General features: G+C 57.0%; 57 protein-coding genes, 1 tRNA gene and 2 pseudogenes (1 of these 60 only partly in view). 35 read left to right on the forward strand and 25 right to left on the reverse strand.

Annotation, left to right across the window (positions count from 1 at the left end; translation table 11 throughout):
- Positions 1–51 precede the first annotated feature (51 nt).
- From B9P63_RS00005 to B9P63_RS00020, 4 genes are all read left to right on the forward strand, one after another.
- Positions 52–128: transfer RNA gene (locus B9P63_RS00005), tRNA-Met, on the forward strand.
- Positions 129–250: 122 nt separating this feature from the next.
- On the forward strand, positions 251–1,306 hold the full coding sequence (locus B9P63_RS00010) for a tetratricopeptide repeat protein (protein WP_176219062.1): 1,056 nt from the start codon (positions 251–253) through the stop codon (positions 1,304–1,306).
- A 132-nt stretch (positions 1,307–1,438) separates the two neighbouring features.
- Positions 1,439–1,891: an ankyrin repeat domain-containing protein gene (locus B9P63_RS00015; RefSeq protein WP_085306508.1), complete on the forward strand. Its 453-nt coding sequence runs from the start codon at positions 1,439–1,441 to the stop codon at positions 1,889–1,891.
- A gap of 137 nt (positions 1,892–2,028) precedes the next feature.
- Positions 2,029–2,661, forward strand: a complete 633-nt coding sequence (locus B9P63_RS00020) for a hypothetical protein (RefSeq protein ID WP_139816171.1) — start codon at positions 2,029–2,031, stop codon at positions 2,659–2,661.
- A 14-nt stretch (positions 2,662–2,675) separates the two neighbouring features.
- Here the strand turns inward: B9P63_RS00020 and B9P63_RS00025 are convergent, their stop codons facing one another.
- On the reverse strand, positions 2,676–3,179 hold the full coding sequence (locus B9P63_RS00025) for a hypothetical protein (RefSeq protein ID WP_085306510.1): 504 nt from the start codon (positions 3,177–3,179) through the stop codon (positions 2,676–2,678).
- Between the two features lie 41 nt (positions 3,180–3,220).
- Complete coding sequence (locus tag B9P63_RS19070) at positions 3,221–3,379, reverse strand: hypothetical protein (RefSeq protein ID WP_176219063.1); 159 nt, start codon at positions 3,377–3,379, stop codon at positions 3,221–3,223.
- 514 nt (positions 3,380–3,893) lie between these two features.
- On the opposite strand from B9P63_RS19070, the gene B9P63_RS00030 reads away from it, so the two are divergent.
- Positions 3,894–4,256 carry a hypothetical protein gene (locus B9P63_RS00030; protein WP_085306511.1) on the forward strand — a complete coding sequence of 121 codons (363 nt, stop codon included), beginning with the start codon at positions 3,894–3,896 and terminating at the stop codon, positions 4,254–4,256.
- Positions 4,189–4,482, forward strand: a pseudogene (locus B9P63_RS19600) (transposase); the annotation flags it as partial. The gene B9P63_RS00030 and the pseudogene B9P63_RS19600, both read left to right, overlap by 68 nt.
- A 25-nt stretch (positions 4,483–4,507) precedes the next feature.
- On the opposite strand, the gene B9P63_RS18945 reads toward B9P63_RS19600, so the two are convergent.
- From B9P63_RS18945 to B9P63_RS19075, 7 genes are all read right to left on the reverse strand, one after another.
- Positions 4,508–5,185 carry a hypothetical protein gene (locus tag B9P63_RS18945; protein WP_139816172.1) on the reverse strand — a complete coding sequence of 226 codons (678 nt, stop codon included), beginning with the start codon at positions 5,183–5,185 and terminating at the stop codon, positions 4,508–4,510.
- A 293-nt stretch (positions 5,186–5,478) separates the two neighbouring features.
- On the reverse strand, positions 5,479–6,006 hold the full coding sequence (locus tag B9P63_RS00045) for a hypothetical protein (RefSeq protein ID WP_085306514.1): 528 nt from the start codon (positions 6,004–6,006) through the stop codon (positions 5,479–5,481).
- Between the two features lie 91 nt (positions 6,007–6,097).
- Positions 6,098–6,565 carry a hypothetical protein gene (locus tag B9P63_RS00050; RefSeq protein ID WP_085306515.1) on the reverse strand — a complete coding sequence of 156 codons (468 nt, stop codon included), beginning with the start codon at positions 6,563–6,565 and terminating at the stop codon, positions 6,098–6,100.
- Complete coding sequence (locus B9P63_RS00055; RefSeq protein WP_085306516.1) at positions 6,565–7,191, reverse strand: hypothetical protein; 627 nt, start codon at positions 7,189–7,191, stop codon at positions 6,565–6,567. The genes B9P63_RS00050 and B9P63_RS00055 overlap by 1 nt, the downstream gene beginning before the upstream one ends.
- Positions 7,192–7,222: 31 nt before the next feature.
- Complete coding sequence (locus B9P63_RS00060; protein WP_085306517.1) at positions 7,223–7,633, reverse strand: hypothetical protein; 411 nt, start codon at positions 7,631–7,633, stop codon at positions 7,223–7,225.
- Between the two features lie 13 nt (positions 7,634–7,646).
- Positions 7,647–8,849, reverse strand: coding sequence for a DUF1963 domain-containing protein (locus tag B9P63_RS00065; RefSeq protein ID WP_176219064.1), 1,203 nt, complete (start codon positions 8,847–8,849; stop codon positions 7,647–7,649).
- Positions 8,850–9,085: 236 nt separating this feature from the next.
- Positions 9,086–9,229 carry a hypothetical protein gene (locus tag B9P63_RS19075; protein WP_176219065.1) on the reverse strand — a complete coding sequence of 48 codons (144 nt, stop codon included), beginning with the start codon at positions 9,227–9,229 and terminating at the stop codon, positions 9,086–9,088.
- Between the two features lie 118 nt (positions 9,230–9,347).
- Between B9P63_RS19075 and B9P63_RS00075 the strand changes: the two genes are divergently transcribed.
- Positions 9,348–11,024, forward strand: a complete 1,677-nt coding sequence (locus B9P63_RS00075; RefSeq protein ID WP_085306520.1) for a tetratricopeptide repeat protein — start codon at positions 9,348–9,350, stop codon at positions 11,022–11,024.
- Positions 11,025–11,439: 415 nt separating this feature from the next.
- A complete protein-coding gene (locus B9P63_RS00080) occupies positions 11,440–11,961 on the forward strand; it encodes a hypothetical protein (RefSeq protein WP_139816174.1) in 522 nt (173 codons plus the stop codon).
- Positions 11,962–12,188: 227 nt separating this feature from the next.
- On the opposite strand, the pseudogene B9P63_RS00085 reads toward B9P63_RS00080, so the two are convergent.
- Positions 12,189–12,485: pseudogene (locus B9P63_RS00085) on the reverse strand (transposase); the annotation flags it as partial.
- Between the two features lie 540 nt (positions 12,486–13,025).
- Between B9P63_RS00085 and B9P63_RS00090 the strand changes: the two are divergent.
- The 10 genes from B9P63_RS00090 (at position 13,026) to B9P63_RS00135 (ending at position 25,717) form a co-directional block, all read left to right on the forward strand.
- On the forward strand, positions 13,026–13,901 hold the full coding sequence (locus B9P63_RS00090; RefSeq protein WP_085306522.1) for a lysophospholipid acyltransferase family protein: 876 nt from the start codon (positions 13,026–13,028) through the stop codon (positions 13,899–13,901).
- Positions 13,902–14,253: 352 nt separating this feature from the next.
- Positions 14,254–15,372, forward strand: a complete 1,119-nt coding sequence (locus B9P63_RS00095) for a metallophosphoesterase family protein (RefSeq protein WP_176219066.1) — start codon at positions 14,254–14,256, stop codon at positions 15,370–15,372.
- Positions 15,369–18,011: an AAA family ATPase gene (locus B9P63_RS00100; RefSeq protein WP_085306524.1), complete on the forward strand. Its 2,643-nt coding sequence runs from the start codon at positions 15,369–15,371 to the stop codon at positions 18,009–18,011. The genes B9P63_RS00095 and B9P63_RS00100 overlap by 4 nt, the downstream gene beginning before the upstream one ends.
- Positions 18,012–18,189: 178 nt before the next feature.
- On the forward strand, positions 18,190–19,215 hold the full coding sequence (locus tag B9P63_RS00105; protein WP_085306525.1) for a LacI family DNA-binding transcriptional regulator: 1,026 nt from the start codon (positions 18,190–18,192) through the stop codon (positions 19,213–19,215).
- 105 nt (positions 19,216–19,320) lie between these two features.
- A complete protein-coding gene (locus B9P63_RS00110) occupies positions 19,321–20,625 on the forward strand; it encodes an ABC transporter substrate-binding protein (RefSeq protein WP_085306526.1) in 1,305 nt (434 codons plus the stop codon).
- Between the two features lie 113 nt (positions 20,626–20,738).
- On the forward strand, positions 20,739–21,605 hold the full coding sequence (locus tag B9P63_RS00115) for a carbohydrate ABC transporter permease (RefSeq protein WP_085306527.1): 867 nt from the start codon (positions 20,739–20,741) through the stop codon (positions 21,603–21,605).
- A 12-nt stretch (positions 21,606–21,617) separates the two neighbouring features.
- Entirely contained in the window at positions 21,618–22,448 is an 831-nt protein-coding gene (locus B9P63_RS00120; RefSeq protein ID WP_085306528.1) for a carbohydrate ABC transporter permease, read from the forward strand.
- Positions 22,449–22,473: 25 nt separating this feature from the next.
- Positions 22,474–23,478 (forward strand): ABC transporter ATP-binding protein, encoded by a 1,005-nt coding sequence (locus B9P63_RS00125; RefSeq protein ID WP_085306529.1) that lies wholly within the window; start codon positions 22,474–22,476, stop codon positions 23,476–23,478.
- A complete protein-coding gene (locus B9P63_RS00130; RefSeq protein WP_085307019.1) occupies positions 23,475–24,242 on the forward strand; it encodes an L-iditol 2-dehydrogenase in 768 nt (255 codons plus the stop codon). Before B9P63_RS00125 ends, B9P63_RS00130 begins: the two co-directional genes overlap by 4 nt.
- A complete protein-coding gene (locus tag B9P63_RS00135; RefSeq protein ID WP_085306530.1) occupies positions 24,230–25,717 on the forward strand; it encodes a mannitol dehydrogenase family protein in 1,488 nt (495 codons plus the stop codon). The genes B9P63_RS00130 and B9P63_RS00135 overlap by 13 nt, the downstream gene beginning before the upstream one ends.
- Here the strand turns inward: B9P63_RS00135 and B9P63_RS00140 are convergent.
- Positions 25,714–26,376 (reverse strand): cupin domain-containing protein, encoded by a 663-nt coding sequence (locus tag B9P63_RS00140; RefSeq protein WP_085306531.1) that lies wholly within the window; start codon positions 26,374–26,376, stop codon positions 25,714–25,716. The two genes, B9P63_RS00135 and B9P63_RS00140, sit on opposite strands and share 4 nt — an antisense overlap.
- A gap of 184 nt (positions 26,377–26,560) precedes the next feature.
- Here B9P63_RS00140 and B9P63_RS00145 point away from each other — a divergent pair, with 184 nt between their 5' ends.
- Together B9P63_RS00145 and B9P63_RS00150 are read left to right on the forward strand one after the other, a co-directional pair.
- Complete coding sequence (locus B9P63_RS00145) at positions 26,561–26,857, forward strand: hypothetical protein (RefSeq protein WP_139816176.1); 297 nt, start codon at positions 26,561–26,563, stop codon at positions 26,855–26,857.
- A 54-nt stretch (positions 26,858–26,911) separates the two neighbouring features.
- Entirely contained in the window at positions 26,912–27,640 is a 729-nt protein-coding gene (locus tag B9P63_RS00150) for a hypothetical protein (RefSeq protein ID WP_085306533.1), read from the forward strand.
- 62 nt (positions 27,641–27,702) lie between these two features.
- On the opposite strand, the gene B9P63_RS00155 is transcribed toward B9P63_RS00150, so the two are convergent.
- Together B9P63_RS00155 and B9P63_RS00160 are read right to left on the reverse strand one after the other, a co-directional pair.
- A complete protein-coding gene (locus tag B9P63_RS00155; RefSeq protein ID WP_085307020.1) occupies positions 27,703–28,818 on the reverse strand; it encodes a site-specific DNA-methyltransferase in 1,116 nt (371 codons plus the stop codon).
- 100 nt (positions 28,819–28,918) lie between these two features.
- Complete coding sequence (locus B9P63_RS00160) at positions 28,919–29,545, reverse strand: ribonuclease HII (RefSeq protein ID WP_085306534.1); 627 nt, start codon at positions 29,543–29,545, stop codon at positions 28,919–28,921.
- 325 nt (positions 29,546–29,870) lie between these two features.
- Between B9P63_RS00160 and B9P63_RS00165 the strand changes: the two genes are divergently transcribed.
- The 3 genes from B9P63_RS00165 (at position 29,871) to B9P63_RS00175 (ending at position 31,456) form a co-directional block, all read left to right on the forward strand.
- Positions 29,871–30,203, forward strand: coding sequence for a hypothetical protein (locus B9P63_RS00165; protein WP_139816177.1), 333 nt, complete (start codon positions 29,871–29,873; stop codon positions 30,201–30,203).
- 258 nt (positions 30,204–30,461) lie between these two features.
- Positions 30,462–30,737, forward strand: a complete 276-nt coding sequence (locus B9P63_RS00170; protein WP_245830508.1) for a hypothetical protein — start codon at positions 30,462–30,464, stop codon at positions 30,735–30,737.
- Positions 30,738–30,745: 8 nt separating this feature from the next.
- A complete protein-coding gene (locus B9P63_RS00175) occupies positions 30,746–31,456 on the forward strand; it encodes a winged helix-turn-helix domain-containing protein (protein ID WP_085306536.1) in 711 nt (236 codons plus the stop codon).
- A 263-nt stretch (positions 31,457–31,719) separates the two neighbouring features.
- Here B9P63_RS00175 and B9P63_RS00180 read toward each other — a convergent pair whose 3' ends face one another.
- Both B9P63_RS00180 and B9P63_RS00185 read right to left on the reverse strand, forming a co-directional pair.
- Positions 31,720–32,859: an acyl-CoA dehydrogenase family protein gene (locus B9P63_RS00180; protein WP_085306537.1), complete on the reverse strand. Its 1,140-nt coding sequence runs from the start codon at positions 32,857–32,859 to the stop codon at positions 31,720–31,722.
- Positions 32,856–34,046: an acetyl-CoA C-acyltransferase gene (locus B9P63_RS00185; protein ID WP_085306538.1), complete on the reverse strand. Its 1,191-nt coding sequence runs from the start codon at positions 34,044–34,046 to the stop codon at positions 32,856–32,858. Before B9P63_RS00185 ends, B9P63_RS00180 begins: the two co-directional genes overlap by 4 nt.
- 98 nt (positions 34,047–34,144) lie before the next feature.
- Here B9P63_RS00185 and B9P63_RS00190 point away from each other — a divergent pair, with 98 nt between their 5' ends.
- Together B9P63_RS00190 and B9P63_RS00195 are read left to right on the forward strand one after the other, a co-directional pair.
- Positions 34,145–35,125: an AraC family transcriptional regulator gene (locus tag B9P63_RS00190; RefSeq protein ID WP_085306539.1), complete on the forward strand. Its 981-nt coding sequence runs from the start codon at positions 34,145–34,147 to the stop codon at positions 35,123–35,125.
- A 93-nt stretch (positions 35,126–35,218) separates the two neighbouring features.
- Positions 35,219–37,624 (forward strand): GcvT family protein, encoded by a 2,406-nt coding sequence (locus tag B9P63_RS00195; protein WP_085306540.1) that lies wholly within the window; start codon positions 35,219–35,221, stop codon positions 37,622–37,624.
- A 14-nt stretch (positions 37,625–37,638) separates the two neighbouring features.
- Here the strand turns inward: B9P63_RS00195 and B9P63_RS00200 are convergent, their stop codons facing one another.
- The 4 genes from B9P63_RS00200 to B9P63_RS00215 all read right to left on the reverse strand — a co-directional run bounded on the left by B9P63_RS00200 (position 37,639) and on the right by B9P63_RS00215 (position 41,805).
- On the reverse strand, positions 37,639–38,418 hold the full coding sequence (locus tag B9P63_RS00200; protein WP_085306541.1) for an IclR family transcriptional regulator: 780 nt from the start codon (positions 38,416–38,418) through the stop codon (positions 37,639–37,641).
- 9 nt (positions 38,419–38,427) lie between these two features.
- Positions 38,428–39,786: a TRAP transporter large permease gene (locus tag B9P63_RS00205; RefSeq protein ID WP_085306542.1), complete on the reverse strand. Its 1,359-nt coding sequence runs from the start codon at positions 39,784–39,786 to the stop codon at positions 38,428–38,430.
- A complete protein-coding gene (locus B9P63_RS00210; RefSeq protein ID WP_085306543.1) occupies positions 39,786–40,457 on the reverse strand; it encodes a TRAP transporter small permease in 672 nt (223 codons plus the stop codon). Before B9P63_RS00210 ends, B9P63_RS00205 begins: the two co-directional genes overlap by 1 nt.
- A gap of 115 nt (positions 40,458–40,572) precedes the next feature.
- On the reverse strand, positions 40,573–41,805 hold the full coding sequence (locus tag B9P63_RS00215; protein ID WP_085306544.1) for a TRAP transporter substrate-binding protein: 1,233 nt from the start codon (positions 41,803–41,805) through the stop codon (positions 40,573–40,575).
- 106 nt (positions 41,806–41,911) lie between these two features.
- Here B9P63_RS00215 and B9P63_RS00220 point away from each other — a divergent pair, with 106 nt between their 5' ends.
- Complete coding sequence (locus tag B9P63_RS00220; protein WP_085306545.1) at positions 41,912–43,507, forward strand: GMC family oxidoreductase; 1,596 nt, start codon at positions 41,912–41,914, stop codon at positions 43,505–43,507.
- A gap of 20 nt (positions 43,508–43,527) precedes the next feature.
- Here the strand turns inward: B9P63_RS00220 and B9P63_RS00225 are convergent, their stop codons facing one another.
- Positions 43,528–44,661: an alkane 1-monooxygenase gene (locus tag B9P63_RS00225; protein ID WP_085306546.1), complete on the reverse strand. Its 1,134-nt coding sequence runs from the start codon at positions 44,659–44,661 to the stop codon at positions 43,528–43,530.
- On the reverse strand, positions 44,658–45,689 hold the full coding sequence (locus B9P63_RS00230; protein WP_425439727.1) for an A/G-specific adenine glycosylase: 1,032 nt from the start codon (positions 45,687–45,689) through the stop codon (positions 44,658–44,660). The genes B9P63_RS00225 and B9P63_RS00230 overlap by 4 nt, the downstream gene beginning before the upstream one ends.
- 154 nt (positions 45,690–45,843) lie before the next feature.
- Between B9P63_RS00230 and B9P63_RS00235 the strand changes: the two genes are divergently transcribed.
- From B9P63_RS00235 to B9P63_RS00260, 6 genes are all read left to right on the forward strand, one after another.
- On the forward strand, positions 45,844–46,350 hold the full coding sequence (locus B9P63_RS00235; protein WP_085306548.1) for a DUF721 domain-containing protein: 507 nt from the start codon (positions 45,844–45,846) through the stop codon (positions 46,348–46,350).
- A gap of 11 nt (positions 46,351–46,361) precedes the next feature.
- Complete coding sequence (locus B9P63_RS00240) at positions 46,362–46,958, forward strand: DsbA family protein (protein WP_085306549.1); 597 nt, start codon at positions 46,362–46,364, stop codon at positions 46,956–46,958.
- Positions 46,955–48,070 (forward strand): CaiB/BaiF CoA transferase family protein, encoded by a 1,116-nt coding sequence (locus B9P63_RS00245; protein ID WP_085306550.1) that lies wholly within the window; start codon positions 46,955–46,957, stop codon positions 48,068–48,070. Before B9P63_RS00240 ends, B9P63_RS00245 begins: the two co-directional genes overlap by 4 nt.
- Positions 48,071–48,275: 205 nt before the next feature.
- Positions 48,276–49,445 carry an MFS transporter gene (locus tag B9P63_RS00250; protein ID WP_085306551.1) on the forward strand — a complete coding sequence of 390 codons (1,170 nt, stop codon included), beginning with the start codon at positions 48,276–48,278 and terminating at the stop codon, positions 49,443–49,445.
- Positions 49,446–49,559: 114 nt separating this feature from the next.
- Positions 49,560–50,582: an aspartate-semialdehyde dehydrogenase gene (locus B9P63_RS00255; protein WP_085306552.1), complete on the forward strand. Its 1,023-nt coding sequence runs from the start codon at positions 49,560–49,562 to the stop codon at positions 50,580–50,582.
- 132 nt (positions 50,583–50,714) lie between these two features.
- Positions 50,715–51,230 (forward strand): DUF2799 domain-containing protein, encoded by a 516-nt coding sequence (locus B9P63_RS00260; protein ID WP_085306553.1) that lies wholly within the window; start codon positions 50,715–50,717, stop codon positions 51,228–51,230.
- Here B9P63_RS00260 and B9P63_RS00265 read toward each other — a convergent pair.
- From B9P63_RS00265 to B9P63_RS00275, 3 genes are all read right to left on the reverse strand, one after another.
- Positions 51,227–51,538: a P-II family nitrogen regulator gene (locus tag B9P63_RS00265; RefSeq protein ID WP_085306554.1), complete on the reverse strand. Its 312-nt coding sequence runs from the start codon at positions 51,536–51,538 to the stop codon at positions 51,227–51,229. The two genes, B9P63_RS00260 and B9P63_RS00265, sit on opposite strands and share 4 nt — an antisense overlap.
- Positions 51,539–51,542: 4 nt before the next feature.
- Positions 51,543–52,517 (reverse strand): sodium-dependent bicarbonate transport family permease, encoded by a 975-nt coding sequence (locus B9P63_RS00270; RefSeq protein WP_085306555.1) that lies wholly within the window; start codon positions 52,515–52,517, stop codon positions 51,543–51,545.
- A gap of 78 nt (positions 52,518–52,595) precedes the next feature.
- Complete coding sequence (locus B9P63_RS00275) at positions 52,596–53,246, reverse strand: carbonic anhydrase (RefSeq protein WP_085307022.1); 651 nt, start codon at positions 53,244–53,246, stop codon at positions 52,596–52,598.
- 154 nt (positions 53,247–53,400) lie between these two features.
- Here B9P63_RS00275 and B9P63_RS00280 point away from each other — a divergent pair, with 154 nt between their 5' ends.
- The 3 genes from B9P63_RS00280 (at position 53,401) to B9P63_RS00290 (ending at position 56,099) form a co-directional block, all read left to right on the forward strand.
- The gene (locus B9P63_RS00280) at positions 53,401–53,772 is read left to right on the forward strand and encodes a hypothetical protein (protein WP_245830533.1); all 372 of its coding nucleotides are present in this window, start codon (positions 53,401–53,403) and stop codon (positions 53,770–53,772) included.
- A 126-nt stretch (positions 53,773–53,898) separates the two neighbouring features.
- Complete coding sequence (locus tag B9P63_RS00285; RefSeq protein WP_085306556.1) at positions 53,899–55,284, forward strand: leucyl aminopeptidase family protein; 1,386 nt, start codon at positions 53,899–53,901, stop codon at positions 55,282–55,284.
- Entirely contained in the window at positions 55,281–56,099 is an 819-nt protein-coding gene (locus B9P63_RS00290) for a C40 family peptidase (RefSeq protein WP_085306557.1), read from the forward strand. The genes B9P63_RS00285 and B9P63_RS00290 overlap by 4 nt, the downstream gene beginning before the upstream one ends.
- Here the strand turns inward: B9P63_RS00290 and B9P63_RS00295 are convergent.
- On the reverse strand, positions 56,096–56,214 hold the end of the coding sequence (locus tag B9P63_RS00295) for a DUF2794 domain-containing protein (RefSeq protein ID WP_085306558.1). 226 nt of this gene lie beyond the right edge of the window; only the last 119 of its 345 coding nucleotides appear in the window; its start codon lies off the right edge, out of view — the gene reads right to left on this strand; it ends in the stop codon at positions 56,096–56,098. The two genes, B9P63_RS00290 and B9P63_RS00295, sit on opposite strands and share 4 nt — an antisense overlap.

Genomic DNA, 56,214 nt, shown 5'->3' on the forward strand with positions numbered 1-56,214 from the left:
TATATATCATGTCGGTGAAAGCGTTTTATGTCTGTTCTAAAAGACAGTTAGCGCGGGATGGAGCAGCCCGGTAGCTCGTCAGGCTCATAACCTGAAGGTCGTAGGTTCAAATCCTACTCCCGCAACCATAAATACTATGATTTGCATAACCTCCTGTTCGCAGGAGGTTTTTTGCTGTTGGGGCATCTCCTTCATGGCGAGGCTCAGGGACAGGGTGCCCGCCAGCGCCTTGCGGGCTCGGGCAAATGCCTTGTCTGACTGGCTGAACGAAGACGCGCGCGCAGAGGCGGATATGCGCAGGTTGGTCGAGATGAACCCCAGCCACGCCAATGATCACCGGACACTCGCGCGGCTGCTGAAGAAACATGATCGTGTCGAAGAGGCGGTCCCGATCCTGCAACATGTGTTGAGCTTTGATGCGTCAACGACCGGCGACTTCCGTGCGCTCGCGAAGGCCTTGCTGACCATGAAACGCGATGCGGAGGCCGAAAGTGTCTGCACCGCTGGTATCGCGGCCTGGCCTGATTACAATTGCCTCTACATGCTGCGGGGCAATGCGCGGTGGCACCAGGACAAGACGGAGGCGGCACGGCAGGATTATGACCGGGCGCTGGAGTTGAATGCACGTTGCGTCTCGGCCCTGCTGAACCGAGGCAACCTGAGCCGGGGGCAAGGCGACACCGATGGCATGCTTGAGGATTGGCTCAAAGTTCTGGACCGGGAGCCGAAGAACACCAAGGCGCACCAACATCTGGCCAACCACTTTTTGGGTCAGCAGATGTGGGACCAGTGCCTGTTCCATGCGGGGGAAGCAATACGCAAAGCTCCCTCAAATGCACGCGCGCGGGCCATGTTCGGCCGTGCGCAGTTTGAGTTGGGCGAAGGTGAAGCCGCGCTGGACGATCTGGACCGCGCAGTCTCTGACGGCCCCGATATCGCCGAGGTCCACAAGCAGCGCGGCATCGTTCTGGTTAAGCTGGGCCATCCGGACCTGCAAATCGAGGATTGCCGCATCGCGCTGCAAAATGCGCCGGGCGATACGGGAATAGCCTTCAATCTTGGCGTGCGCCTTGCCCAAACCGGATCTGTGGCCGAGGCGTTCGACATTTTCGATGATCTGGTCTCCCGGCGCGGTCGCCTGTCCGACCACCGTTGGCGGGGGGAATGTCACCGGCTTCTTGGTCGTCTGCCAAAGGCCATCGCCGATCTGGAACACGCCTTGTCGATGAAGGGGATCAGTGACGAGAACTTCACGTGGATTACCGAGAAAATCGCCGCCGCGCGTAAGGCTATGGCCGAGGAGTGAGGGCGCGTCCGGCATCCTTTTGCAAAGTATTGGAGTTTGGGGGCGGGCGGTGTAATCTTACGTCCATCAGGGGCATGTTGAAATGCCCTCGAACAAGGTTCCGACCGGCTTGGGCAAAAGGTGGATTAACGAATGGCGGCGTTTCAATTCAAGGCAAGCTGGGCCCTTATCTTTGGGGCTGCATTGACTTTGGCCGGCTGCCAAGATGACGGGTCTCCCAACGCGCAAAACAACACGGTCGACATCACCGAGTTGGCCTCGGACGGCAATCACATGATTTTCCGACGGATCGAGGAGGACGACTTCGATGCCGTGCGTGCCTACCTCGATGCGGGTCTTGACCCGAATGTGCGGGGTTTCTTGGACGAGACTGCCGCCATCTGGTCCGCCGGGAGCAATTCGTGGCGTATGGTGGAGATATTGATCTCATACGGGGCGGATCTGTCGCTTGAATCGCGCGATGGGCGTTCGCTGGCAAGTATGGTCCGCCAAAGTCTCGACCTCGGGAATGTCCGCTTGAGTTCCCCTGATGGACAGGCTTTTTTGCGGGTGCAAGAGGTTCTTCGCGCAAGGTGGCTCCTGTGAACCGGCGTCGTTTCACAGGGTTGGCGGCGCAATCGCGTCGCCCCGACGCTGGATGAGTAAAGAGGTTTGCAGTTCTCGTTGCTGTCGCGCAAAAAGATTGCCGCGCCCTCACGCTAGAAATCATAGGGAACATCGTGTTGCCTGATTATGATCCCGCTCTTGTCGACCGCCTTCTTGCGTGGGAGGCGCGCTTGGCTGAAGGGGACCGTTCCCTTGACACTTGGGCAGTTGAAACGCTCATCGAGGATGCCCGCACAGCAGCCTCACCCGTCATGTTTTATGCCCCGCGCGGGCGCGTTGCCTTGGAGTTGGCTTTGGCCGGTGGGCTGGACCTGACAACGCGGGGTCCGACGGGCGATACTGTTCTGTTCCAGACTGACTTCTATGACACCCGCGCCTTTGAATGTGCAGCGGATGCCCTGGCTGCCAAAGATGCGATTGATTGGGTCAATGCGGCTGGAATGACGGCCCTGTCCTGTCAGGTAAAATTTGCTGAGGTCGCAAAGGCACGGATTCTGCTGGAGCGTGGGGCATCGCCGAATGCGGTCATGCGTAACGCGCGCTACGGGGGCGCACCCCTTTCCGTTGCACAGCAGGCTGTGATGGCGATGAGTGCGGAAGCGGACGCAGAGAGGCTCTCTGAGGAGCTGTTACTGCTCCTGAAAGCCCATGGATTGCGCGTCACGCTGGATGAAAAGGCAGTATTGCTCGTCCGGTGCATCTCGAAGCCCCGCGTCGCCTCATGGATCGAGCAAAACCTGAGCGATTGAAATGCACAGGCCGATTACCCGCCCAAAGGCTCAGGGCCGACGCAGCGGATGAAGCTGTCGCCGCCATATTGCGCCGCCTCTATCTCGTCCTTGAACGCACGGTGGTATTCCAACGGGCCAATCGCTTGCAATTGGGCAATCCGGTCTGCGATGGTGAATTTCCCGATCTGATGGGATGCATCCAGTGTCACCTGAAACGGCGACTCCCAGCCGAACACCTCGCCCAGGTGAAGCGGGCCGAAAGCCCTGACCGCTTTGGCATGGTGGTCGACATCGTGTTTTGACTGTTTCAGATACCGCATGGACACCTCGATGCTGAACGTGAGGCGCTGATCAAGGGGTTTGCTGTCCTGCCCGCGAATGACAGTCAGTTTGCTGAAGGCAAGGTCAAGGTCATGCAGGGTGCTGCTGCCATCGGTGATCAGGATGGTGCCATGGGACGTGTAGGCAAAGGGAACGAACCGTTCGATAGACAGCCCCGCATCGCCTTCGAACCAGGGCGCAAGCGCGACGCGCATGGGGGACGGGTCGCAAAACTGGATTCGCCGTTCTCCCACCATCAAATCCGCGCCATGCCTGCGCCATGCCTGCGCCATGCCTCACGCAGACCATCGGGCACAAGATCCCCATAGCGTTGCACCTCCGCCTCCGGCATCGGCTCTGCGGCGGCAAGATCGGCAACCTCCTGCAAGATCGGGGCGTAATCGTGATAACTCATGGTCTGGAAACCTCCGGATCAGGGAAACGACACCGACTATCGCACGCCGCGCCAGCCGTGACCAAGCATGAATGAATTCCTCGATGTGGTGCACCTCCGCCTGAGTTGCCGCCTCTGGTCCATACTCAGCGATCAGCGCGTGCAATTCCTGCCGCAGCTCCGTCGGGCGGTTCGCAAGACGCGCATCACTCGCTTTGGATGAGGTGGCGAAATGCAGGCTTGCCTGCGCCTTTTGCGTCAGAAGCCAGAGGCGCGTCGTCCGACATGTCCCGCGCGCACCCATTTTGACCTTGCCCGGCCACAGGATGTCCTCGCCCCATCTGTCGATCACCGCCTGTTCAGCCACCGGAAGCCTGCGCCGCGGATTAGGCGGCTCCCGTGCGCGCCACGCAAGCTGGCGGCGTGGCTTAGCGACATTCCCGCCTGAACCGAATTTCATTGCGAAGAGCGAGAGATTGAGTGATTAACTGACTGCACATATCTCCAGCATCGCGGCATTTTCGGTCGCATTCTCATGAAAACCAGAATCAAGATCGTAAAGATCTCCCTGAACACCGATCGTGCCAGTGCATTTGGCCTGGTCTTCAAACTCCAAATTTATTTTCCCGATCCGGACCGGCCCGAAATCACAGTATTCCTCGATAATGAGCTGACCCGATCCCAGGACTGGGCCATCTACGGCGTCCGCTCCGAGCGGCCAGACCTGTTCCGCAACGTGGCGTTTTCAGGATTGGGAGAACCTCGCGCGTTCGAGTTGGGGTCGGAATTCCGGATCGAGTTTGCCAGCCTGACCCAAGAGGAGGTCGTCTATGCAAGAACGGGTAAAACTCTGGAACCGGCCTACCACTTTGAAGTCGAGCCCCTGCACGTTCATTGATGCCGAAGCGCGCTCTTCTGCTGCCCGCAAAAGGGCCTGCAAGGTCGCAACATGCGTGGGAAGATCGGCGGGTAAATTCATAGGCCAAACCGGCTTTGTTGCACAAATGGACGGATCGGATGCTCCCGTGTTGCCAGAACTTCTGAACCAAATCCCTGCTGATCAAGACATCGGCAGTGTCACCGCAGACCGGGCTTACGATACGCGCAAATGCCACGAGGCGATTAAGCAAACAAACGACAACAAAAGCTTCAGTGATCTAACCCCTCTGGCAGAGCATTATGCTCTTTCGGGATCCGGAATGCATAGGTCAAGAACGACCAGTAGTTTATCCAATCCGGCGACGTAATCTTGATCGTCACCTTGGGGCTGTGGCTGAATTTGACTGTGCTGGGGCCGCTATACAGCGTCGTGCCCTGCCACCGCTTTGCCATGTCTTCAGGCGCGACCCAGAAATGCAGCGTATCTCCCAATGGAAGCTGCACCGACAACAGCCGGTTTCCGGTGCGCGCAACGGCCTGTTCGACCTGCCGGGTATGATCCGCGAAGGTCTGCTTGAAGGCGGGCCAGTCCGGTTGTTCACCAGCGTCCCAATCGACAGCTTCGACGATGCGTCTAAGGTCAAGCCCTTCGGGGTTGTCTCCGGCGTCGGCCAGCCCTTCTTCCATCAGAACCAGCGGGAATTCGTAAATGTACTTGTCTTCCGCGCATAACAGATGGCCTGCCTCAGTCAGGGCGCTGATGATACCGCGTAGGGTGCGTTCCGGTTGCGGGGCATTTTCGAGACCGTAGTACCCGATGTCTTCCAGGGTGGTAGGCGGGTTGACGATCAGCGTGTTGACCTGCACCATGAGCGCGCTCTCTCCGCCTGATACATCACGCGCGAAGTCGCGAAACAGCTCTTCCTGATCATCGGCACCCAAAGTCATGACAAGCTACAGTCCCCCGTGATCTCCCAAGTGGGTTACCGATTGACGCCAAGATTGCCCGTTTCTGTATATTTAACAAGTGTTTTCCGTCCCGAGCGACGTCTATGGTCGAGCCGATGGTTGGAGGCGAGCCGCTGGAGCCACTAAGTGGACGCGTCGCAGCTTGGCGGCGGCATTTTCCTGCGCAGAGTTGCCATTCGTCTTGGCCCATCCCTGACGAGCCGGGGGCCTAGTCCGGCGCGTGGGCAAGAGGAGCAATAGTCTGCGCCAGGCTCCAACGGCCGTTGACCCGCTCAGCCCTCTTCTGCGGTCAGCGCCGTGCGGCATGCAGCGACCGTGTCCTGCGACACGAAGTGTCTCAGGACTGTCTGATCTTGTGTGAAAAAGCCAAAGCGGCGATAGCTCCAGCCAGTAATCTGCGGTGTACCATCAGCCCCGAAGGCGAGAATGGCAAAATGCGGGCTGCGCACTTCTACATCGTCAATTCCGAAGCCCAGAAGCCGCCGATTGACCTGTCGCGCCGGGTTTGGAACGAAAAACCCTGTCCCGGCAAAGGACAGCTCTTTGAGATTGGTGACATCCTCGCCCGGCCGCAGCCAGCAATAGGGGGCCTCGAACACGCCCGCCGCGGTGCGGTTTGCAAGCCCCACCTGTGCCGCGAACCAGATGAGGATCAGTGCCACGATGCCGACAATACCCCGGAAAATACCGACCATGAGACTACGCCCTTTCCTGCTGATCTGCGCCCGGCCCAATTCGGGTGCTGATTCAGGATGTTGATGATGTTCTTTTGCCGTTTGGATGCGGTTGCGTTTTGTCATTCAGGCCTCCTTGTGTTTCTTAAGTCCGGGAGCAGTTTTTGACAAATCAACACCACTTTCTGGCCATAGACAGGAGGTCCTGCAGCTCAGCTCAGGAGGAGGGATGAGATTTGAGAACCGCGAACTCCAGCGGCGTGCCGGGCCACAGCTCGATCCGGTAGTGGTCGTCGCCATCAAGTCCATCTTCCGAAAGCGTCTCAAGGCCGGCAAAAAGGACCCTGACGCGCAACGGCCCTTCCGGCACTGTCAACCGAGCGGCATCGGGCAGATAATCGGTGCACCCCGCGATGATCAGACGGCCCGAGGGCGCGGCGATCGAGAAGCTCACCGCATGATCCCAAGTTCCCATATCCAGCGGCGGCTCTTGCTCTGCGATCAGAACCTGCACCGGAACCTCCATATTCCGTGCGGTCGAGACCGCGAAACCATCTGCAGCCACGAACACGCGCTCCTTCAGCGCTGCATCGTTCCAGTTTGCACCGTCAGTGTCGGCGGTGGTGTCGTCCCGAAGGTAGAATTGATGGTAATCAGCGAAGAGTGTGAAACTGTGTTCTTGCATCAGAGCCTCTTTAACCATTGGAACAATTTGGGTTTACCATCAGCATGGCGCTGCAAAACCTCCTTTAGATCGGGTGTCAGCGCCAGATCGAAGGACACCAGAAGCTCAAGCAGTTTGATCGACAGTGTATCCCGATCCACCTCCGGGTCGCTTGGCATGGTCATTGCGGCTTGCTGCGCCACAGAAAGCGGTTGACCGCCATACTGCGAATTGGACGCGACACTGTTCGCGGATGCGCCGTATTCGAGAAGGATCGTCGCCTTGTCCAAGGCACCGAATTTGACCTGAGAAGACAGGGCCGTCATCCCGTCCCGGTTGCCCGTGTCTATCTGACCCTGTCGCGCAAAAACATCTGCGACGACCGCAAAAGCCTCAGCGTCATGCAACCCGTCCTCAAACAGCACCTTGGTGCCATCAGCACGGGTTCTGAGCAGATTAACGCCTGCATCTATGGCCCGCTGCAGTGCTATTGCGCTGCGGGGCGCTTCGAAAATCAGGGGGTCGTGGTCGGATGCCGTGTCATCAAGCAGCGCGGAAAGTGCCGCTGCGATCCGTGTTTCGTTGCCACGCAACAGACACGCATCCCACAGCAAGAGTTCTTCCACAGTGTCGTTGTATTTAGGCATCCTACGCTTTCTTACCCAGACCAATGCGACATCAGCGCAAAACGACACGTCGCTGTGGCGCGCTGTCCGGCCCTTCGCCGAGTGCGGTGAACACCTCGATCCGCGAGAGCTTTGCGCCGAGGAAAACGCGGACTGGCCTGACCCAATCAGACGCGGTTGGTTGCGCCTTGAACGCCTGCCGCGAGATCACGAAGGTGTTGTGGTCATCACTATCGCGCTGGTGCCAGTCTGGTTCGATAATCGTGCTGTCGCCCTCAAAGGGCTCGGACCCCCGAAAGTGCTGGTCCGGCAGGATGAGGCGCCGCGTCCCAAGAAACGCATCGTGGTATACAGACGCCCGAAATTCTGCGTCGAAGGACAGCATATCATGTGTGGTGCCGGTATATGCACAGAGCAAATCCAGTTGTGCCGAGGTGATGAAATGCTCTGTCACGTTTGCCATGTCCAAGGACGGATCAGGTCTGCTGGTAGATGACGATCACGGCGTCAAAATTGCGCGCGGCAAGGTCATCTTCATGCAGGAAAAAGTAGAAATGTCCTTCGGCATTCATGTTGAGAAAGCTTTCCACGTTTAGTTGAAGAAGCAGTCGGAACTTGAGCGCTTGTTCGGCGTCGTTTGCGTCCAATGCCGCCCCTTCAAGGCCGATCATCGCGCGCACCTCTTCGAAGTCTTGGCCGGACACGACGGGGCGCCCCAGTACCTTTTGGTAATAGGCGTCATAGCGTGGATCGTCCTGCTCGGGGAACGCCACGCCAAGAAGCTGATGATAGGGCGGAACATCGTCTTCGCCTTCGCCGGGCCACTCCAAAGAGATATCGCGGTAGATGTCGACGGCGTTGGTCGCCTGCTGGCGGTTGGAATATACCGAGCGTACAAACTCAAGGTTCTGCGATGCCAAGCGTTGCCAGGTCCATGTCATTTCAACAGGTGTCTCGGGGGGCAGAAACCCGCTGTTGAAAGGTTCGGACTCGTCCTCATTTTCGGTTTCGCCGCCTAGCCAACCAGTCAATTTCTCAAAGGCGTTCAACTTGGTTTTGAACCCTCGCCACTTGTCTTGCGCCAGACTGTCAAGCCACATCAGTACTTCCGGCTGGTCATGCCGCCTGAGCATTTCGACAGGGGTTTTGTCCCAAATGATGCGCGTGGCAGCCCTGCCTTCGCCTTCGAACCAGACTGCGTAATCCATGAAAATCAGCAAACGCCCTTCGGTGGGTAGGTCTGCGGATGCCGGCAACAGCGCGGACAGGTCGATCTGCGCGATGAAGGTCAGCGGCAGGGGGGAGTCCATAGGCACCGGGCTATCGGAGGGGTCGGGCGCATAGTCAATGGTCGCATCTGCAACCGTGAACCCGCCACTGACCGGCCAGACGAAATCGGCAGGTAGATCGGGCATACCGCCGAAACGGGACTGTCCGATTTGCGCTGAACCTTGTGTTTTCACTGTCTGAAAGGCGGGCGCGACGAGTTCTTCGGCCAGCGCAGGCAGATCGGCAATCAAGGCGCGTGTCGCTGCCAGGGCGACTGGCTTGCAAGCGTCCTGTGCGGGCTTGTCTTCCCGGTGCTGGTGGTAGCAATGCCACATCGCCATCTGGTCGATGTTCAGTCCGGCCGCACCCTCGACAATTCCAGCGATAGCCTGATCTTTGGTTTGAGACATGGCTGTTGCTCCCGAAAAAAGCCAAATTGCGACGATGATCAAAACCGTGGAAAAACGATGCGAGAAGGGTGTCATGGTGTCATCAATCGCTTTGGGCAAATACTGTCTAACCTACTCCTATTGATAAAAAATGACACAGTAGCGGAGGTGTTGCAACCGTCGGAAAGGGCAGCTTTCGGGCGCAGGCGGGCGAGATGCGGCCCCGCGTTCGGAGCGGATGGTTTGCGAAGGCTGGGTCAGAAGCGGGCTTTATCCGTGATCTGGCGCTGGGTGTGCTCGATGCAGCCTGTGACAGGCTCAGCGCGGAACGCCATGGCCTTCACGCCCGATGCAGGCCCTTCATCAAGCGGCTGATCGCTGAACAGGTCAACATCGGGCAAAACCGCGCGCACCTCGACGGGGATGGGCCGAACCGCTGACCCTGACGCCAAAAAATAGCTGTAAACCTGCGCACAATTGCGTAGGATTTTCGACTAAAGGCATCAGATTGGTCCGGCCATGAACAAGAAAAAGACCCACCGTACCCAGACTGGCGCAGACCAGACGGCACGAGCGCTGGCCATGCTGGCGGCGGGCCAATCTGCGGAGGCTGCTCCGCTGTTCTTGGCGGCTTTGCGCAAGGATGCCGCAAGCTACGATGCGCAGCTTGGCCTCGGGCGTGCGTTCTATGGTCTGGGCGAAGACCACAAAGCGGATGCCGCCTTTGCAAAGGCTGCTGAGCTTGAACCTGGCAAGGCGGCACCGCATCTGTGGCGGGCGCGTATTCTGAAGGCGCAGTTGGAGGCATCGCCCACGGCCAATTTTCACAACGGCAAATACTTCAGTTCGCTGGAAGGCGACGATTATCGCCTTGAAGGCGAGATCACAGAGCATCTGGATGCTGCCGTCGCAGCGGCGCCAGACAATCTGGAAGCGCGGTGCGAACGGGGTCTTTGGTCGGCCTTCACGGATCGACATGATGGGGCAGTTTACGACCTGCACAAGGTCTATGATGCAACGCCGGACGACCCCGCCTTGTGGCGGAAAATCGCACCGGCACTTCTGAACGCTGGCGATTACGAATTTGGCCTGCAGCTGGCCGACCAACTGGAAGCGCTTGGCCCTCTGGACGCGCCCTTGTTGCGGGCCCGGCTGGATGCGGTGAGATGGGTGCGCGATGCCGCCCGCATCGAGGCGGATTTGCGGGCGCTTTTCGCGCTTGAGCCGAACAACCTGCTTGATTGCAGAGACCTGTCCGATTTCCTGCACCGACAAGATCGCTATGAAGAGGAGGTCGCGCACAGGCAGCACATCGTCACGCTGCCAAACGCCGAAAGCTACGATTTCAGGTGTCTTGCCTCCGCTCTCGCCGTGCTCGAACGCTACAGCGACGCGGAAGGTGCCTTGGACGAAGCCATCCGGCTTGATCCGCAAAACGGCTGTCTCTACCAGAGGCGCGGCAATATGCGACGGCTTCAGGACCACAGCGATGAGGCGATGGCCGATTACGATCAGGCGCTGATCTTTCGGCCCGATTGCTACTCTGCGCTGAACAATCGCGGCATCCTGCACAAACGAAAAGGCGATACCGACGCCATGCGCGCCGACTGGCTGGAGGCAACGCAAAAAAGCGGAAAGGCGACCATGGCGCATCAGAACCTCGCCGATCATTTCCTCGGCGAGAGGATGTGGGCGGAGTGTCTGATACATGCCGAGGCGGTGGTCGAAAGACAGCCGAAGAATGCGAAGGCCCTGTCCTTGCGTGGCCGCGCCCGGTTTGAAACGGGTCTTGCGGACGAAGGGCTGGCCGATCTTGAAAGGGCGGTCGAACTGGCGCCTGACAATGCCGCCATCCGCAATCAGCGCGGCATCGTTCTGGGCAAGATGGGGCATCCCGATTTGCAGGTCGAAGAGTGTCGCACAGCCTTGGAACATGCTCCGAGCGACCGGGGCATTCTGCACAATCTCGCGGTTTCGCTTCTCAAGACGGGGCGCCCCGACGAGGCTCTTCCCATCTTGGAGGATGTCGCCCTGCGCCATGGCTCGGCGAGCGATTTGGGCTGGCTGGGTGAGTGCAAGCGCCAGTTGGGCAGGCCAGCCGATGCGGTTGCCGATCTAGAACGCGCGCTGGACGCAGACAGCACAAGCATTCAAGAGGCCTTGGATAAGGCGCTGGCGGACCTGCAATCGCGCTAGAGTCGGCGGCCTACGCCCGCCCTGCGGTCATGCGCACAAAGGTCTCTCCACCATAAGGAACGGCGTCCTGCACGGTCGTAAGCGCCCGAGCCTGGATCATCTTGCTCGGGAAGGGCCGCTTTCTTGGCGGGCGCCTGCGATTTGTCCTTTCGAATTCGGATTGGATAGCTTCGGGATGATGCATTCCTTCATGACGACTTGGGATAGAGGGTACGCGTTGTGACATAAGAGACAATACAGTGCTGCGGTCTGGAAAAGCGCTCAGATGGGTAGCGTTTGAGGTGCCGCAAGATGATCGCTTTGCCTGCGTGGTTGACACGATCCCGGTGCGCGACAACTCTGGCTGCGGTACGCGGCATAGGTGGCGCGACAAAAAACACAGGTGGCGCGACAAAAAAGAAGGGAGTACGCAAATATGCTGACATGGGATGTCCGGCCAGGAGGGGGCGTAGGTCCGATAGAGTTCGGAATGACATCTTCGGATGTGCAACGAATTCTTGGCAAGCCCGAATTCTGCGACAACCCAGAGGTCCCTTTGGGAGGGCCTTATCCGGCGGATGAAAGGGTGACCGAATTTCGTATGTTCGACTACTCGAACGAAAAGTATCAGCCTGATGTCAGCTTTTTCTCAAATAGGGTTGTATCACTCGACGTGTACACCCTGCATGAGTCCCTGAAGCTGCAGGATGTTGCGTTGTTCAAGAACACGCCGACTGTCTTGGCGGACATTCTCAAAGGCATGAGCAAGTCGTATGCGTTTGACGACACGTCGTATATTTTCCTCGACCTCAGTATTGCCTTGAGCCTTGAGACTTGGGAGATTTCGAAAACGGTTACGATATTTGCGGTGGGCGAATTCGATGAATTCGTCGAGGACGGCGTCGAAGATGGGACTCTGACTTGGGTTCGAGACCGAAAGCGCGGATTTGTAGGTTGATGAAACCAATCTCCGACAATGGGTAGGATCCGACGGTCGACTTCCGCGTGACAGCCAAACAAGATACAAAAGCGGCAAGAGTTTTATTTCAAGGCGATCGCGCGACGTGGGAACACCGAGACGATCAGATGAAGAAGAAGGCCGAACATCGCACCAAAAAACCGCAGACTGTTGATTTTCGTGTTAGGGTCCAGACTCATTACCGTTCACAACCAGAAGAGGACGGTGGCTGCGAGAGCGATGGCAGAGAGGAATACGATTGGGCATCGGTCGTATCGTGTGGCGATGCCCTCCATGATCCGGGCAAAGACCCCCATGCCGCTCCAGCGCTTCCAACGATTGTAGAGCGTTTTCGGCGGCCCATATTCGCGCGGCGCATCGCACCACCGCAACCCATTGCGATTGATAAAGATTATGCCGCTCAGAACTCGACGGTCATCCACCCTTGGACGCCCATGGCTCTTCGGAAAAAACGGTCGAAGCCGGTCCATTTGGGCCTCGGTCAGCCAGAACAAGTTGCTCATCTCTCAGGTCTCCTCGCGGAGGCTGAACCACAAAACCTGCAGCAAATCAATGGGTCCTGACCCTGGATAAATGAGCTATTCCGGCGCTTTCTGAAGAATTTGGCGAAGGGTTCTGCGGCGTTGATTTTGCGGGGTTTGATCAAGGAAGCGATGCGGCCTCATGCACATGAAAATCTGCATTCTATAAAGCGATTATCGTTGACACACGGGGTTTCATACAAAGGCAAGTATTTATGAAGTCGAGCTTCCGCAACCAACATTTATAACACAGGATAAACGCCTTACGCCTCGCTACTGCGGGGCCTCTTGCATTGGCGAAAAGCACGGTGCTACGTTTTGGACTCAATGCGCAACAACGCATCCGCATCAGAAAATCTTCATCGATCCAGTCCTTAGCTACGCATTATATGCAGGTCTGATCTGAAGCATATGCAGGTCTGATCTGAATCCTTTTAAACAAGCTGCAATCGGCATGGACCCGGAGTTTTGCGCTCTATCGTTTTCGATTGGTATTGCTGTTGAATCCGGTCATAGAGAGCAATGCTCTCCACATCGTTAAAATCAGTTTTACATCACGCCAGATACTTCCCTTTGTGGTCGGCGCTGACCGTTTTTCGTTGGCGCTCCTTTGATCGTCGGTCTCGTGGATTGGGGGCAACATTTAAAACCGTCATGCGTTGGTTTCCACCAGCTAGGAACCGATTTGACCGCGAAGCAAAACGGGTCTTTCCAAATATGAAGCGCGGTGCGCGCGCTAAGCTGGGCCAAGATATGGGCTGGCATATGGGGAGAACACTGTTTGAGATCTATCACGATGCTGAATTTCAAACCCAACACCACAAATTCAAGGCCTCAGGTCCTGGACTTGTCGCCATGAAAGAGGCTCAGGCGGCTGGCAAGGGAGTAGTCATTGTTTCAGGCCATTTTGGACAGTGGGAAGCTGTTCGCGCTGTGATCAAAATGCACGGGCTTGAAAGTGGAGCGGTATATCGACGGCACAAGAATCGTCACTACGAGCGCCGCATTCGTGCAGGTATTGAAGCAGGGGGGAAGCCGATTTTGGCAACCGGCCACGTCGGAACCAGGGCGCTTGTGCGGCATCTGCGGGGTGGTGGCATTATTTCAATTTTGTTAGATGAAAAATATTCGGAAGGTGTAAGAATACCGTTCCTTGGGCATGACGCCCTCACATCTCTTTCAGCAGCCCAGCTTGCACTCAAATACGATCTGCTCATGATCCCTGCATTCGGTACCCGCATTGAAGATGGGAATGCATTTCGCGTGGAATTCGAAGCCCCAATCCCCCACACCGATAGCATCACTATGACACATGTTTTTAACAACAGTTTATCTGCTCGAATAATGGCGAATCCAGAACAGTGGTACTGGATGCTAAGACGGTGGGACGGTGCATGATTTTAGGTGTAGTTCGCTAATCGACCCTTACCGGTACAAAAATGTTGCGACTTCGACCAATGACCGGTTCGCGGAGCTTGCGCTGCGACGACTGTTAGTCAGATGAAGGCCGGCTCTGGACGAAGCTAGGAGTTTCTATGAGATTAAACCAAATTCCCCCACAATCCTAAAATCGCCAAACCTGATTGCGAATTCATGTAATTTTCCGCGCTGTTATAACTCAAAAGCCGCAAATCAGGGTAGCGCGTACCAAAATGCGTGTCCTTACACTTGCTACCCTTTGTTGATTGGTTTGCAGCGGATTGCGGAAAGACCTACGATGCGGCCTGGGCAAATTAGGGAGCGTCTGAGGGTGCGATTTCTTCATACAGCCGATTTACACCTTGCAAAGCCCTTTGGGCGATTTGACGAAGACACACGCGCTGCGCTTCGTGTTGCGCGTCTGGATGCGCTTGGCAAAATCGGTGAGACAGCCCGTGCGCACGGTGCGGGCCTGATCCTTGTTGCTGGTGATACTTTCGATGCCGAAGCCCCACCCTCCAAGATTGTGCGGCGTGCGCTTGATATCATCGGCAGCTTCGATGACCTGACTTGGGTTCTGCTGCCGGGAAACCATGACAGCCTTGCCGCTGTGGATCTTTGGGAGCGGATCGAAAGGGACAAACCGAACAATCTTTTGCTTGCGATGACACCGGAGGTGATGGAACTCAATGCTCATGTGGCGATCCTTCCTGCTCCTCCCTCTGTGCGTGATCCCGGCGTTGATCTCACGGATTGGATGGGCGCTGCAACAAGCGGTGCGCACATTCGGATCGGGTTGGCCCATGGCGGCATAATGGATTTCGGAAGCGAAGAGGGGACAGTTGCGGTCATTCGGCCAGATCGCGCAGAAGTCTCGGAGCTTGACTACCTTGCTCTTGGTGACTGGCACGGCCAAAAATCGATCACGGCGCGCACGTGGTACGCGGGCGCGCCCGAAGCGGACAGTTTCAAAGCCCATGCCCCAGCCAGTGCGCTTCTGGTCGAGATCAATGCACGCGGCGCTGGTGCGCAGGTCACGCCGGTTCCGATAGGCCGATTTACGTGGTGTGCTTTGGCTTTGGAATTCTTCGCAGGTATCGACCCTGTGCAACAGCTTGTCGATGCGTTGCCACCTGCAAAGCGTGACAAGACACTGGTCCGGATCGAAGCGTCAGGCCGCCTTGGTCTGCTGGAGCAAAGTCGGCTTCGCGTTGCCTGTAGCCGGCTTGCTGACGACTTTCACTCTTTCGAAATCAACTTGGATAAACTTGGAATTGAACAAGCAGCTGATGATCTTGATCTAATCGCTGCGGGGGGCGCGCTGCGTGCTGCAGCCGATAGCCTTTTCGAAGCGAGCGATCTTCAAGGGCGCACGCCAGAAGAGGCACAGATTGCCCAGATCGCTTTGACCCATTTGTTTCATCTCGCCCAAGAGGAGCCACCGCGATGAAGTTGCGCCAGCTAGAACTTGGCAATGTGCGGCGTTTCGCGGGGCAAACTGCGCGCCTTGGCCCTTTTGGTGACGGCTTGACGACGATCACTGCCGAGAACGAGGCTGGAAAATCTACCTTCTTTGATGCGTTGCACGCTCTGTTCTTCGTTCCCTATGGCTCGTCTTCACAGGAAATAAAAGGATTGCAACCCTATTCAGGCGGGGCTGTGCGCATCGCTGCCGTGGTGGATATTGATGGCAAGATCTATCAAATCGAAAAGTCATTCCTGCTCCAGAAATCTGCGCGGGTCATTGCGCTTGAAAGTGGGCAAGTCATCAAACAGCAAGGGGACGCCGAAGCGTGGATTGAAGACAATATCAACGGCACAGGTAAAGGTCCGGCCGGTTTGCTTTGGGTGCGTCAAGGCGCAGCCCACATTGATCCCGAAGGCAAGGATAAGGATGCAAGCAACATAGCCGCGCGCCGTGATCTGATGTCTAGCGTGCGGGGCCAGATCGATGCGGTGACAGGCGGGCGGCGTATGGACAGGATTGTCGAACGCTGCCGCGCTGAACTGGACGCCCTCGCTACGAAAACGCTCAAGGCAAAAGCAGGTAGCGCGTGGAAGGCGCTTGAGGACAAGATAGCAGAATTGCTAGAACAAAAAGAGCGGTTGCAGACCGATGTGCGTTTGTTGTCGCAGGCTCTGGCAGTGAAACGCCAAGCCAAATCGCGCTTGTATATCTTGCGTGATCCGTCGACGCATGAGGCACGCGAAGCGCAGTTAACTTTGGCTGCGCAAGCGTTGGAAATGGCGCAACAACATGAGCGCACAGTGACAGATGCCGAGCGGGCACTGCGCTTGATCGTTGCCGAAAAGGACCGGCTGATCCAGCAAAGCAAGGAAATTTCCGAGCGGCAGGCACGGCGTAGCACTCTTTTGAAGCAAGCAGAACAACAAGCAAGGCAAGTTAGTGATTTGCGTGCAGCGCAAGGCGTTTCGCAAGGTGCGCTGCAAAAGGCTCAGGAGGCGATTGCGCAAAAAGAGGCGGCGCGGCGCAGCTTGGTGCAGGCATTGAGCGCTGCGCGAAAGACTGAAAAATCTTTTACTGAATGGCAAAGATTGCGCGCTGTGTTTGATATACGACAGAGCCTTGTAGAGCCTCAGCAGAATCTGCGCGCAGCACAAGAGTCTCTTGAATGCACCAAGGTGACGCAAAGCGATCTTGACCACCTCGTTGATCTTGGGCGGCGCATAAGTGTCGCACATGAGCAGCGCCGTGTTCAATTCGCCCGATTTTCAGTGCAGCCGTCCTTGCCTGTCCTTGTGGAGTGCGCGGGCGCGCCGCTCGAACCGGGCGAAGAGAGGCTTATCGACCGTGCGCTCACTTTGGATTTGCCAGGTTTCGGAGCGATCAAGTTGGCACCGGCACCGGGCGCGGGACAAAGCATCGAAGATCCAAGCGATCTGGTGGCGCAGCAACGTGATGCCATGCAGCTTTTGAGCGTTCAGACAGTGCAAGAGGCCCGCGTTGAATTTTATGCACGCCAAAGTGCGGAGCACAGCCAAGCCGTAGCCATCGCTGAAATAAGAGGGTTGGTGCCCGATGGCATCGCAGCACTGGAGGCAGAATGGCGTGCGCTTTGCGAGGCACTTGGACATGGGACGAAGGATAGCCCTCCAGTCCTTGAAAGTCCGGGTTCGGGGCAACTTGCAGCAAGGGAAATCGAGGAAAAGATCGCAAGGGTAGATGATGAGTTGGAGCATGCTAGGTCTGATGCTCAAGCACTTCAATCAACAGCCATGCGCTGTGCCAATGATTTTGCCGAAGCCAGTGGCGTCTTGAGTCATCTGGAAAAGGAAGTGGCATCGTCGCAAAAGCCGCAAAACGAAGATGCCGTTTTCGCGGCCTTGCAAGCATCGTGCGACGAAACAAATCGGAAAGAAGCGCGAGCGTTGCAGGCACTTGAACAGCTTAGGCGAGGTGCTCCGGATTTAGAGGGCGCCCGAGCGAGCCATGAACGCCTGCTGAGTGCTCAACAAGCGGATAGCGATGAAATCAACAGACTGGAGCGCGAACTTGCCCGGGTGAACGGAGCGATTGAAACGCAGTCCGAAGCGGCCGTCGAGGAAAAACTCGCAGAGGTCATCGAGCAGCTGGCAAAAGCGCGAGATCGTGCCAAGCGGTACGAACTGCAAGCGCAGGCCTTGAGCCTGTTGATCGCGCATCTTGCGCAGGCTCGAACCGAAGCGCAGGAAACCTATTTCGAACCTATACGGCGCGAATTGCGCCCGCTTTTGGCGCAATTGCACACAGGCGTGGAATTTGAGCTTGATCCGGAAAAAATGCTTGTCTCGAAGATTGTCCGCAACGGAGTCGAGGACGATGTCGCAGTGCTTTCGGGTGGGGCTTATGAACAAATCGCTATTCTGACGCGGCTTGCCTTTGCAAAGCTGTTTGCGAAACAAGGCAGGCAAGTTCCGCTCATCCTTGATGATGCGCTCGTGCATACGGATGACGAGCGTATATCGACAATGTTCAACATGCTGTCCCAAGCGGCAAAAGATCAGCAGATCATCGTTCTCAGTTGCAGGACTAAGGCGTTTTCCGATTTGGGTGGCACCAGAGCCTTTATTGAGATCGAGCCGAGATAGAGCGATACGAACAGGCCCGCCGCCTTTGGGGCCTGCTTTGATCGCAGGCTCACATCTGCAAATGACTCTAGCGTCAAATAGGCCTGGCGTTAAAGTAAAGTTGATTTTTTGCGCGCGATAAGAAAGTGTAGCGTAATGGCTAACTCCGGCCTGCAATAATCGGTGAGAATACACAGCTATGGTGGGCGCTAAGATCAAGAATATGGAAGAGTTCGCCGCTGTCAGCGGTATCTCGAGGCCAACAGTATCAAAATATTTCAATGATCCCGAAAGTGTGCGCGCTTCGACGCGTGAGCGGATCGAACAGGCGCTCAAAACCTATGATTACCGTCCGAACATTTATGCAATGAACCAAAACCGCAAGCTCACCAAGAACATCGGTATCGTCGTGCCCTACCTTGCCGATCCGGTTTTCGCAGAACTTGCGCGCAGTCTGGAGCAACGCTGCCTTGATGCCGGGTATCGCCCTACGCTCTATAGCTCGCACGGGGTGCAGAGCCACGAAAACGATATTCTGGACAGCCTTAGATCGCTGAAACCAACGGGCGTGCTGCTTGCCGCGCTGGGGCGTGCCTCGGACAAGCGCGTTATCGAGAAATTCTGCGCTGATGTGCCGACGGTTCTGTTTGATAGCAATGTTGAAGATCTGGGGCTGGCGTTCGTCGGTTCGGACAATCCGCAGTTTTCCAATCTTATCGTAGATTACCTGTGCCGCACGGGCGAGCCGCCAAGCTTTTTCGAAATGAAGTCACCTCCGAACCCCAACGCGAACAAGCGTCGAATGGGGTATATCGCGGGCATGGAAAAGATGGGTTTCACGCCGCAGATCATTCAAGCCGAAGGCGAGGGTTGGGGGATCGAGGAAATCGGCTTGCGCGAGGGGTACAAAGCGCTTGAGCAAGGCGCATTCGCAACCAATACCGTGCTGTGCAGCAACGACCGCTTGGCAATCGGCTTTCTGTCCGCCTGTTATGAGAGAAATCTACGCGTCGGACGCGGCGCGGATGCGTCGATCCGGGTCGCGGGGCAGGATGATCATCCGTTCTCGCGCTTTACCTGTCCGGCGCTCACCACCATTGCGCAGGACTACGAATCAATTTCGCGTGAAACCATGCAGCGCCTGTTCCAATTGATCGAAGGAGAGTCCCAAGAACGCACGGCGACCTTCCTTGAGGGCAAGTTGGTCATGCGAGAGTCTGCATGATTTCCAGAGGTTAGAATAAAAACTTGTCGCGCGTAAATAAATAATTGACGCCGCGTATACCTCTCGCCTAGGTTTACGACACAACATCGACCAGGGAGGTTTGAGATGTATCTCAGCAAAACACTTACTGCGGCAACGGCACTATCGTTGATCGCGGCATCCGGCGCTTATGCCGAAACACTGACGATAGCGACCGTGAACAACGGCGACATGATCCGCATGCAGGGTCTGACCGAAGATTTCACCGCGAAGACGGGCCACACCGTCGAGTGGGTCACGCTGGAAGAGAACGTTCTGCGTTCGCGCGTGACGACAGATATCACCACCAAGGGCGGTGCGTTCGATATCATGACAATCGGCATGTATGAGACACCGATCTGGGGCAAGAATGGCTGGCTCGTTCCGCTTGATGATCTGTCTGCAGAGTACAACATCGACGATATCCTGCCTGCGATGCGTGGCGGTCTGTCTTACGACGGCACAATGTTCGCAGCGCCCTTTTATGGCGAATCCTCTATGGTCATGTATCGCACGGACCTGATGGAAGCAGCTGGCCTCGAAATGCCCGACGCACCATCCTGGGCGTTCATCGCCAAAGCAGCGCGCGCCATGACGGATCGCGACAACGAGATCAACGGCATTTGCCTGCGCGGCAAAGCAGGTTGGGGTGAAGGGGGCGCGTTCATCACAGCGATGTCCAACTCCTTCGGCGCACGCTGGTTCGACGAAGAGTGGAACGCACAGTTTGACACACGCGAGTGGTCCGACACGCTGAACTTCTACGTCAACATGATGACAGACTCGGGCCCAGCGGGTTATGCGACGAACGGTTTCAACGAAAACCTGTCGCTGTTCCAGCAAGGCAAATGCGGCATGTGGATCGACGCAACGGTTGCTGCGTCCTTCGTGACAAACCCGACAGATTCAACAGTGGCCAACAAGGTTGGCTTCACATTGGCACCTGACAACGGTCTTGGCGTTCGCTCCAACTGGCTTTGGGCATGGGCGCTGGCAATTCCAGCAGGCACCCAGAAAGAAGCAGCCGCAAAAGAGTTCATCGAATGGGCGACCTCCACGGGCTACATCGATCTAGTAGCTGCCAACGAAGGCTGGGCGAACGTTCCTCCTGGTGCGCGTATCTCGCTCTATGAGAATCCGAACTACCAAGCGGTTCCTTTCGCTCAGAAGACTTTGGACTCGATCCTGACGGCTGATCCGAACAACTCCACCGTCGATCCGAGCCCTTATGTGGGGGTCCAGTTCGCGGCCATTCCGGAGTTTGCAGGTATCGCGACTGAAGTGAGCCAGGAGTTTTCGGCAGCCTACGCTGGTCAGCAGACCGTCGAAGAGGCGCTTGCTAAAGCACAGGCGATCACAAATGACGCCATGGAAGCTGCCGGCTACCGCTAGGCACACCTAACTCCAGAGGGCGGCGCGGCCGCCCTCTGGAATTCCCATTTCCCAAAATGTAACGACGCCCCATACAGCGGACGTAATGTCTGCCCACAGGAGAGGTGTATCCAATGGCCACGAAAGCATCCCGCTCAGCCGCTCGTCTCATGATGGCACCTGCCGTTATCCTGCTTTTAGGCTGGATGCTGGTGCCACTGACGATGACGCTTTGGTTCTCTTTTCGTAAATATCTACCGCTGCGCGGCGGCGATCTAGGCTGGGCCGGATTTGACAACTACACCCGCTTCGTGACCTCCAGCGCGTTCTGGCCATCGGTCATGGCAACGCTGACCGTCGTAGGCGGTGTTCTGATCATCACTGTCTGCCTCGGTGTGCTTCTGGCGATCTTGCTGGATCAACCGATGTGGGGGCAGGGGGTCGTTCGGATTCTCGTGATCGCGCCGTTCTTCGTGATGCCGACCGTATCGGCGCTGGTCTGGAAAAACATGTTCATGGACCCGACCAACGGATTGTTTGCACATCTCTTCAAATTTTTCGGGGCTGAACCGATTGCCTGGCTCAGTCAGGCCTCTATGCCCTCGATCATCATGATTGTCAGTTGGCAGTGGCTCCCCTTTGCGACTCTGATCTTGCTGACGGCGATCCAGTCGCTTGATAGCGAGCAACTGGAAGCCTCCGAAATTGACGGTGCGCCGCCGCTGAAGCGGTTCTGGTTCATCATCCTGCCGCATCTGGGCCGCGCGATCACCGTCGTGATCCTGATCCAGACGATCTTCCTGCTCTCGATCTTCGCGGAAATCTTCGTGACCACGGGCGGTGCTTTCGGCACCAAGACGCTGACCTATCTGATCTTCCAGCGCGTGCTGGAGAGTCAAAACATCGGACTCGGCTCTGCGGGCGGTGTCTATGCAATCATACTTGCCAATATCGTCGCCATCTTCTTGATGCGCATCGTCGGCAAAAACCTCGACAACTAGGGAGGACGGAACATGGCGCGTAGCGTAAACACCCAGCGTAAAGCCCTAAACACCGCCGTTGCTTGGGCGATCGGCCTGCTGATCTTCTTCCCGATCCTCTGGACGATCCTGACCAGTTTCAAGACCGAAGGGCAGGCGATCAGCGATCCACCGGTGCTGTTCATGTTCGACTGGACGCTTGAGAACTATTCGGTCGTGCTTGAGCGCTCGAACTATGCGCGTTTCCTGTGGAACTCGATTTTCATCGCTGTTGGCTCGACCATTCTGGGCATCATCATCGCGGTGCCTGCGGCCTGGTCCATGGCCTTCGTGCCCTCGCATCGCACGAAAGATATCCTGCTTTGGATGCTCTCTACCAAAATGCTGCCAGCGGTCGGTGTGCTCTATCCGATCTATTTGCTCTTCATTAAAATGGGTATTCTGGACAGTCGCGTAGGATTGGTCATCGTGCTGATGTTGATCAACCTGCCGATCATCATCTGGATGCTCTACACCTACTTCAAAGAGATCCCGGGTGAAATTCTAGAAGCGGCGCGTATGGACGGCGCATCGCTGAAAGAAGAAGTGCTCTATGTGCTCACGCCCATGGCTATCCCCGGTATCGCCTCGACAGTTTTGCTGAACATCATCCTTGCTTGGAATGAAGCGTTCTGGACGCTGAACCTGACGGCGGCGAAAGCTGCGCCGCTTACAGCCTTCATCGCGAGCTACTCCAGCCCCGAGGGGCTGTTCTTTGCCAAGCTCAGCGCCGCTTCGACCATGGCGATTGCGCCGATCCTCATCCTTGGCTGGTTCAGCCAGAAACAACTTGTGCGCGGCCTGACCTTCGGAGCCGTTAAGTAACACCTTGAAATAAGGACCTATCACTATGGGACGCATTACTCTCGACAAGGTGACCAAGAGCTTCGGCGAAACACAGGTCATCCCGCCTTTGGACCTCACGATCGAGGATGGTGAATTCACCGTTTTCGTCGGCCCTTCGGGTTGCGGTAAATCCACGCTTTTGCGCTTGATCGCAGGGCTGGAGGATATCACCAGCGGCCAGATCCGTATCGATGGCAATGATGCGACCAACGTGCCGCCTGCCAAACGCGGCCTTGCGATGGTTTTCCAGTCCTACGCACTTTATCCGCACATGTCGGTACGCAAGAATATCGCGTTTCCACTGCGCATGGCCAAGCTCGACAAGGCGGCGCAAGATGCCAAGATCGAAGCGGCGGCAGCGGCGCTTAATCTGACGGACTATCTTGATCGCAAGCCCGGTCAATTGTCCGGCGGTCAGCGCCAGCGTGTTGCCATTGGCCGTGCAATCGTGCGCGAACCATCGGCGTTTTTGTTCGACGAACCTCTCTCCAACCTCGACGCCGCGCTGCGCGTCGGGATGCGAATGGAAATCAGCGAGCTGCACAAGAAGCTGGCGACGACGATGGTTTATGTGACCCACGATCAGGTTGAAGCGATGACAATGGCTGATAAGATCGTCGTGCTGCGCGCAGGTCATATCGAACAGGTCGGCTCACCGCTGGAGCTTTATAAAGCGCCGCGTAATTTGTTTGTGGCAGGCTTCATCGGTTCGCCAAAAATGAACCTGATCGACGGCCCCGAAGCGGCGAAGCACGACGCTCATACAATCGGCGTGCGCCCCGAGCACATCGCGGTTTCAGCCAGCGAGGGCATTTGGTCGGGCAAGGTCGGTGTGACCGAACATCTGGGCTCGGACACCTTTTTGCATGTGCACGGCACCGGCCTTGGCGAGATGATCACCGTGCGCGCTGGCGGGGAAGTCGATTTCAAATATGGTGATACGATCTATCTGACGCCGCGTGCAGATGTGATCCACCGTTTCGGCACTGACGGCCTGAGGATCGCGTGATGCGGCTCGCTGGAAAAACCGCACTTATCACAGGTGCAGCACGCGGCATCGGGCGCGCCTTTGCCGAGCGTTACATCGCTGAGGGCGCACGTGTCGTGATCGCGGACATTGATATTGCACGCGCAATCACCACCGCCGAAGAGATCGGCGCGATTGCCGTTGAAATAGACGTGACCCGGCAGGAAAGTATCGACCGCGCCGTTGCCGAAGCCGTTGCTGAATTGGGCCAGATCGACATTTTGATCAACAACGCCGCCATCTTCTCTGCCGCGCCTCTGGTTGAAATTGAGCGTGCGAATTACCAACGGGTCTTTGACATCAACGTCTCGGGCACCTTGTTCACCATGCAGGCTGTCGCGAAGCATATGATAGAGCACGGCGTCAAAGGGCGGATCATCAACATGGCGTCGCAAGCAGGGCGCCGCGGCGAAGCGCTTGTCGCGGTCTATTGCGCAACCAAGGCGGCGGTGATTTCTCTGACGCAATCGGCGGCTTTGAACTTGATCGAGCACGGCATCAACGTGAACGCCATCGCGCCCGGCGTGGTGGACGGCGAGCACTGGGATGGCGTCGATGCCTTCTTTGCCAAATATGAGGGGAAAGCCCCCGGTCAAAAGAAGAAAGAAGTTGGCGACTCCGTGCCATACGGACGCATGGGCACTGCGGATGATCTCACTGGGATGGCGGTGTTTCTTGCCAGCGACGATGCGGAATATGTGCTTGCTCAATGCTATAATGTGGATGGTGGCCAATGGATGAGCTGACGAAAGAGCAGGCGATTGCCTTGAGCGACGTGGCTTTGGCGCAGCTTCCAACCGCGATCAAGCGGCCTAGGTATGACCGCTCCAAGCTAACGGCGGGCATTGTGCATATCGGCCTTGGCAATTTCCATCGCGCCCATCAAGCTTGGTATTTGCACCGCCTGATGGAGCAGGGCCTTGCCCATGATTGGGCGATCCTTGGCGCTGGTGTGCGCGCAGGCGATTCAGTGATGCGTGACAAGCTCTTGGCGCAGGATTGCCTGACCACTCTGATCGAGCTCGATCCTGCTGGTGTGTCTGCTGAAGTGATCGGCTCCATGATCGGTTTTGTACCGATAGAGGATGATAATGCGAGCCTGATCAAGGCGATGTGTGAACCCGCAATCCGCATCGTTGGCCTCACGGTAACCGAAGGGGGCTACTTTCGTGACGCGTCCGGAGCGCTTGATCTCTCGCACGCGGACATTGTCCATGACGCGGCAAACCCTGATAAACCGCGCACAGCCTTTGGCGCGATGATCGCTGCTTTGAAATTGCGCCGTGCGAATGGGCATGCTCCCTTCACGGGGCTTTGCTGTGACAACCTTCAAGGCAATGGCGAGATCCTGCGTCAGACCGTGGTCGGCTTGGCACGTCTAAGCGATCCCGCGCTTGCCGATTGGATCGATCAAAATGCCAGTTTCCCCGACGCAATGGTCGATTGCATCGTCCCTGCGACAGGTGCGGCAGAGCTTGAGGTCGCGCGTGCGCTTGGCGTGAATGATGCGGCCCCCGTCACGCATGAGAACTTTCGCCAATGGGTGATTGAGGATAATTTTTGCAATGGTCGCCCCCCGTGGGAGCAGGCGGGCGCGACCCTTACGGATAATGTGCATCCCTTCGAGAGCATGAAAATCCGCATTTTGAACGCGGGGCATCAACTGCTTGCAAATGTGGGTGAAGTTAACGGTCTCGAGACGATTGCCGATTGCATGGGTGACGCGCAGATAGCGGCCTTTTTTCGCAAAGCGCAGACCGAGGCGATTTTGCCCAACGTGGATGCGGTTCCGGGCATGTCGCCAGAGCGCTATCTTGGCCTGATCGAAAGCCGTTTCGCCAATCCGAAAATTCGCGACACGACACGCCGCGTTGCCTTTGACGGATCATCGCGCCATCCGGGATTCATTCTGCCCGTGCTGCGCGAAGCGATGGACAATGGCAGTAGCTATGAGGGGCTTGCCTTGGCGCAAGCGCTTTGGGCGCGCATGTGCGCTGGCACTCGCGAAGACGGCAGCGTGATCGCGCCGAATGATCCCCATTGGGACGCGCTTGTTCAGGCTGCAGAGGCCGCGCGTGTTGACCCAAGTGCGTGGCTCGCCCAGACACAGTTTTACGGTGATCTGGGCTGCTCGCCCGAGTTCTTGGAAAGTTTTGCCAAATGGCTTGAGCTGATCTGGGATAAAGGCAGCCGCGCCGCGATTGACGCTTATCTCGCTTAGGTAATTTGTGGCAAATGCCCTGTCTTGACGTAGATTAGGCAGCCTGCATCGGACCAAGGATCGTGGCGCGAAAGATGCGGGCTTCTGATCCATGTGCCAGCGGGATAATCACCGTTTTCATCTTGAAAGACGCCGTCGAGCACGAAAATCTCTTCACCGCCCCAATGGGCATGGGCGGCGAATTTCGTGCCCGGTGCCCAGCGTACCAGCGCAACATTTTCCGATGCAGCTGAATGCAGGGGCAAAACGGACAGCCCCTCCACCGCGCCGCTGCGAAAGCTCTGCGCAGCGGTGTCGATCACGACGGGCACTATGTCGTCGGCGTCGAATTGATGCAGTTTCACAAGGATACGGCAGCCGTCCTTGGTGAAGGGTTTGTGCGAGGTGCCGATGGGATTGCGCACATAGGTTCCGGCGGGATAATCGCCGCTCTCGTCCGAGAACACACCGTCGAGCACGAAATATTCTTCGCCGCCATCATGGCTATGTGCGTCGAAGTATGAGCCAGGCGCAAATTCGACGATTGTCGTCGCGCGCGCCACCTCATCTCCGATGCGGTCCAGCATCATGCGCCGCACACCGCTGGCCGGGCTTTCGCTCCATTTGTAATCGTCTGGCCGGATCACGACACGTTTGGTGAAGTCAGCGTTGAGGCGCATGTCAGCTTCCTTTTTAAAGCGTCAAATCGGACGATCTCGGTGTCCGAGCCTCTCCTCTAATCCTTGCAGCGCCGCCACACAACGCGCGCGCGTTGATTTGGACGTGGCGCCCGCCTATTGCTTTGATTTGCTAAAATATTTGGAGCCAAAACGAAAAAGCTATTCTTCCTTATCGCAGGCGATCTTGCTCGTTGAATTGCAAGATTACGTGCTCTGCCAGCTTAAGGGTGAAAATTATTCGGCCAACATCACGACCTCTGCCAAGGTTTTATTGCCTGATTGCCCTCGCTTGTCCAAGCCCGTGACAGGGGCCTGCATCACGCGCTCTGCGACGGTGTCCGCCCTTGATGCGATCACGCGTGCTGCGGGCAATGACATGGTCGGCACCTTGACGGAATCTATCGTTTCGATTGATCGCAAGGGCAAGAGCGGCTGGGCCTATCCAGTCACTCAGGTGGGGTATCAGTCGCTAGCCAAGTAACGGCTTTACGCGAAATTTACATATTGCCTCCATAGTCCGGATCTAGATTTCCGAATGTGCGTGGACAATGTGCTAAACTTTAACATCTCTCGGGTACTTGCCTTTGCAAGCCTTGCGTTTTTACAAGCGGCGGTCGCGCAGGCGCAATGCGTTGAGCGGCAAGTCTTCCAGCAAGCTATGCAGCAAACGCGAGAAGCCCTGTACGACGGGCGCGCATTGAGCGGTGCGCAACAGCAGGGGCTTGGCGATGCCCTGTCACGCCTCGATGTGGGCAATCTTTCCGAGCAACTTAGTGCACATCGACTTTCGATATATTCCGTATTTCTGGCTGATACGCTTGCGCGCCTTGGCGAAGTGCAGCGTAGCGGCTCGGTGCAAGGCACGGATCTGACGGCGGTCGATATTTCCTGGGCCGCGCAGATACTGGATGAGCTGTGCATTGCAGGGCAGGAAAACGAGGCACCAGAACATGTGGGGCAGGCGCGGCATTTTCTGGGGCTTATCACCCTAACTTTCGAAGACGCGTTCGCGATGGGGGATGCGCCGGACATCCGCTCCTACCTCAATCTTTCGCTAGTTTTTGCGCTGCTCTTAGGGGTCATCAGCCTGATCGTCTTTGTCTGGAAGGCCTATGTGATTACACAGCGCGCCTTGGCGCGCAGGCATGCGGCTGGGTTTGAAACGCGATTGATCAGAGCGCTTTCGGGTTCTGCTAAAAGTGTGATCTCGGCTCGGTTCAAAACGCAAAAAGCCCCCGCCTTGAAGACAAGGCGGGGTCAGTAAGGTGCTGCGCAAGTCAGGACACAGGCACCGGCGGTGTTCTTTGAAATTGTGTTCTGATCGCGCTAGTTTGGCTTGTCGGCCATTTCAGAGCGGATTTGCTGACGCAGAAGGTCAATCGGGACCATTTTGCCATCGCGTTTGTATGACCAATAGGTCCAGCCATTGCAGCTTGGCGCGCCCTCTAGCGCAGCGCCGACCTGATGGATCGAACCCTTCACGTCATCACCAATCAACGTGCCATCGGCGCGCACTTTGGCCTTGTGGCGGTTGTTCATGGAATAGAGGTTTTCGCCCGGGCGCAGCATGCCGCGTTCGACCAGTTGGCCAAATGGCACGCGCGGCTCTGCGCGTTTGGAGGTGGAAACCTGCAAGGCCTCACGATCAAACTTGCGCACTGCCTTGATGCGTTTCTCGGCAACCTTTCGATACGCCGCTTCGCGTTCGATCCCGATATATTCGCGACCCAGCATCTTGGCGACTGCACCTGTCGTGCCAGTGCCGAAAAACGGGTCAAGCACCACATCGCCGGGGTTGGTCGAGCCGACCAGAATACGGTGCAGCAGGCTCTCGGGTTTTTGCGTTGGATGAGCCTTGTCGCCGTGTTCGTCCTTAAGGCGCTCGTGGCCTGTGCAAATAGGAAGCACCCAATCAGAGCGCATTTGAATGCCCTCGTTGAGCGATTTCAGCGCTTCATAGTTGAACGTGTACTTAGCACCCTCGGACTTGGAGGCCCAGATCATCGTTTCATGGGCGTTGGTAAAGCGCTTGCCGCGAAAGTTCGGCATGGGGTTAGCCTTGCGCCAAACCACATCGTTCAGGATCCAGTAGCCTTCATTCTGAAGAGCAGAGCCGACCCGAAAGATGTTATGATAAGAGCCGATCACCCAAATAGCCCCGTTGGGTTTGAGCAATCGGCGTGCCGCTTTAAGCCAGTCTTGGGTAAACTTGTCATAAACGGCGAACGAGGAAAACTGGTCCCAATGATCATCGACCGCATCCACGCGGGAATTATCGGGGCGATGCAGGTCACCTTTGAGCTGCAAATTATAGGGAGGGTCCGCAAAGATCAGATCGATCGAGCTTTCAGGCAACGAGTTCATTACCTCGATGCAGTCCCCTGATTGAATCGTGTTTAGCGGAAGCGTGGCCTCGGCCAACGCTTGGGTTTTGATTGTCATATCGTGCCTCATGTACCGGCGCTTATGCGCTCTGTGGTTGAAGCCTAATGTGAGTCAAAGCTGATTCGGGGTCAAATTCTTTTTCTAATCAATACGTTAGTTATTTTCCTTGATACAATATGTTGTGTACAGGCTTAAAGGAACGTCTATGGTGTGGGGTGACACCGAATTCTTCGAGCGCAGCCTTGTGGCTTTTTGACGGATATCCAGCGTTCGTCTGCCAGCCATATTGAGGGTAGTGTTGCGCCAAATCCCACATGACAAAATCTCGACAGATTTTGGCCACGATTGAGGCTGCTGAAATCGACACACAGCGCGCGTCACCCTTTACGATTGCCTCTGATGAGCCGCTTAAACCGCGTGGAATCGTGTTGCCGTCGATCAACAGGTGATCCGGCACTTGTTTAAGGCCCGCAACCGCGCGTTCCATCGCGAGATGCGAGGCGCGCAGTATGTTGAGCGCGTCGATCTCTTCGACGCTTGCATGGGCGATGCTGACATCGGCGCATTCGAGCAGTTCGTCGTGCAACGCCTGACGCTTGGCGGCGCTGAGTTTCTTGGAATCGTTCAACCCGGCAGGAATGCGCGCAGGATCAAGAATGACCGCCGCTGCTGTAACGGGTCCGGCCAGTGGGCCGCGTCCGACCTCGTCCACGCCGGCAATCAGGGAGAATCCGCGAGTCTTCGCTGCATGTTCAAAGGAATAGTCGGGGCCGATCAGGGTCATGAGGGGTCCATTTTTTCAGGTTCGCTTTAAGACCTGCGTACCGCCTTGTAGCAAAAACCGAAAGTCGCGAGTGTGATGAATAATTCAAGAGGCGTTGATCATGGACCCGAGTTCGAACTCACCCGAGCTATGGCGCACTGACAGAGCCATGCGCTATCCAACCTTTGAAAGCGAAACCGGACAGAGCGGTTCGCTGCGAGGCACACGCCCATGCGCCCTATGTCATGGTGGAAGATGCCCCAGAAAGCCAAAGTGCATTCGAGGTAATTGACAGGTTTGTCGCGGTGCATCTGTCCTAGTCCAAACAGAAAAGATATGAGCCGCCGTGTCCAGCGCTCGCATCTTGCCTTGCTGCGCAGCGCTACTAGCGCCGCGCCCTGCACAAACTCTACCAGTGACCACGACCATGGCGACGATGATTGCCACCGTGCCCACGTCCGCGATCATTGCGATATGCGCGGTGATGTCCGCGCTGGGCACGGTGGTCGCGATGTGCGCCGTGACCGCGATGGGCGCGCGGCGCCTGATGCGCTTTGGGGCGAGCGGACTTGTTGCGCTCGATCGCCGTGCCAATGATGAACAAGGCTGCGACGCCTGCCAGCGCGGCGGCGACCGCTTCGTTGCCGCCGCGCTGGCCTCGCTGAGGCTGCACATATAGGGTTTGTGGGGTCGTGCGCTGGACATAACGTTTATTGTCGCCTGCCTGTGCGCTTGAAGCGCTGACGCTGGTGATTGTGATTGCTGCGCCAACGATTACCGAGATAAATTTGCTATGAAATTGCATTGCTTGATCCTTACGTTGCTGTGCCCCTCAAGTGTTGTTGGGCTTGATAGGATCAACGTGGGGCCGGAGCGCGCAGGCAAGCAATATCATTGCGCTGTTATCCGATAGCACGGCGCTAAGGGTCTATTGTTATTGAAAAACACGCTCGAAACGCGCAAGTTCCGCGCTATGAAACATCGCATCATATCACTTGCCGCCGCCGCAGGCCTTGCCTTGATCACCAGTTCTGCCGCCGCCGATTGCACTGCTGAATACAAAGCCAAGCAGGACAATCCCCTGCGCCTTGAACATGGCACCATAAGCGTCTCCGGTCCGTGTACCGAAGCGGCGGCCACGCCTAAGATCGAAGCAGCGCTGGCTGCAAGGGGCTGGACATTACTCAAGGTTTTGACAGTCTCGGGTAACTGATCGGGAGAGTGGCTTTGCTGGATGACATAGGAAGCGCGGGGGATGCGCGGCGCACGGGAAACCGTATCGTCGTCATCGGGTTGGCGGCGATCGTAGGTATCCTGTTTGTCGCAGCGATCATTCTGTTCGCCAACCTGCCTGACGCCAACGCGTTCAATCTGCGTGTGGAGCAAATATTCATCGAGAACGATGATCTGACGAGTGGCGCAGAGATTAAACTGCTGGAAATTCTAGCGCAGTCTGGAACATCGTTTTCCGAGACATTGGCCTCATATCGCTTTGTGATTTTCGTCTTGTTGGTCTTTGCATCTGCATTGCTCATCACAGCTGTCGTGTTTCTGGTGATGTTGGTCGTGCTGAACCGGCGCATGGCGCAGATCGAGCGCTCGGGGATACAAGTGTCTTCACTTTTGATCAGCCGCGATGAAAAGACGGTTTACCTCAATAATATGGGTTTCAAGCTGACGGATGCGGCGATGGAGACACTATCAGTGCTGGCAGAGGCGCGCATGGACGACGATGTGATGACGGGAGCAGAGATCGAGGGCGTGATTTCCGGACGTAGCTCGCATGATTGCGAAGAGGCGGCAGGTGCGACACGGATCAAGCGGCTGCGTGACGGGCTTGGCAATCAGATGGTGAGTGAGCTGCTGGTGAAGAACATCGCGCGCAAAGGGTATATGTTGGCGATCGACAAAGACGTTATCAAGGTATTGTAGCTGTGCCGGATCGCTAAAGCGATCCGATCGGCTGGGGGTTTTACCCCCAGCCCCTCCCCACGAATGTTTATTGAAAGAGGAAGGGGGAGCAGCGCAATTTTGCGAGGAATTCGTTCTTTCGCGGTCACTTAATCGGCCGCCTGTTGTGATGTTGGCGTTTAAATTGCGGATTTTGCAGGCGGCAGAGCCGTTGTCGCTTGGTCGTCAACAGCGCGTGTAACAAGATTTCTGCCGGATGCGCCCGAAGTGGGCGCATCCGGGCATTAGGCGACCTGATCTAGATTGCGCGCGATAACAAGGCGTTGAATGTCGCTTGTGCCTTCATAAATCTGGCAGATGCGCACATCGCGGTAAATGCGTTCAACGGGATAGTCGCTGAGGTAGCCATAGCCGCCGTGGATCTGGATCGCGTCAGAGCACACGCGCTCGGCCATTTCTGAGGCGAAGAGTTTGGCCATGGATGCCTCATTGAGGCAAGGAATACCGGCTTCCTTAAGCGAGGCGGCGTGCAGCACCAATTGGCGGGCTGCTTCGACTTGGGTCGCCATATCGGCGAGCTTGAACCCTACGGCTTGGTGGTTTGTGATGGCCGTACCAAAGGACGTGCGTTCAGCGGCATAATCGCGTGCGGCCTTGAGCGCAGAACGTGCCATGCCGACGGCTTGCGCCGCGATGCCGATGCGCCCGCCTTCTAGGTTTGCCAGCGCGATTTTGTAGCCCTGCCCTTCTTCGCCGAGCATGTTTTCGGCAGGAATACGCATGTCTGTGAAAGCAAGTTGGCATGTATCCGAGCAGTTCAGCCCCAGCTTTTCCTCGACACGCACGACCTCGTATCCAGGAGTGTCGGTTTCGACGATGAAGGCGCTGATACCGCGTTTGCCGGCCGCTTTGTCGGTCACGGCGAAGACGATGATTACCTTGCCGTTCTTGCCCGAAGTGATGAATTGTTTTGCGCCGTTGATGACCCAGTGATCTCCATCGCGCAAGGCGGTGGTTTTTAGGTTGGACGCGTCCGAGCCGGCCTGCGGTTCGGTCAATGCAAAGCCGCCTATCCATTCGCCGCTGGCCAATTTTGGCAGGTATTTTTGCTTTTGCGCTTCCGTACCGTATTTCAGGATTGGCACGCAGCCAACCGAGCTATGTACGGACAGAATGGTCGAGACGGGGCCATCGCCCGCGGCGATTTCTTCCAGCGCGAGCGCATAAGCAACTGCGCCTGTGTCAGAGCCGCCGTATTCCTCAGGAACCAACATGCCCATGAGGCCGAGTTCGCCCATTTGTGTCAGCTCCGCGCGTGGAAATTGCCGTGATTTGTCGCGCGCTTCGGCGGTGGGCCAAAGCACGTCATGCGCGAATTGGTGGGTCATCTCGCGGATTGCGTCCTGCGTTTCGTTCAAGATCATTGCATCATCTCCAGTGCCACTGCTGTCGCTTCGCCGCCGCCTATGCAGACCGATGCGATGCCGCGTTTCATATTGTTTGCCTGTAAAGCGCCGATGAGAGTCACCATAATGCGCGCGGCGGATGCGCCGATGGGGTGGCCAAGCGCGCATGCGCCGCCGTGAATGTTGACCTTGTCATGGGGCAGATCAAGCGTGCGCATCGCGGCCATGGGAACAACAGCGAAGGCTTCGTTAATTTCGAACAAGTCCACGTCTTTGAGCGCCCAGCCGGTCTTTTGGGACAATTTGGTCAGCGAGCCGATGGGCGCAGTTGGGAAAAGGCTCGGTTCGGCGCCAAAACTTGCATGCCCGACCATCCGCGCGATTGGGCTGAGGCCGCGTTTTTCCGCGTCGGACGCGCGCATCATCACCATTGCAGCCGCACCGTCAGAAATAGACGAGGAGTTGGCCGCCGTCACAGTCCCGTCCTTGCGAAAGGCCGCGCGGAGGTTGCGGATTTTGTCGCGCTTGGCTTTGGCGGGTTGCTCGTCGGTGCTTATCTGCACTTCTTCATGGCGCGCCTTTACTGTCACCGGTGTCACCTCTGCATCGAAGTTGCCGCCGTTGATGGCCGCCAGCGCGCGATCTAGCGAAGCGATGGCGTAGTCATCCTGTGCCTCTCGGGTGAATTGATAGCTGCTCGCGCAATCCTCGGCAAATGTGCCCATGAGGCGGCCCTTGTCATAGGCGTCCTCCAGTCCGTCAAAGAACATGTGATCCTTGATTTCGCCGTGGCCCATACGCAGCCCATCGCGCGCTTTGGGCAGCAAGTATGGCGCGTTCGACATGCTTTCCATTCCGCCTGCTATGATCACATTAGCAGAGCCTGCATAGAGCATGTCGTGGGCGTACATTGCCGCCTTCATGCCAGAACCGCACATCTTGTTTAGGGTTGTGCAGGTCGCCGAAAGCGGCAGGCCGGCGCCAAGTGCAGCTTGGCGAGCGGGGGCCTGTCCCTGACCAGCGCTAAGAACGTTGCCAAAGGCGACTTCCTCGACGTCTTCGGGTGCGATGCCAGCGCGCGCAACAGCGGATTTGATCGCCGCAGCGCCAAGATGTGCGGCATGAACAGAGGCGAAATCGCCCTGAAAGCCGCCCATGGGCGTGCGCGCGATCGAGACGATGACGATTGGATCGATGGTAGACATGTGTAGCAAGTCTCCTGTGGAAGGGGTTGGCTTTGTATAGACGAAAAAAGAGTGGTAAACTATGCTCAATGGATATCAATTAGATGAGCTAATTTGCCATGAGAGAGCAATTTATTTCCAATGCTTTTGTCAGCGAAGCACTGGAGTGCGCGCGGCGCGGTGGTGTCGATATTTCAGTGCTTTTAAGCGCAGCCAAGATCGACGCCCCCGGTGGTGGGCAGGTCAGTCCTGAAGCTTTCGGGCGGCTGTGGCTGGGGATTGCAGCCGCGATGAACGACGAATTTTTCGGCAATGGTGCGCGTGCCATGCGGCCCGGTAGTTTTGCGTTGATAGGCCATTGTGTGCGATCTGCGCCGAGCGTTGAAGTTGCCTTGCGCCGCGCACTACGCTTCTTGCAGGTGGCAATTGACGAACCTTTTGGCACCCTTAGCACCAATGCTGGCACGGCGCGCATCACCTTGCATGACACGCAAAGGGATCGCAGCGCCTTTGCGTACCGCACATATTGGGTGATTTTGCATGGGCTGACATGTTGGCTGGCGCGAGCGCGTATTCCGCTGCATTCCCTTAGCCTGACTTGCGCTGCGCCGCGCCATGTAGAGGACTATCGCGAGTTCTTTGGCGCGCCCGTCAGCTTCAATGCGCCGCGCGGTGCCTTGAGTTTCGATGCACGTTATTTGAAGCGCCCCGTTGATCGCAGCGAGGCCTCGCTGAAGCGGTTCTTGCGCGGTGCGCCGGGTAATTTCCTGATCGGGTATAGGTATGACGAAGGTGCGCTGGGCGCTGTAATGAGCTTGCTGAAGTCGCGCGACCCTGTGGATTGGCCCGCGTTTCCCGCGCTTGCCGCTGAACTGGATATGGCAGCGCCGACATTGCGCCGCGGTTTGGCGCAGCATGGGCATAGCTATCGCAGCCTCAAGTCCGATTTGCGCCGCGAACGCGCGCAGACTTTGCTCAGGGCGGGCGAGCTATCCATTAGCGATATCGCGCATCGGTTGGGCTACGCCGAGCCAAGCGCGTTTTATCGTGCATTTCGCGTTTGGAGTGATCAAACGCCGGACCAATGGCGCAGGGGATAGCGACACGACATGTCGCAATCAGGCCAGCGATTTTTTACACAGCAAACCACGCTGACATTTAGGAATAGTGCCTGAACGGGACGGGAGACAGACATGAAATCGCATTACAGAGTGGTTGTTATCGGTGGCGGCGTCGTTGGTACATCGGTGCTCTATCACCTCGCCAAAATGGGTTGGTCTGATGTTTGCTTGATCGAACGCTCTGTTTTAACGGCGGGGTCTAGCTGGCATGCCGCGGGTGGCATTCATGCGCTTAATGCCGATCCGAACATTGCACAGTTGCAGGCTTATACCATTGATTTACTGAGCGAAATTGAGAAAGAGAGCGGTCAGAATATCGGGCTACACATGACAGGCGGCTTAACCATGGCAGGCACGCCAGATCGTTGGGAATGGCTGCAATCGGCGTATCGTACGTTTCAATCCATCGGGATTGAGGACTGCCGTTTGGTGAGCGTCGAAGAGGCAGTAGAGTTGAACCCGATCATGTCTGGAGAGGGATTGCTGGGCGGCATGTGGGCGGACCGCGAGGGGTATGTTGATACCACTGGTACGGTCCACGCCTATGCTGGCGCGGCCAAGAAATATGGTGCGGAGGTTGTGGAACATAACCGCGTGCTGGAGCTCAATCAGACGCTGGAAGGCTGGGAGATCGTCACCGAAAAGTGCACGATTTCTTGCGAGCATGTGGTTAATGCTGCAGGTCTTTGGGCCAAGCAAGTCGGGCGCATGGCGGGCATCGAATTGCCTGTCTCGCCGCTCAATCACCACTACCTCGTGTCGGACACGATTCCCAAGCTGGAGGAACTGGATTTCGAGGTTCCCATGACCGTGGATCTAGAGGGCTTTACATATATGCGGCAGGATCAAAAGGGTCTGCTGCTGGGCATTTACGAGGTGGATCACCAACACTGGATGATGGACGGCGCGCCTTGGGAGTACGGGTTCGAGTTGCAACAGGAAGACACGGACCGCATTGAAAAAGAGCTGATCATGGGGTTTGAACGCTACCCCGATTTGCAAAACGTGGGTGTGAAAACATGGGTGAACGGCGCGTTCACCTTCTCGCCTGACGGCAATCCGTTGGTTGGGCCCGTGCCGGGCAAGCGTGGATATTGGACGGCTTGCGCTGTGATGGCGGGCTTTTTGCAGGGCGGTGGCGTTGGAAAATCGCTGGCGGAATGGATCATCAATGGCGAACCAGAGGCAGATGTTTACGGCATGGACGTCGCGCGCTATGGCATCTGGGCAGAGAACAAACAGTATATCAAAGAGACGACAGGCCAGTTCTATACGCGCCGTTTCGTGATGACCTACCCGAACGAGCAATTGCCTGCGGGACGCCCGTTGAAAATGGCTCCTGCGTATAGCGATATGACCGAGGCGGGATGCCAGTGGGGTCAAAGCTGGGATCTCGAAGTGCCGCTGTATTTCGGTGGCAAGGGGTTTGAAGAGACCCCGTCACTGAAACGCTCGAATGCGTTCGAGATCGTCGCGGCAGAGTGCAAAGCGGTGCGTGAGAATGTCGGGCTTTTGGACATCTCGGGCTTTTCCCGGTTCGAGGTATCGGGAGCGGGCGCAGAGGTGTGGCTTAACACCATTTTCGCCACCAAATTGCCCAACGCAGGTCGCTCACGCCTCGCTGTTGCGTTGGGTGAGGATGGGCGTCTTAAGGGCGATCTGACACTGTTCAACTGGGGTGATGGTACGTGGTGGATCATGGGTAGCTATTACCTGCGCCGTTGGCACATGCGCTGGTTCGATGATCACATGGGTGCGGATGTGCAGGTGCGTGATCTTGGCGACGAGATGTGTGGTTTCTCTCTATCGGGTCCGAATGCGCGCGCTGTGATTGAAAAGTTAAGCGATGGTCCTGTGGGCGAACTGCCGTTTATGGGCTGTGGTGTGTTTGATATCGGGATGCTGCGCTGCAAGGTGGGGCGCATGTCGGTTACTGGCGAGCTGGGGTATGAAATCCATTGCCGCATGGGCGATCACATCACGCTGCGCAAAACGCTGCTGGATGCGGGTGCAGAGATCGGGATCAAAGAGATAGGCTTCAATGCGATGATGAGTCTTCGGCTAGAGAAGTCTTACGGCGTTTGGTCCGCAGAATTCAGTCAAGGCTACACACCTGCGATGACGGCAATGGATCGCTGGATTGATTTCGACAAACCGGGCTTTGTGGGCCGTGAGGCGGCGCTTGCTGAACGCGATGGTAATGGCCCTGCGCAGGTTCAAGTGACGCTGGAAGTCGAGGCGGATGGCGCCGACGCCAGTGGGTACGAGCCGATTTGGCAGGCTGGCAAGAAGGTCGGTTTCGTCACCTCGGGCGGCTATGGGCACACGCTGGGCAAGTCCTACGCGATGGGTCTCGTCGATGTAGGGAACGCGTCCGAGGGGGCTGATTTGACGGTCCATATCGTCGGCGTCGAGCGGGCGGCGAAAGTGATTGCACCCTCGCCCTACGATCCCAAGGGCACTGCGATGCGCGCCTGAGGTTGCGTACTAAGTTAGCTTGCGTGGAGCACGGATAGCTTTTGCGCCGCTGCTTTTAGGGCAGGCAGGAAGGTGATCAGATCGGCAAGGCTATGACGCTGCTCGGGCGCATGCACCGAGAGGGTGGCCATCAGCCGACCTGCGCTGTCGTTGATCGGAACGGCGATGGCGGTCATGCCGGACATGAATTCTTCGTCGTCCTGCGAATAGCCGCGCGCGCGCGTGTCGGCCAATTCAAAACGAAGGGCGCGTGGTGCGGTTATCGTTTTTTCCGTCACTTGCTCCAGCGGCTTTGAGGTGAGAACGGTTTCGAGCGTGCGATCGCGCAGGGTCGACAGATACATTTTGCCGCTGGCGGTGCAATGAAACGGAACCTGCGTGCCGATGGGAAGCTGGATGCGCAGGGGCCATTTGGTTTCGACGCGGTCGAGATAGGTCATTCCCTCGCGGTCTGGTACGGCCAAATTGCAGGTCTCGCCAATCTCTTCCGCGACGGCCTTGAGAATGGCGAGCCGCCCCGTGCGCAGCCGCTCGGATGACATTGTGTGCACCGCGATCTGGCGCAGGCGCGGGCCGGGGCCATAGGAGCGGCCGTCCAGATCACGTTGCAAAAAGCCCTCTGTCTCGGCGGTTTGCAAAAGGCGGTGGATCGTCGGCTTTGGCAATCCCAGCATATCGCTGAGCTGCATGGGACGCAGGGGTTTTCCGGCCTTGGCGATTTCTTCGAGCACCAGCAAGAGACGCATGTTGGTGGGAATTTGCGTCTCTCGCTCGGTGTTGAAATCGTCAGGCATTTGCGCTCATTATCTATCGGGCAACAGGAACAGTGCCAAATCAGGGATCAGCGCGACCGCAATCCAAACGGTAATCAACGCTGCAAGGTACATCGTTGAATACCGCAGCAATCGGAAATACGGAACCCCGGTCACGCCGGATGCGACATAGAGGTTCAAACCGTAGGGCGGCGTGATAAAACCGATGGACGCGCCCACAAGGAAGATCACTGAAAAGTGGACCGGATCGACGCCGACGCTGGCCGCAATCGGTGCAAGGATCGGGGCGAGGATAATCGTCACAGGCAGCGATTCAAGGATCATGCCAGCCACGAAAACGATGCCCATCGCGGTGAACAGAACAGGGTAATAGCCACCCATGCCCGTCACGAAACCGCCGATGACTTCCTGCGCACCAAGTAGCGACAGGATTTGCTGCATCACGACCGAAACGGCAATCAGCGGCGCAAGGATGCCGGTGATCTGGGCCGAGCGCACGACAACGGACGGGATTTCCTTGAGGGTGAAGCCCTCGACCACGAACATCGAGGTGATAGAGCGATCCTTGATCGGCGTATCCGCGCTGGTGCCCATGAGTTTGTTGAGCGGATAGCTGGTGAGGGCGACGATGATACCGAAACCAACGGTGACGCCTGCTGCCTCTGTGGGCGAGAATTTACCAGTGTAAATCCCCCAAAGCACGAGGCCGATCGCGAAAAAGCCAAGCCATGCGCCGATTGCCGTTTTCAGAACGCGCTTGAACGACAGCGCGATCAAAAAGCCCCAACCGTTGATCGAGCAAACGACAAAACATGTGGCCATCATCGCCAGAACCATCAGCGATCCGGGGATGATGCCTGCGATGAACAATTCCGAAATCGGCAAGTTCATCAAGAAGCCATAGACGATGAAAATGATCGAGGGGGGAATGATGATCCCGACCGTGCCGCCCGCAGCGGCAGTCGCCGCGGAGAAGCGTTCGTCATAGCCGCCTTTGACCATTTCAGGATGTAGCATGGAGCCGATGGTTGCCGTCGTTGCTGAATTCGATCCGGAAATCGCCGCGAACAATCCGCATGCGCCAATCGCTGCCATGGCCAGACCGCCGCGCAGCCAGCCAAGGCAGGAATAGGCGAAGTCGGACAATCGCTTGGCTATGCCTGATTTGTTGATCAGATCGCCCGTCAGAATGAACAGCGGCATGGCCAGCAAGGCAAAGCCGTCCTTGAACACGTTCAGCATTTCCGCGCCCGTGTTGTCGAGCGTGAGGCCCATGACGAAACTACAGCCGACCACCCAGTAAAAGATGACCAATAGAACCGGCGTGCCGAGCATGAAAAGCGCGGTGACGGCCAGCGAAATAAGTGTGATCCAAGTGCTATCCGCCATTAGATGTCTCCCCCGATAACAGCCTGTTTGATCAGCGGCGCGCCGCTGCGAAAATTCGCGAGGTCTTCAAAGAAATTTCCGACGACGCGCGCGGCCAGCATGATGAAACACAGCGGCATGGTCACGATGAACCACCAGCGCATCACGTTATCCGTGCCCAGAACGATGGCGAAATTGTCGTATGTGTTCACGGTTACGCGCGCCGTGGTCGTCACGACGATGATGGCGAAGATGAACCAAAGCGCGTTGTCCAACGTGAGGGCCGCGAATTGCCCCTTGGGCGACATTTTGGAGCGAAACTCGGAAAAGCTGAGGTGCGTGCGCAGTTTGACGTTAAACGAGCAGCCATACCAAGCCATGATCATGAAAAGGAGCGGCGGAATGGTCGTGGACCACGGCACTTGCGACGAGAAGCCGAAACGCTGGATCACGCCGACAAAGATGATAAGCGCGATGACGATGTACGAATAGACGATGATCGTGCGCTCAAGATGGCGGTCGATCCATGGCACCTTTTTATAAAGGTAGTGGAACGCGAATGCGCCAAGAACCGTCAGCGGCGCGAACACGAACCATGCCCCTGCAGAGCGGTAGGATTGCACCACCTTGAAATTGATATCGCCACTCAGCGTCGCGCTGACGATTGTGACCATGTCCGACCAGATCGACATTGGCCGCCCTCCCTTTTGATTTCGCAAAACCCGCTATGCTGCTTGAACGCAGTCTGGGGACAAAAGAGCCGGCCCAAGTGATTGGACCGGCTCGTCTCGTTCTGGTGCCGGTGGTTCAGGCTTTCCACCAACGACGCGGCTCTACGTTTTCGGGCAGCGTGTCGTCTTCGATCTCGCGCGCGATGTCGTAGATTTCCTGATATGTATCGAGACCGCCGGACCAGCCGTTCAGGCGCGCGCGCCATTCTTCCCAAAGCTGGGGCTGGAACTCGGGCGAGCACATTTCCTCTGCCTTGCGCTTTTCCGCTTTTGACAGGAACGCATTGCGCACGTTGTTCTTCGCAAAGATCGTGTTCGGAAGCTGTGGATCGGACTGACCAACGGTCTTGACCAATGCCGCCTCGTTTGCAGCCTGAACGTGGGTTTGTGCCCAATACGAGGCCTCCATGACCACGTCCTGCAATTCGCCGGAAAGACCGTCAAAGACACCCGCATTCATCGCTGTGTGCTCTGTGCCGCAGAAGAAATCAAGGTTAACGGACTGGGACACGACAGGGCTCATGTTGGCATAGGCCACCGCAGAGGCCCATGTTTCCGCACCGTCGATCAGGCCGGTTTTGAGTGCATCGAGCGTCTCTTCCCAAGCGACGGGAACCGGGTTCAGGTTCATCGCCGTCATTGCGATACGGCCAAGCTGTGTGCCTGTGACGCGGTTCTTCGTGCCTGCAAGCTGCTCGACGGAGGTGACCAGCGGCGCATCTTCCCACTTGAGACCAAGCTGGATGCCGCGAAGTTCGGCATGGCTGAACAAGAACTTCAGGCCGTGGCGCTTTTCATAGGGGTCGCGCAAAAGCTGCTGTGACTTCGGATGGTACAGGAAGTGATACTGATCTGCGCGGTTCCGGAACATATAGGCGTAATCGAGCACATTGAGATAGGGCGCGCCGCCTGCAGAGTTTTGCGTGGAGGCAGCATAAATATCAACGATGCCTTGCTGGCATTTCTCGACGCAGGACACCTGACCACAGATCTGGTTGTCGCCGATGAACTCGACGCGAATCTCGCCATCAGAGCGCGATTCCAGATCGCGCGCGAATTCCAGCGCACCGGCGCGCTCGATCAAAAGGTTGCGAGCGTTAAAACCTGCCGCGCCGAATTTCAGCGTGTGCTTGGGCTCTTTTGCAAAGCGTTTTTCATAAGTGGATTCCGCCGCAGAAACCAAGTTTGCAAGGCTCATCGCGCCGCCGAAGGCCCCCGCTGCCATGAGCGTCGAACTCATGCCGTACTGGCCCGCGACCTTGAACAGATCACGGCGCGTGATCATGCCTAGTTTGTCGTTAATTCCCATAGCTTTTCTCCCGGTTGCTAATTATTGAGACGTTTTGTTTCAAAAAAGGCTAGCTTACTATTTGTAATCTGCATAGACTTTTTTCAACGAATGGGAGTAATGCCGCGTGTCGGAAGCAGATTTCATCATCGTCGGAGCAGGCTCCGCAGGCTGTGTTCTGGCAAACCGGTTAAGCGCTGACCCGGGCAACCGCGTGATTTTGCTTGAAGCGGGGGGCAAGGATACGAACCCGTGGATTCACATCCCCGTTGGCTATTTCAAGACGATCCATAACCCCAAGGTGGATTGGTGCTACAAGACAGAGCCTGATCCGGGGCTGAACGGTCGCTCGATCGAATGGCCGCGCGGCAAGGTCTTGGGTGGATCCTCTTCCTTGAACGGTTTGCTCTATGTGCGTGGACAACCGCAGGATTACGATCGCTGGCGCCAGATGGGCAATGTCGGTTGGGGCTGGGACGATGTGCTGCCACTGTTCAAACGCTCCGAGGGCAACGAGCGCGGTGCCAGCGAATTTCACAACGATAGCGGTGTGTTATCGGTTTCTGACATGCGGATCAAACGCCCAATCACCGATGCGTGGATCGAGGCGGCGCAGGCGGCAGGTCATAGCTACAATCCCGATTACAACGGCAAGGACCAAGAGGGCGTGGGCTTTTTCCAACTGACGGCGCGCAATGGTTTGCGCTGCTCTGCGGCGGCCGCGTTTCTGCGCCCGATCAAGTCGCGTGCGAACCTTCAGATCATCACCCACGCCCAAGTGCAAAACGTGGTGATTGAGGGAAAACGCGCTGTCGCCGTGCGCTACAAAGACCGCGCGGGCACGCTTCAAGTGGTTAAGGCGCGCAAGGAAATCGTGCTCTGCAGCGGCGCGATCAACTCGCCCCAGTTGCTTATGCTCTCGGGTATCGGCGACGCTGCGCAGCTTGCCGAGCACGGGATAGACGTGGTCAAGGATCTCAAAGGCGTGGGCAAAAACATGCAGGATCATTTGCAAGCGCGCCTTGTCTATAAATGCAACGAACCGACGCTGAACGACGAGGTGGGCACACTTTTCGGGCAGGCCAGAATCGGTCTCAAATATATCACGTCTCGCTCCGGCCCGATGACGATGGCCGCCAGTCTTGCGACTGCGTTCCTCAAGACCCGCGCTGATCTGGAAACGCCTGATATCCAGTTTCATGTGCAGCCCTTGTCGGCAGAAAATCCGGGCAAGGGCGCCGATAAGTTCTCTGCATTTACTATGTCGGTCTGCCAGTTGCGCCCCGAATCCAGGGGTGAAATCCGCCTCGCCAGCGGAGATCCGATGATTTATCCCAAGATCATTCCCAATTACCTCTCGAGCGAAACCGATTGCCGAACTGCCGTTGCAGGTGTCAATATGGCCCGCAAGATCGCGCGCTTTGAACCTTTGGCTTCAAAGATTTCCGAGGAATTTCGCCCTCATGCTTCGCTCGATATGCAGGATTATGAGGCCACGCTTGATTGGGTGCGCAGCAACACCGCCTCGATTTATCATCCCACCGGCACCTGTAAGATGGGCGCGGACGCGATGTCCGTTGTAGACGATAAACTGCGCGTGCATGGAATCGAAGGACTGCGCGTCGCCGATTGCTCGATCATGCCCGAAATCGTGAGCGGCAACACCAACGCCCCCGCGATCATGATCGGCGAAAAGGCGAGTGATCTGATCCTGAATGGCTGATGAATGCGGGGCTCAAAATCCTAACGGGGCAAAGGGTTGCTCGCCTTGTTATATGCGCGCCACTCAGTGATTTCGGGGTAATACATCTCGCGCCAGCGCTGAACGCGCGGGTTCATGATCCGCTTCCATAGACGTGGATAAAGCGCCGCCATCGTCATGATGGGATAGCCATAGGGCAGTTGCGGCGCGTCCGCTTCGGTGTAGTTCTGCAGTAGCGGAAAACGGCGGTCTGGCTTGTAGTGATGATCCGAATGGCGCTGCAAATTTATCAAAAGCCAGTTTGACGCCTTATGTGCCGCATTCCAGGAATGGCGCGGCTGCACATGTTCGTATTTGCCGTCCCCCAGATGCTTGCGGGTCAACCCGTAATGCTCGACGTAGTTCACCAATTCCAGCTGCCAGATCGCGACAAAAGCCTGAAAAATGAACAGCCCGAGACCAGCCCAGCCGCCCAGTATCAAGGCAAGCGCCAGCATCCCGCCTTGTAGCGCCCAATAGCGAAACAACGGGTTCGACAGGTCGGTCCATGGCAAATCCTTGCGCGCCAGCATCGCTTTTTCAGCGCCAAAGGCCGAATGCCAGCTTTCGCGCAAAACGCGTGGGAAGAAGCGGTGAAACCCCTCGCCATAGCGCGCAGTCACGGGGTCGCGCGGCGTGCCGACATAGCGGTGATGCACCAGCAAATGTTCAGAGCGGAAATGGGAATAAAGCACCATGGCGAGCAGGATATCGCCCAGCCAACGCTCGAACTTGGTCTTTTGGTGCATAAGCTCATGGCTGTAATTGATCCCGATCGTGCCGGACCCGACGCCGACGCTGAAGAAAAGCCCGATCTTTTCCCATGTGCCCAAGTGCTCGGCTTGGCCGACGTAGTAGATCAAGCCGAAGATTGTCAGAAACTGGACCGGCACCCAAGCCGTCGTCAGCAGTTTGTACCATCTTAGATCATCGTCACTGGTTTCCGGATCAACGTTTTCTAGGTTCAAACCCGCCGCAACGTCCAAGGCCGCAAACAAATACCACGTGAGCACGGGAATGATCAAAACCCACCAGCCGCCCGTTAAGGCAGCAAGCCAGATCGCGGGAATAAGCAGGAATGACAGCCAGAAAGGTAGCGCACTTTGAAGTTTTGCAGCGGTTTGCGAAGAAATCATCGGGTCTTGCTCCTCAGCAGGGTCGGCTCGGTCATTTTACGTCCGCCCGTGGCTAAATCAAAGGCCTTGCGCATCACTGTGGGTAAATCAGAGGGCCGAAATTCGTTTAAGTCGACAAAATGCCCCACATCGGGTGTCCGGTCCATGGGGACGAGCGCGGTTTTCACGGTCAAGCGCAGATGGAAATGTGTGAATGTATGGCGTGCTTCGCCCTCGATCTGCTTCCATTGCGCACGGATCGGAATCGCATCTGTGGGCGGCGTTTCGGCCCATTCGCTGCCCGGCCAGCCGAGCATACCGCCCAGCAGTCCGCTGTCGGGACGCGTTTCAAGCAGATAGGCACCGTCCACACGCTGCGCGACATAGGCGATGCCCTGTCGCACGGGCTTGGGCTTTTTCGGTGTCTTCTTGGGCAATTCCAGATGCGTTCCCGCAAGGCGCCCCTCGCAAGGGGTGCGCCACGGGCAAATTCCGCAGGCAGGGTTCTTCGGAGTGCAGATCGTCGCGCCCAGATCCATGACTGCTTGGGCATAATCGCCGGCTCGTTTGCGCGGGGTCAGAGCCTCTGCCAGCACCATCAATTCGGGTTTGGCTGCGGGTAGGGGTGTGTGAACATCGTAGAGCCGCGCCATCACGCGCTCGACATTTACATCGAGCACAGTTTCAGGCAAATCATAGGCGATAGAGGAAACTGCCGCAGCAGTGTACGGGCCGATGCCTGGCAGCTCCAAGAGTGCGGCATGGGTATTTGGAAAAACGCCGCCATGTTCATTCGCGACAACGCGCGCGCACTTGAGCAGATTGCGCGCGCGCGCATAGTAGCCAAGGCCGGCCCATTCGCCCATAACATCCGCATCCTTGGCTGCCGCCAGATCGGATACGCGGGGCCAGCGCTGCGTGAAGCGGGTGAAATAGTCCTTTACTGCTGCGACCGTGGTTTGCTGCAGCATCACTTCGCTCATCCAAATGCGATAGGGGTCTGGGCGCACGCCAGCGCGGCGGTCGGCAGGGCTGATGCGCCAGGGCATCGCGCGGGCGTGGCGATCATACCACTCCAAAAGCGTTAGGGGATCGGCACTCTCACGCAATGTTTATACTCTCGCTCGTTCGGTTTTGCTGGCACCCAGCGCTGCGGGCCTTAAGATAGACTGTGAGAAATAGATGCAAGGCAGGACAAACCTCATGGCGCAGCGTCGCGCAACCTCGAAAGGCTTTGCTCGCACGTCGAGTCTGCTGACACAGCGGATTCGTAAGGCGTCCGAATCGCGTGGTTTTGCACAATCGCGTCTGCTCACCCACTGGGAAGAGGTGATTGGCGCGGATACGGCTGCGATCGCGCGGCCCGTGAACGTCAGTTACGGGCGTCAGGGCTTTGGCGCGACTCTGACGATTTTGACCACTGGGGCCAACGCGCCCATGGTGGAAATGCAAAAGGAGCAAATCCGCGCCAAGGTGAACGCGGTTTACGGCTATAACGCTATCAGCCGCGTGCGCATCACGCAGACCGCGCCCACGGGTTTCGCCGAAGGGCGCGCCGTGTTCGAGCGCGCAGTGACGCCGAAGAAGCCCGAAGCTAGCGATGCAATCAAACAGGCCGCCGCGCAATCCGCAGGCGGCGTGCAAAGCAATGATTTGCGCGTTGCCCTTGAGAGGCTTGCGCAGAACGTATTACTCAAATCAAAAACCTGAGGAGAAGCCAAATGCTTCGTACCCTATTTACTGCCGCAACAGCGGTTCTACTCAGCCTGAGCATGGCCACCGCCCAAGATGGTAAAATTCTGGACATGGTTCAGGGCGATGCGAACGCCAAAGTGGAAATTATCGAATACGCCTCCTTCACCTGCCCGCATTGCGCGACCTTTCACGCAGGCCCCTACAAGGACCTGAAGGCGGATTACATCGATACGGGCAAAGTGAAATTCGTCTTTCGCGAAGTCTATTTCGATCGCTACGGTCTTTGGAGTTCGATGATCGCGCGTTGCGCAGGACCGGACCGCTTTTTTGGCATGACTGATCTGATTTTCAAGGAACAATCGCTCTGGAGCCGCGCGGGTGATCCCGCAGCGATTGTTGCGGAGTTGCGCAAACTTGGCCTCAAGGGCGGCATGAGCGACGAAACGCTCGATGCGTGCCTCGAGGATGCGGATAACGCTCAGGCGCTGGTTGCATGGTATCAGGAGAATGCAGAGCGCGACAACGTGCGCTCGACACCGTCTTTCCTAATCAACGGCGAGCCCTATGCCAACATGAACTATGCCGAGATGTCCGCGATCATCGAAGAGAAACTGGCAGAATGAGCGCACCCCTCGCAGGATTGAAAGTCGTCGAGCTGGCGCGCATTCTGGCTGGTCCCTGGGCTGGTCAAACGCTGTCTGATCTTGGCGCGGAAGTGATCAAGGTAGAAGCCCCGCAAGGGGACGACACCCGCCGCTGGGGTCCTCCATTCATTGAGCGCGAGGGCGACACGTCTGCCGCCTATTTCCATTCCTGCAATCGCGGCAAGAAATCAGTCACGATCGACTTTCGCACTGCTGAGGGACAGGCGCATGTCAAAGCGCTCTTGGCTGATGCGGATATCGTGATCGAGAATTTCAAAGTCGGGGGCCTTGTGAAATACGGCCTTGATTACGCGTCTTTGAAGGATGAATTCCCGCGATTGATCTACTGCTCCATCACGGGCTTTGGCCAGACTGGCCCGTACGCACATCGCGCCGGATATGATTTTATTATCCAAGGCATGTCCGGTTTGATGTCGATCACGGGTGAACCGGATGGCCAGCCGCAAAAGGCAGGCGTTGCAACTACGGATATCTTTACCGGTGTCTACGCTGTTGCGGGTATTCTGGCGGCTGTGCACCAGCGTCAAACCAGTGGCAAAGGACAGCATATCGACATGTCGCTTCTGGATGTCGCAGCTGCCGTAACAGCCAATCAAGCGATGAACTATCTGACGACGGGTGTTGCGCCCGTGCGGATGGGCAATGCCCACCCCAACCTGACGCCCTATCAGGTGTTCGATTGCGCGGACGGGCATATCATCATCGCAACGGGTAATGATCCGCAGTACCATCGCCTGTGCGCGCTGCTTGGCATGCCCGAAATGGGATTCGAGCCGCTCTTCGCGGGGAATTCTGAACGCATCAAGAACCGCGTCGAGATGACCCGCCGTTTGACAGAGAAAACCAGCCTTATGACCAAACTGGATCTATTAGCTGCCTGCGAAGAGCAGGGCGTTCCGGCAGGGCCGATCAACGATATGGGCGAAATGCTGGCTGACCCGCAGATCAAAGCGCGCGGTATGCAAATCGAGTTGGACGGAATTCCCGGCGTGCGCGCACCGTTTGTGTTTTCTGATGCGGAACTGGCTTTGCATCGACCCTCGCCAAAACTGGGCGAAGATAACGAATAATGGTTTTCGAATTGCCTTTGGCAATCCGATCGGAGCGAGGGGCTGGGCGCCCCTCGTGCTCGCACGTTTGATACGAGGGGCCAGCCCCTCGTGCTCCCCGCGATATTTCTGGAAAGAGGAACCCAGCGTGTCGTTTCATGCGCTCTTGTCGGTGCGCGTCTAATCTGCCAATCAGCTCGGATTGGTCGTGCAGAGTGGGCAAGATATGAAAACCGGTCTATTTCTTTTGAGCTTAGCTTATATTCTAAGCCAGTTTTACCGCGCCTTTCTGGCAGTCATGACAGATGTTTTGGGCACGGATATCGGCGCAGCGCCGGATGATCTGGCGATGGCATCGGGGCTTTGGTTCTTGTCCTTTGCGGCGATGCAAATTCCTGTGGGCTGGGCGCTTGATACACTTGGGCCACGGCGCACGGCGTCGTCGCTTTTGCTGATTGGCGGGGCTGGCGGCGCGCTGGTGTTCGCGCTGGCAAGCACGCCTGCACATATCAACATCGCGATGCTTTTGATCGGGATTGGCTGCTCGCCCGTGTTGATGGCCAGTTTCTTTGTGTTCGCGAGGATTTACTCGGCGGCGATGTTTGCCACGCTGGCATCCTTCATGATCGGGGTCGGTTCGTTCGGGAACCTCGCTGGGTCGGTGCCGCTGGCAATGGCGGTAGATGCGTTCGGCTGGCGCGAGACGGTGATGGTTCTGGCCGCTGTGACGGGCATTATTGCGATTGGCCTGTTCTTTGTGATCGAAGATCCTGAGCGGATCGAGAGCAGCGAAGGGGGCTCTGTTCTTACGCTTCTCAAGATGCCTGCGCTGTGGTTGATCTTTCCTTTGATGTTCGTAAACTATGCCCCTGCAGGCGCGCTGCGTGGGTTGTGGATCGGGCCTTATGTGAGCGATGTGTTCGGTGGAAGTGCAGGGACGGCATCGCTTGTCATGGCCTGTGCAATGATTGCAGGGACGTTTGTTTACGGCCCCCTTGATCGCATTTTCGGAACGCGCAAATGGGTGGCTTTTGGCGGCAACGTAATCGGAGCGATGTTCTGTATCGCGTTGGGGCTGGGGTTTGCCACAGGCTATTGGGAGGCCGTGCTCTTGTTTGCCGCCGTCGGGTTCTTCGGCATGTCTTTCCCGCTTTTGATGGCCCATGGGCGCGCGTTTGTTCCTGCACATTTGGCGGGGCGGGGCGTCACCTTGATGAATCTGTTCGGCATCGGGGGTGTGGGCTTGATGCAGATGATATCCGGGCGCATGCACGCGACCCTGTCGGTTAGCGCAGCGGCACCCGCCGAGCCGTATCATGCAATATTCCTTTTTCTTGGCGTGCTCGTCATTATCGGGCTTGCGATCTATGCGTTCTGTCAGGATCGGCTTGATTAAGGTCACAGCTACCGCAGTGCAGCGCATCTGCTCTTTTCCAAGAGCTCAGTTACGCGTATAGCGGCCCCGATGGCGCGCAAACGCACGCCTTCAAACCCGTAGAGGAGAGACCCGATGGGGTATAAAGTCGTCGTCGTCGGTGCCACCGGAAATGTGGGCCGTGAAATGTTGAACATCCTGGATGAACGCAAGTTCCCGGTTGATGAACTTGCTGTGCTGGCAAGCCGAAAATCCATGGGCACGGAAGTGAGCTTTGGTGACAGAACATTGAAGACGAAAGACTTGGATACGTTCGATTTCACGGGCTGGGATATGGCGCTGTTTGCTGTTGGCTCTGACGCGACCAAGAAATACGCGCCCCTTGCGGCTAAGGCGGGCTGCGTTGTGATCGATAACTCGTCGCTCTATCGCTACGATCCTGACGTGCCGCTGATCGTTCCGGAGGTGAATCCAGAGGCGATTCATGGCTATTCCAAGAAGAACATTATCGCGAATCCCAACTGTTCGACTGCGCAGATGGTTGTTGCGCTAAAGCCGCTGCATGACCGTGCGCGCATCAAGCGGGTTGTTGTCAGCACGTATCAGTCTGTTTCTGGTGCTGGAAAAGATGGTGCGGATGAGCTGTGGAATCAGACCAAGTCGATTTACAACCCGACAGATGACAAGCCGCCACGCGTGTTCACCAAGCAGATCGCTTTCAACGTGATTCCGCATATCGACGTGTTCCTCGATAGCGGCGAGACCAAGGAAGAATGGAAGATGGTCGCAGAGACCAAGAAGATTCTTGATCCGAGCATCAAAGTGACGGCGACCTGCGTTCGTGTCCCTGTGTTTGTGGGTCATTCCGAGTCGATCAATATCGAATTCGAGGATTTCCTTGATGAAGACGAAGCCCGCGATATTCTGCGTGAAGCGCCAGGTATTATGGTTATCGACAAGCGTGAAAATGGTGGTTACGTGACGCCCGTTGAATGCGTTGGCGATTATGCGACCTTTATTTCGCGCATCCGTCAGGACAGCACGATTGATAACGGTTTGAACCTGTGGTGCGTCTCTGACAATCTGCGCAAAGGTGCGGCTTTGAACGCGGTGCAGATTGCAGAAACGCTGGGAAATAGAGTTCTAAAAAAGGGCTGATCACTGCCTTTGGAAACTTGGAAGACCCCGCTTGCTCGCATGGCGGGGTTTTTCGTTTTAGAGCTATGATATTGCATAACATCGCGCGGCGGGCTCTGATTAACGCAAATCATTTTACTGCAAGGACATGCTATGCGGGCGCTTATTGCTATCGGCTTCACACTCGCCCTGACGGGCTGCGCCACGTTATCCAAAGAGGAATGTCTCAGCGGCAACTGGGAAGAAATTGGCTTTCGCGATGGTACCAACGGCAAGACCAGCGCGTTCCTGCAAAGCCATGCGAAGGCCTGTGAAAAGACGGGCGTGCACCCTGTGCAAAGTCTGTGGGAGCAGGGCCGCCAACGCGGTTTGCCAGCTTATTGCGTGCCGTCCAAAGCGTATTCCGAGGGGCGCAGCGGGCGGTCGTTGAGTGCCGTGTGCCCTGCGGCAGAGCTGCCTGCGTTGCAGGCGGCAAACAACAAAGGTTTAGAGTACCGCGAGTACACCAGCGAGATCAGTGAAATTCAGTACCGCGTGAACGAAATTGGGCGGATGCTCATTGCCGAGCAAGACGCAGGCAAAAGGGCGGCGCTGGTGCACGAGAACCGCTCGCTGAGCAATCGGATTAGCTTGCTAGAGCTGCGGCGCTCATTGGTTGGCTCGCTCTAAAACCGCTCCGCCCGAAGCACATCGCAATCGGTAATCGTCACCACCCCGATGTGCCGTTCGACGACCTCGAAGGCGGACTCCAATAGCATATCCAAGCGCTCTGGCTTAATGATGCAAATGACCTGCACCATGCCATCGCCGCGCCCGATACTGTCTTCGCGCGTCCAGTGGCCTGAGCGGCCAGAACCGCCAAACACGGGCAGTATGGAATAGCCAGACACATCCGCCGTCTCGATCGCCGCTGTAAGGCGGGAGAGCATGATTTTCTCAATGGTGATTTCAACGCGTTTTGCTTTGTGGGTTTGCATCAGATCAGCCTCCGATCACGGCACTGGCAAGCGCGAGGTAGAGCGGGATGCCAATGACCAGGTTGAATGGAAAAGTCACGCCAAGCGAGAGCGTGAGATAGATGGACGGGTTTGCCTCTGGCAGTGCGACACGCATGGCGGCGGGCACTGCGATGTAGGAGGCCGATGCGCTAAGCACCATCAACAGCAATGCGGAGCCTAGGGGCAGGCCGAGCAGCAGGGCTGCGCCAAGGCCCAGTATGCTGCCGAGCAAGGGCATGATAATGCCGAATGCCAATGCACCTGCGTCCAGCACGCCGCGGCCCTTGCGCAATCCACGTCCTGCGATGATGCCCATGTCCAACAGGAACAGGCATAGCACACCCTTGAACGGTGCGATCACCAGTGGCGCGATTTCCTTTAGGCCCTCTTCGCCTGTGATCATGCCGATGAGGAACGCGCCGATGAGCAGGACGATTGAGCCGTTGAGCATGATTTCACGCCACAGCCCTGGCTCCATCTTGCCGCCGCCTTTGGAGCGTGTGACGAGCCAGAGTGCGGATAAGATCGCAGGCGCTTCCATCGCCGCGGCGACCGCAACCATGTAGCCGTCATAGGCGATGCCTTGGCTTTCCAGTACAGAGGTGGCCGCAACGAATGTCACGATAGAAATAGAGCCGTAGTGCCCGGCAACTGCCGCCGCATCGAGGGCGCTAAGGCCGCTGAGCGCGCGCAGGATCATGTAGGCAAGAAGCGGGATCGCGGCAGAGAGAACAACACCTGTTAGCAGTGTCAGGCCGAGCGTGAGATCAACGCCGTGATCGGCAAGGCTGACCCCGCCTTTGAAGCCAATCGCGAACAAAAGGTAGAGCGACATGCCTTTGGCAACCGCCTCAGGGATGCTTAAATCGGATCGCACGAGTGCCGCGAACAAGCCCAGCACGAAGGAAAGAACAATTGGCGTGACCAGCGTTTCCGCTGCGAGTGAAAAGATATCCATGGGTAGCATCCCTCTTTCTGCAAATTCTGCGATGCAGCTATTTTGTCCTAAATGCAGGTTAAGCGCGCAAAAGGGAAGTTAAACCGGATAAAACTCGCGGCTTTTGGAGTCGAGGCATTCCAGAGTGCCTTCGCCGATGTCGGTCCACAGCCCATGAAGTGTTAACATGTCAGTGGATACCGCTTTATGCACAAAAGGGAATGTCATCAGGTTTTCGAGCGCGACCATGACGGATTCTTTTTCCAGCGCTGCTGCCATATCCTCGGGTGCAAACTTGTCGCGCACGCGCTCATAGCCGGGGCGCAAAATATCCATCCAGCGGCCTACGAAACTGCTGGACTCCTCGAGTTCGGGCGCATTGCCCGTGCACATATCAAGGCAGCCCTGAACGCCGCCACATTGCGAATGGCCCAAAACGATGATGTGCGAGACATGCAGGGCGGTCACGGCGTACTCGATGGCGGCGCTGGTGCCGTGATGATCGCCGTCGGGCGCGAAAGCAGGCACCAAATTAGCGACATTTCGATGAATAAAGAATTCGCCCGCGTCCGCGCCAAAAATCGAGGCCACATGCACACGGCTATCGCAGCACGAGATGATCATAGCGCGCGGATGCTGCCCTTCGGTGGCCAGTTTGCGAAACCAGGCCTTATTCTCTGAATAGGTGGTCGCTTTCCAGCCATGATAACGCTGCGCAAGAAAGGCGGGCAGAGGTTTGACATAGGGCATGGCGCGGTCCGTTCTGATCAGTGCGTCTGGATCGATACGCTGGATTTGATTGAATTTCGAGAGAAAAGAGTGGGCGGCGTCAACCTTTTGGGAAGGGCATATTGCCATAAGGTGCAAGCCGTGGGGGCGAATTCGGGGTGAGACCGTGGAACAGATGACAACAATTACACCAAGCGAACAAGTCTGTCTGGATGCTGAGTGTTTGGAGATGCTTTATACCAAGTTGGGCGAGGATGGTGCAGACAATGTGTTGTGCCGGGCGATGGAGGAAATGGCGATCCGCATCAAGCAAAGCGAAAAGCTCTATGCAGCGGGGGCCTCGCGCGATTTGCGCAAGACCGTGCATTCGCTGATCGCGATCGCCGATCAGATCGGGCTGCAAACGCTGGCGCAGGTTTCTAGGGATGTAGTAAATTGCATCGATAGCGGCGACTGGGTCGCCCTTGGCGCGACGTTTTCGCGCCTCGTGCGCAGCTCGGATCAATCGCTGACAGCGATCTGGGATCTACAGGACGTGACGGTCTAGCGCCGCGCTTTCCGATTGCAGGCCAAGTAACTTGCGGCGGGGTTTTGCGCGTGCGCAATTCTCCTCTTGCAGGGCAGGGCGAAGCGGTTAGCTTGGCGGTGAAACCGCTCCTATGAAAGCCCCCTTATGTCCTTGATCTTTGCCGCGCCGGATCGCTCCAGCATCCCTTTGACTCTGCTTTCAAGCGAGGGGCTTGAGGGTTGGTTGGCAAATCAGCCTGTGCAGGTACAGGCATGGGTGAAGGCTTCTGGTTTTACCGCCGCATTTGGTGCGTCTTTGGCGCTTGCGAGCGCTGATGGGACAATCGCTGGCGCTTTGGTTGGTACTGGCACAAAGGACGCGCGTGCGCGAAACCGTTTCGCGCTCGGCGCGGCGCGCTCGAACCTGCCGGTTCAAACCTATTATCTGCTCAGCGATCTGAGCGGCGACGCGCTCCATGCGGAGCTACTTGGCTGGCTGCTGTCCGACTATCAGTTTGATCGCTATCGCGCTCAAGGCGGTCCCTTTGCGGAGCTTACATGCCCCGATGGCATAGACTCAGGGGCGCTTGAAGCGATTGCCGCTGGCGAGATGCTGACACGCGATTTGATCAACACGCCTGCGTCGGACATGGGTCCACCCAATCTTGAAAGGGCAGCACGAAATCTTGCCGATAGGTATGACGCTAAGATCACTGTGATCGAAGGGGAGGCGTTGCTGGAGCAAAATTTCCCGATGATCCATGCGGTTGGCCGCGCCGCGTCGCGCGCGCCGCGTTTGATCGATATGCGTTGGGGCGATACTGGGCCGACACTTACGTTGGTGGGCAAGGGGGTTTGCTTTGACACGGGCGGGCTGAATATCAAGCCTGCGAGTTCCATGGGCATGATGAAAAAAGACATGGGGGGCGCTGCGGCGGTGCTTGGCCTTGCGAAAATGATCATGTCGCACGGCATGCCACTTCAGTTGCGCGTGCTTGTTCCAGCGGTTGAAAACTCGATCAGCGCCGATGCCTTCCGCCCGCAAGACATCTTGCGCTCGCGCAAGGGGCTGACGGTCGAAATCAACAACACCGATGCCGAGGGGCGCCTCGTTTTGGCTGATGCGCTTGCGCTTGCGGATGAAGAAAAGCCCGATGTGATCATTTCGATGGCGACCCTTACGGGAGCCGCGCGCGTGGCGGTTGGGCCTGATCTCGCGCCCTACTATGCGCAAAGCGACAGCAGCGCCGCGGCCTTGGAAAGCGCTGCGCGCCGCGTGCAGGATCCGGTCTGGCGTATGCCGTTTTGGGATCCCTATGAGACGATGATTGAACCCGGGATCGCCGATCTGGACAATGCGCCAAAGGGTGGTTTTGCAGGCTCCATAACTGCTGCGCTGTTCCTGCGCCGTTTCGTGACGGAAACGCCGAACTACATGCACTTCGATATCTACGGCTGGCAGCCAAGCGCTGCACCTGCGCGCTCTAAAGGTGGCGTTGGTCAAGGCACGCGCGCGCTGCTGGCGGCTCTGCCTGAGATGCTTGATCTATGAGCGATCCACGCCTGACCCCGTCGAACGGGCGCGTCGCCTGTGAGAGCCTGCGCGACAGTGTTGCGGCGGATGAATACGTCGCGGGTGCGGCGCGCTGCATGTGTGTGCCTGTTGCTGATCTGAGGCGCGCGCCGGACGGCCCGCGCGACCGCCAGTTGCTGATGGGTGAGCAAGTGAGGGTTCTGGAAGAGCGCGAGGGCTGGGCCTTTTTGCAGGCTGATAAGGACGGCTATTGCGGCTATGTTCCCAAAAGCGCGCTGCGTGCGCCGAGCGTCCCGACCCATTGGATCAAGGCCCCATCCAGTCACATCTACGAGACCGCAAATTTCAAATCGCGCGATGTCATGGCCTTGAGTTTCGCAAGTCAGATCACGGTGCTCGAGATGGAGGCCCGTTTTGCGCGCACGCAAGATGGCTATGTCCCGCTGCAACATATCGCTGCGATTGGCGAGGTTGAACGCAGTCCTGCGCAAGTGGCGAGGCTGTTCCTTGGCACACCGTATCTTTGGGGGGGCAACAGTCGTTTTGGCATTGATTGCTCCGGCCTCGTGCAGGCGGCGTTGCTCGCTTGCGGTATCCCCTGTGCAGCCGATAGTGATTTGCAGGAACGCAGCCTTGGGCGCGAAGCGAGCGGCAATCCCGTGGCGGGCGATTTACTGTTTTGGAAGGGTCATGTGGCAATGCTGGCTGACAACAAAACGCTGATCCACGCCAATGCGCATCACATGGCTGTCGTGCTCGAAGGCGTGGACGTGGCGCGTGCACGCATTGCCGCGCAAGGCGATGGCGAGGTCACGCGGCACGTGAGGTTCTAATTGATCGCGCGGATCAATTTGCGTTCGAGAACGCGCAGCACCGCCCTGAGATCATTGCCCCGTTTGAGCACCTGACCATTGACGCCGATCACCGCGTATTGCCCTTGCTTCATAC

It is taken from the genome of Planktotalea arctica, assembly GCF_002105285.1.
In the GTDB taxonomy this organism is placed as follows: Bacteria; Pseudomonadota; Alphaproteobacteria; order Rhodobacterales; family Rhodobacteraceae; genus Planktotalea; species Planktotalea arctica.

Bases quoted from the DNA above. Each gene is read 5' to 3' on its own strand.
- B9P63_RS00015 (WP_085306508.1), top strand. From the start codon at position 1,439: ATGGCGGCGTTTCAATTCAAGGCAAGCTGGGCCCTTATCTTTGGGGCT.
- B9P63_RS00025 (WP_085306510.1), bottom strand. From the start codon at position 3,179: ATGCGCGTCGCGCTTGCGCCCTGGTTCGAAGGCGATGCGGGGCTGTCT.
- B9P63_RS19070 (WP_176219063.1), bottom strand. From the start codon at position 3,379: ATGAGTTATCACGATTACGCCCCGATCTTGCAGGAGGTTGCCGATCTT.
- B9P63_RS00030 (WP_085306511.1), top strand. From the start codon at position 3,894: ATGAAAACCAGAATCAAGATCGTAAAGATCTCCCTGAACACCGATCGT.
- B9P63_RS18945 (WP_139816172.1), bottom strand. From the start codon at position 5,185: ATGACTTTGGGTGCCGATGATCAGGAAGAGCTGTTTCGCGACTTCGCG.
- B9P63_RS00045 (WP_085306514.1), bottom strand. From the start codon at position 6,006: ATGACAAAACGCAACCGCATCCAAACGGCAAAAGAACATCATCAACAT.
- B9P63_RS00050 (WP_085306515.1), bottom strand. From the start codon at position 6,565: ATGCAAGAACACAGTTTCACACTCTTCGCTGATTACCATCAATTCTAC.
- B9P63_RS00055 (WP_085306516.1), bottom strand. From the start codon at position 7,191: ATGCCTAAATACAACGACACTGTGGAAGAACTCTTGCTGTGGGATGCG.
- B9P63_RS00060 (WP_085306517.1), bottom strand. From the start codon at position 7,633: ATGGCAAACGTGACAGAGCATTTCATCACCTCGGCACAACTGGATTTG.
- B9P63_RS00065 (WP_176219064.1), bottom strand. From the start codon at position 8,849: ATGTCTCAAACCAAAGATCAGGCTATCGCTGGAATTGTCGAGGGTGCG.
- B9P63_RS00075 (WP_085306520.1), top strand. From the start codon at position 9,348: ATGAACAAGAAAAAGACCCACCGTACCCAGACTGGCGCAGACCAGACG.
- B9P63_RS00080 (WP_139816174.1), top strand. From the start codon at position 11,440: ATGCTGACATGGGATGTCCGGCCAGGAGGGGGCGTAGGTCCGATAGAG.
- B9P63_RS00090 (WP_085306522.1), top strand. From the start codon at position 13,026: ATGCTCTCCACATCGTTAAAATCAGTTTTACATCACGCCAGATACTTC.
- B9P63_RS00100 (WP_085306524.1), top strand. From the start codon at position 15,369: ATGAAGTTGCGCCAGCTAGAACTTGGCAATGTGCGGCGTTTCGCGGGG.
- B9P63_RS00105 (WP_085306525.1), top strand. From the start codon at position 18,190: ATGGTGGGCGCTAAGATCAAGAATATGGAAGAGTTCGCCGCTGTCAGC.
- B9P63_RS00110 (WP_085306526.1), top strand. From the start codon at position 19,321: ATGTATCTCAGCAAAACACTTACTGCGGCAACGGCACTATCGTTGATC.
- B9P63_RS00115 (WP_085306527.1), top strand. From the start codon at position 20,739: ATGGCCACGAAAGCATCCCGCTCAGCCGCTCGTCTCATGATGGCACCT.
- B9P63_RS00120 (WP_085306528.1), top strand. From the start codon at position 21,618: ATGGCGCGTAGCGTAAACACCCAGCGTAAAGCCCTAAACACCGCCGTT.
- B9P63_RS00125 (WP_085306529.1), top strand. From the start codon at position 22,474: ATGGGACGCATTACTCTCGACAAGGTGACCAAGAGCTTCGGCGAAACA.
- B9P63_RS00135 (WP_085306530.1), top strand. From the start codon at position 24,230: ATGGATGAGCTGACGAAAGAGCAGGCGATTGCCTTGAGCGACGTGGCT.
- B9P63_RS00140 (WP_085306531.1), bottom strand. From the start codon at position 26,376: ATGCGCCTCAACGCTGACTTCACCAAACGTGTCGTGATCCGGCCAGAC.
- B9P63_RS00150 (WP_085306533.1), top strand. From the start codon at position 26,912: ATGTGCGTGGACAATGTGCTAAACTTTAACATCTCTCGGGTACTTGCC.
- B9P63_RS00155 (WP_085307020.1), bottom strand. From the start codon at position 28,818: ATGACAATCAAAACCCAAGCGTTGGCCGAGGCCACGCTTCCGCTAAAC.
- B9P63_RS00160 (WP_085306534.1), bottom strand. From the start codon at position 29,545: ATGACCCTGATCGGCCCCGACTATTCCTTTGAACATGCAGCGAAGACT.
- B9P63_RS00180 (WP_085306537.1), bottom strand. From the start codon at position 32,859: ATGATCTTGAACGAAACGCAGGACGCAATCCGCGAGATGACCCACCAA.
- B9P63_RS00185 (WP_085306538.1), bottom strand. From the start codon at position 34,046: ATGTCTACCATCGATCCAATCGTCATCGTCTCGATCGCGCGCACGCCC.
- B9P63_RS00190 (WP_085306539.1), top strand. From the start codon at position 34,145: ATGAGAGAGCAATTTATTTCCAATGCTTTTGTCAGCGAAGCACTGGAG.
- B9P63_RS00195 (WP_085306540.1), top strand. From the start codon at position 35,219: ATGAAATCGCATTACAGAGTGGTTGTTATCGGTGGCGGCGTCGTTGGT.
- B9P63_RS00200 (WP_085306541.1), bottom strand. From the start codon at position 38,418: ATGCCTGACGATTTCAACACCGAGCGAGAGACGCAAATTCCCACCAAC.
- B9P63_RS00205 (WP_085306542.1), bottom strand. From the start codon at position 39,786: ATGGCGGATAGCACTTGGATCACACTTATTTCGCTGGCCGTCACCGCG.
- B9P63_RS00210 (WP_085306543.1), bottom strand. From the start codon at position 40,457: ATGTCGATCTGGTCGGACATGGTCACAATCGTCAGCGCGACGCTGAGT.
- B9P63_RS00215 (WP_085306544.1), bottom strand. From the start codon at position 41,805: ATGGGAATTAACGACAAACTAGGCATGATCACGCGCCGTGATCTGTTC.
- B9P63_RS00225 (WP_085306546.1), bottom strand. From the start codon at position 44,661: ATGATTTCTTCGCAAACCGCTGCAAAACTTCAAAGTGCGCTACCTTTC.
- B9P63_RS00230 (WP_425439727.1), bottom strand. From the start codon at position 45,689: ATGCCCTGGCGCATCAGCCCTGCCGACCGCCGCGCTGGCGTGCGCCCA.
- B9P63_RS00235 (WP_085306548.1), top strand. From the start codon at position 45,844: ATGGCGCAGCGTCGCGCAACCTCGAAAGGCTTTGCTCGCACGTCGAGT.
- B9P63_RS00240 (WP_085306549.1), top strand. From the start codon at position 46,362: ATGCTTCGTACCCTATTTACTGCCGCAACAGCGGTTCTACTCAGCCTG.
- B9P63_RS00245 (WP_085306550.1), top strand. From the start codon at position 46,955: ATGAGCGCACCCCTCGCAGGATTGAAAGTCGTCGAGCTGGCGCGCATT.
- B9P63_RS00250 (WP_085306551.1), top strand. From the start codon at position 48,276: ATGAAAACCGGTCTATTTCTTTTGAGCTTAGCTTATATTCTAAGCCAG.
- B9P63_RS00255 (WP_085306552.1), top strand. From the start codon at position 49,560: ATGGGGTATAAAGTCGTCGTCGTCGGTGCCACCGGAAATGTGGGCCGT.
- B9P63_RS00260 (WP_085306553.1), top strand. From the start codon at position 50,715: ATGCGGGCGCTTATTGCTATCGGCTTCACACTCGCCCTGACGGGCTGC.
- B9P63_RS00265 (WP_085306554.1), bottom strand. From the start codon at position 51,538: ATGCAAACCCACAAAGCAAAACGCGTTGAAATCACCATTGAGAAAATC.
- B9P63_RS00270 (WP_085306555.1), bottom strand. From the start codon at position 52,517: ATGGATATCTTTTCACTCGCAGCGGAAACGCTGGTCACGCCAATTGTT.
- B9P63_RS00275 (WP_085307022.1), bottom strand. From the start codon at position 53,246: ATGCCCTATGTCAAACCTCTGCCCGCCTTTCTTGCGCAGCGTTATCAT.
- B9P63_RS00280 (WP_245830533.1), top strand. From the start codon at position 53,401: ATGACAACAATTACACCAAGCGAACAAGTCTGTCTGGATGCTGAGTGT.
- B9P63_RS00285 (WP_085306556.1), top strand. From the start codon at position 53,899: ATGTCCTTGATCTTTGCCGCGCCGGATCGCTCCAGCATCCCTTTGACT.
- B9P63_RS00290 (WP_085306557.1), top strand. From the start codon at position 55,281: ATGAGCGATCCACGCCTGACCCCGTCGAACGGGCGCGTCGCCTGTGAG.